The sequence below is a fragment of the Streptomyces sp. SDT5-1 genome, assembly GCF_052245995.1.
Lineage (GTDB): Bacteria > Actinomycetota > Actinomycetes > Streptomycetales > Streptomycetaceae > Streptomyces.
The window spans coordinates 1-55035 of the sequence record NZ_CM125963.1; the positions used below are offsets into that span (position 1 = coordinate 1).

Sequence of the window (55035 nt, forward strand, 5' to 3'; positions counted from 1 at the left end):
ACACACACAGTCGCACTCAACCAGCCCAACAACACGCCCCTGACCACGCACTTCCCGAAAACACCGGGCGGTGAACACACACACCCAAACAGGCGACACCACCACAACCACCAACCAACCCAACCAACGGCGGGACACGCCACCCCAAACAGCAAGACCCGCCCCCACGAAACCGTCACGCCCACACCGCAAGGAACTCGCGCGCCCCACGCAGCCTCGCACCCAGCCCGCGCTGAGTCGCCCGACTGTCCAGGCGGACGTCCAGGCCCCCGGAAACCCCGCTGCCCGCCCTCAGACCCGCAGGCAGGCGCGAGGCGTCGAGACCGTCACGCTGCGCGATCAGACGTCCGAGTTCGTGGCGGCTCACCGCATCCGGACCCGCCAGGTGCTGCACCCCGCTCACGTCCCCGAGCGCCAGCTCCAGGAGAGCAGCGGCCAAATCGCCGACATCGACAGGACAACGCACGTCATCGGTGAACAGCACACCCCCACCAACCGCCCCCGCCGCCATCTCATGCACCATCCGCACATGGGCAGACCGTCGGTCCCCGATGATCAGCGACGTACGGGCGACCACAGCATCCGGATGCACGAGACGCACACCCGTCTCCGCCGCCGCCTTCGCCGCCCCATAAGGGGACACAGGATCCGGCAGACAAGACTCGTCGTAGTGGACGCGAGAGCCCGAGAACACCGCGTCGCTCGAGACGTGCACCAAGCGGCGGCCGTACTTTGCCGCGACCATCGCCAGACGCACCGGGCCCTCAGCCGTGACAGCCCAGTCGGCCCCGCCACTCGACGCGTTCACGATCACGCGCGGCGCGACCTCGGCCACCACCGCCTCCACACGTCCCGCGTCCCGCAGGTCGAGCGGGTGCCACCCGGCTCCTGGAGTGCCACCGGGCCTGGTCGCGAAAGTCGCGGCGGTCGCGTGACCAGCCGCCACCGCCTGACGCACCAGTTCCGCGCCCAGAAACCCGCTACCGCCGATGATCAAGACCGTCATGGCACGCCACCATAATCACCGCGTCGCCCGGCCAGACTGGTCCCTGGGCCTGGAAAAGACCACCGCCACGTACAGCCAACCCTGGCGAAGGCTCAACACCCCGCCCTCGCATCACGTCCCCAACGGAACCTCCCGCCCCGTCAACCGCGCCCGAATGCCGTCGTCCGACACCGTCACCTGGCGCAGGCGCAGGTCGCCCGGCAAGTCCCTGGGGAGTTGCGCCTTGAATTCCATTGCCTGCGCGACCTTGGGTTCCTGGACCTTCTGGAGGCCCTTGATCAGGGACGGGTCGATGCCGGCCGGCTTGAGGAGGGACGGGTGGTCTGCCAGGGCGTCGATGGTGGCGCCCTTCAGGAGTTGGCCGGGGCGGAGGCGTTCGCCGGTGGCCTGTTCGGTTTCCTGCTTGTCCATTTTGGCGATGGCGGGGGCCGTCAGTTGGAGGCCGCCGCCCTTGCCGGGGGTGTACGTGAGCAGGTCGGGGACCACGATGCGGGTGTCCGAGACGGTCAGGGCGAGGCCGTGATCGCCGGTGCGTTCCAGGTGGGCGCGGCCGCGGATCTGGGCCTGCTTGCCCGCCACCGGGATGTCGCCCTTCGCCTGCACCGTGTTCGGCCGCGGGCCCGGCGCCAGCTTCACCTGGGACGCGCCGACCTCGCGGTTCAGGTCGTCGAAGGCCAGGAACACGTCGCCGCGCACCTTGCTGAGCACCGCGCCCTTCACGGACGACGGGAGGCTGCCGACGATGCGGATGTCGTCGACCGAGCCCTTCACCTGGGCGACGGAGACCGGTCCTGCGGGGACGTGGGGGACGTTGACCTCCACGTGGTCGATGTTGCCCATCACGACCTGCCCCAGGAACGGGAAGCTGTCGATGTGGACCTCGGGTTCCGCCTGGAGCTTCAGCCCGTCCTGCACCTGCTTCGCCGCCATGTTCTCCGCGTAGAGCACCGCCCAGCGGTCGCCCAGCGCGAGGAAGGCCAGTACCACGACCACGGACGCCGTCACCTTCACCGCCGTACGAGCGGGGGTGCGGGCCGCCTTGCGGGCCTCGCGGCGGCGGGCCCTGCGCGCCTTGCGGTCCAGGGGCGCGCTCGGGGTTTCGCCGGTGTCGTTGCCCACGGTCGACGGCTCGGACGCGTCGCGTGCGCCGGGGACCTGGGCCTTGGAGTCTTCGGAAGGGCCGTTCTCAATCACCGCCTCATCCGAACATACGAGCCTCCGCATCCCCAAGTTCCGTTCTGCGGCGGGGATGCGGGCCTCTCCACCGCTGTTTACCACTCGTCATCATCCCGTCGACGACCCGTGTACCGGCCGTGAAGATTGCGTATCGACCCCGCGCCGGGCCGAGGCTCTGCAGGGCCCTGCTGTTTGTCTGCCCGTTAGCGATCCATGGACCGACCGGTGCGCTGGGCGTACCGGCCATATTTCGAAGTACGGGGAGTCATCAATGGCCAACCTTCACCTCAAGATCCTCACGTGTGTCGAGACCGAGGACCGCGTCGGGGCGGACGACCCCCAGCTCGCCGTCGACGGCCAGAAGGTCCTGCTCCCCCGCATGCGTGCAGGCGAGGCGTACCCGATCGACGCCTACCACGCCTTCGACGGCGACGACGTCACCATCACGCTCCACGAAGCCGATCGGCTCCCGGGCAACCGCAGCGATCTCCTCGGCGAGCACACCCTCTCCGAGGAGGGCAGCGGCACCCTCGACTTCACCCGGGACGGCGCCAACTATCAGCTCTCCTACACCCTCACCCGATCATGAGCGAGAGGGAGGGAGAGGGAAAGCGAGAGCGAGTGCGTGCGCTTCCTTAAGAACGCGGCACCCCAGTTTCTGCCGATCAGTAGTGCCCAAGGACGACAGGCGTGGTCAGGAGCAAGGAATTCGATCCGGACGCCGTGCTTCAGGCGGCTCTCGAGTTGTTCTGGCGGCGTGGGTACGAGGCGACCTCGATGGCCGATCTTGTCGGCCATCTCGGTATCGGGCGCGCCAGTATCTACGCCACCTTCGGCAACAAGCGCCAGCTCTATCTGAGGGCCTTGCGGCGGTACGACGAGGCGCAACGCTCCGCGCTGTTGTGGGAGTTGACGCGGCCGGGGCCCGCGCTGCCAGCCGTACGGGCCGTGGTGCGGCGGTTCGCCGCCGAGGCGGGTGCGGACGGCGTGCGGGGCGACGGGTGTTTCCTGACGAATGCGGCGGCTGAGCTCGGCGCTCACGATCCCGATGTCGCCCGGCAGGTCGATGCCGGTTGGGAGAGCCTCGAGGTGCTGTTGCACTCGGCTCTGGTGCGGGCCCGTGTGCAGGGTGAGCTGCCAGGTGACCGTGATCCGCGGGCGGTCGCCCGGATGCTGCTCGTCCTGATGCAGGGGCTGCGCGTCGTCGGCAAGGCGTCGGCCGATCCGGACCGGGTTCGGGATGCGGCCGAACAGGCTCTTGCGTCGGCGCTCCCCGCCACGCTTCCGGTTCCGTCCGGCGTTCTCGCCGCCGCCCCGCCGTCCGACTGAGCCGGGGCCATCCGCTTCAGCCCGCGTCCGTCAACTCCAGCGCCAAGCGCGCCGCCACCGCCTCCGCAAGTGCCGTCGCCGCGTCCTCGCCGAGGCGTGCGGCGCGGGCCCGTTCCCGTACGAGGTGGCGTACGGACTCGAGGTGGGCCGTGGAGCGGGGACGGATCACGGGAGCGGGGCGGGGGCGGCCCAGCAGGCGGTCGACCATCGTGCGGCCGCCCGCGTTCGCGCCGCGTGCCGCCTCGTCGACCGCCGTCCACACCACAGGCGTGACCGCCGCCGTGACGTCGACACCGACCACGTCATGGTCCGGCTCCATGTTCTGGAGGTGCGACGCGAACAGGCGTGTCAGGCGTTCGTCGTCCAGGTTCGTCAGCTTGTCCAGGAGCAGGACCTCCTCGGGCGCCACCTCGGCGACCACGTCCCGCACCACGTCACGCACCCTCGCGCCCACGGCGGCCCTCCCCGTACGACCACGGGACCATGATGCCCGGAGGCTTCCCGCAGCGTCAGGATCAGATCACGCCGCGCTGGGGCCCCAACCGCACGAACCGGAAGCGGCCAACCGCACGAACCGGAGGCGGGTTAACGCAGGGCCGAGCCCGACCCCGCGTCCGCGTCCCTGTCGTCCCCGAGCGTGCCACCGGGGCCGCCCGCGACCTTCTCGACGGCGGCCGCGACGTCCTCGTGGACGCCGAGCGGGAGACGGGCCGCGCCCGCGGTCAGGAGAACGGTGCATACGGGGGTGTCCGCGGCGAGGGCCAGGGCGCCGCCGCCCTCGACCATGTCCGCGCCGGCGTCGACGAAGGTCCGTGCCGCGTCGGCGGCGCAGTGCTCGGTGTCGTGGAAGTCGACGACCAGTCCGGAGTGGCCGGTGGCGTCCAGGCGGGCCATCAGTGCGCCGAGGTCCGTCGCGGCATCGGCATCGAACCGGCCCATGACCTGTACGACGAGGACACCTCCGTCCTCCCAGCGCACAGGGAACCGTGCTCGAGCCTGCCCCATAACCGTCCCTTCAGCCGCGGGGGCGTCCCTGGCACGCGCGGCGCCCCGGCGGCGCGCCTACCCCCTCGCCACCACTCCACGCCTGCCGGACCGCGGTCCGGTGGGGATGGGTGTGCGCTGCAAGAGTACGTGGCCGGGAAATGATCACCGCGAGGCGACACTCCACCCGTGCTGGGCGGCCCTGTGGTGCATAGGCTCGGCCGTATGGCACTGAGACCTGTTCGGGTGAACATCAAGGCGCTCGACGACGCGCTGGTGGGACGGTTCTGGGCGGACGCGCTGGGGTGGGGTGTGTCGAGTGAGGTGCCCGGGGTGACGCATGTGGAGCCGGGCGGCGGCTTCGTGTGGCCGCACGCGAGCGCGTTGTGCGTCGATGTGGTGGCCGTTCCGCATGGGAAGACCGAGGTGAAGAACCGTACGCACATCGATCTCGCCTCCAGGTCCCTTGCGCATCAGGAGGAGACCGTGGCGCGGCTGCGGGAGCTCGGCGCGCGGACCGTCGATGTCGGTCAGGGTGCCGTTCCGTGGGTGGTGCTGGCCGATCCGGAGGGCAATGAGTTCTGTGTGCTGGAGCCCCGTGAGGTGTACCGGGACACCGGGCCGATCGCGGCGGTCGTCGTGGACTGCGCGGATCCGCGGGCGATGGCCCGGTTCTGGGGCGGGGCGACAGACTGGACGGTGTGTGAAGTGGCGGACGACCATGCGGTGTTGCGGTCGTCCGAGGGGGTCGGGCCGTATCTGGAGTTTCTGCGGTCCTCCGACGGCAAGGCCGTGGAGGACCGCCTGCACCTGGATCTGTTGCCCTACGAGGGTGCCGACAAGGAGGCGGAGGTCGCGCGGGTGCGGGCGCTCGGGGCCACCGATGTAGATCTCGGTCAGGGCGAGGTGCCGTGGACGTGTCTCGCGGATCCCGAGGGGCACGACTTCTGTGTGCTCGGGCGGGGGTGAGGGGTGTCTCTTCGTTACGCCTCGGGGGCGTCGCCGAAGTCCGGGATCGGGAGGCGGGCGCCGTCCTGGCGTGCGGAGTCGTGGGCGACGATGCCGGGGAGGGTGTAGCGGGCGGCGACCCACGCGTTGACCGGTGGGAGCGTGCGGGTGTTGACGGCGGTGACGAAGTCGTCGACGAGGAAGTGGTGGCTGCCCTCGTGTCCGTTGGGCATGTCGTCGTAGACGCGGGGCAGGCGGGCGCGGTCGTGGACGGGGGCCGATCCGGAGGTGAAGGCGGCGCGCAGGGCCGGCGCGATTTTTTCGAGGGAGGGGTCGTCGGGGCTCAGGGACGGCTTGGGTTCGAGGAGTTCGGTGATGTCCTTCACGCCCTTCTTGTCCTGCCAGAGGCTGACGGTGGCGAGCTGTTCCATGCTGGCGTCGGTGCCGAAGAAGCGGAAGCGGGACTCCCTGATGTGTGAGGGGTAGCCGACGCGCCGGAATTCGTTGGTGCGGAAGGAGCCGCCGCCCGCGACCTCGAAGAGGGCGGTGGCGTTCGAGATGTCGTTGCCGAACTGGCTGATCCCGGTGTCGAAGACGCCGTCGCCGCGCTCGTCCTTCACGCCGATCGCAGACACGCTGACGGCGTGGGTGCGCCAGGCGCCGAGCACGCCGCCGACCGCGTGGGTCGGGTAGAGCAGCGGCGGGTAGCTGGCGGTCTCCTTCCAGCGTTCGCCGCCGCTGTACTGGTACGCCTCGTAGAAACCGAGGTCCATGTCGTGGACGTAGTCGCCCTCGGCGTAGAAGAGGCGCCCGAAGGCGCCCTCGGCGATCTGGTTGCGGGCGTGCACGGTGGCCGGGTTGTACTGGCTGGTCTCGCCCATCATGTACGTGAGTCCGGTGCGGCGGACGGCGTCGATGATGGCGGCGATCTCGTCGTATGTGACGGCCATGGGGACGGCGGAGTAGACGTGTTTGCCCGCGTCGAGGGCGTGGAGGACGAGCGGTCCGTGCGTCCAGCGCTGCGTGAAGACGGCGACGGCGTCGATGTCGGGCGACGCGAGCATCGCCTCGTAGGACGGGAAGGTGCCGTCGAGGTGCTCCTTCGCGGCGAGCTGTTCCGCCCGCTCGGGCAGCAGGTCGGTGACGTGGACGGCGTCGACGCCGGGATGGGCGAGGAACAGCTTGGCGAAGCCGCCGGCGAACTGTCCGGCGCCGACGATGCCGAGGGTGAACGTCATGTGCGGGTGCCTTTCGGTGTCAACGGTGTGGGGCGGTGGCGCTGTTCCGGTACGCGGACCCGGTTTCCTCTGCCGCGTCGTTGTCGGGCACGATCTTTCCTGCCCCATTCTCCCGGCACGCTGCGAAGGCGGAACAGGCATGGTCGACGCGACACCTGACACCTCGATGTCCGATGCTCCGTCAGGACCCGGTGGTGGTACGGGAATCACCGAGGTCGAGACGCATGGTGTGGAGCGGATTCCCGATGGGGAGCGGACGGCGCGACCGCTCGATCTGTTCCGGCTGGCCTTTGGTGGGGCGAACACCTTTGCCACGTGTGTGCTGGGGGCGTTCCCGATCCTGTTCGGCCTGTCGTTCTGGCAGGGGCTGGCCGCGACGGTGCTCGGGCTCGTGGCGGGGTCGCTGCTGCTGGCGCCGATGTCGGTGTTCGGGCCTGCGAACGGCACGAACAACGCGGTGTCATCGTCGGCTCATCTGGGGGTGCACGGGCGGGTCGTGGGGTCGTTCCTGTCGCTGCTCACGGCGGTGGCGTTCTTCTCGATCTCGGTGTGGTCGTCGGGCGACGCGCTGATCGGCGCGGCGCACCGGCTGGTGGGGCTGCCGGAGTCGGACGTGTCGTACGCGGTGGCGTACGCGGTGTTCGCGGGGCTCGTGCTGACGGTGTGCGTGTACGGGTTCCGGTTCATGCTGTTCGTGAACAAGATCGCGGTGCTTGCGGCGTCGGCGCTGTTCGTGCTCGGTGTGTTCGCGTTCGCCGGGGACTTCGACGCGGGGTACGCGGGGTCGTTCGCCTCGTCGTCGGCGCCGATGTTCTGGCCGTCGTTCATCGGTTCGGCGCTGATCGTGCTGTCGAACCCGGTGTCGTTCGGCGCGTTCCTCGGTGACTGGTCGCGTTACATTCCGGCCGACACACCGCGTCGGCGTGTGCTGGTGGCGGCGTTCCTGTCGCAGGTCGCGACGTTGCTGCCGTTCCTGTTCGGGCTCGCGACGGCGTCGGTGATCGCCGCGAAGGCGGAGCGGTACCTGGATCCGGCGGCGCCGAACTATGTGGGCGGGCTGCTCGCGATCTCGCCGGGCTGGTACTTCCTGCCGCTGTGCCTGATCGCGCTGATCGGCGGGATGGCGACGGGGACGACCGCGCTGTACGGCACGGGTCTGGACTTCTCGTCGGTGTTCCCGCGGTTCAGCCGGGTGCAGGCGACGGTGTTCATCGGCTCGTTGTCGATCGCGTTCATCTTCGTCGGCCGGTTCGTCCTGAACCTCGCCCAGTCGATCTCCACGTTCGCCACGCTCATCATCACGTGCACCGCGCCCTGGATGGTGGTGATGGCGCTCGGCTACGTGACCCGGCGGGGCTGGTACGACGCGGAGGCCCTTCAGGTCTTCAACAGGCGGCAGCGGGGCGGGCGTTACTGGTTCACGCACGGCTGGAACTGGCGGGGGCTCTCGGCGTGGCTGGTGTCGGCGTGCGTGGCGCTGCTGTTCACGAACCTGCCGGGGCAGTTCGTGGGTCCGCTCGGCGGGCTCGCCCGTGGTGCGGACATCTCGCTGCCGGTCGGCCTCGTCCTGGCGGCCGTGGTCTACGTCGCGCTGCTGCTGCTCTTCCCGGAGCCGCGCGCGGTGTTCGGTCCGGCGGGGCCGCGCCTGGTGCGGGCCTCGGACGCGGAGGTGCCGCCCATCACGGGTGACACGACGACGGCGGGCGGTCGCGCCTGAGCGCGAGGGCGCTGAGAGGATGGGTCGGCACGTCCGTCGTCACAGGGACAGGGAAAGAGGCCGTGATGGAAGAGCGTGAACTGGGCCATCTGCGCCGGTGTGTGGAACTGGCCGCCGAGGCGCTGGACGCCGGTGACGAGCCGTTCGGCTCCGTCCTCGTGGACGGCGCGGGGCGGGTGCGGGCCGAGGACCGCAATCGGATCGCGGGCGGCGACTCGACCCGGCACCCCGAGTTCGAGCTGGCCCGCTGGGCGGCCGAGAACATGACGCCCGAGGAGCGGGCGACGGCCACCGTGTACACGTCCGGTGAGCACTGCCCGATGTGTTCGGCGGCGCACGCCTGGGTCGGCCTGGACCGGATCGTGTACGTGGCGTCGTCGGCGCAGTTGTCGGGGTGGCTGGCCGAGTGGGGGTGCCCGCAGGGGCCGGTGAACGCGCTGCCGATCCAGGAGGTCGCCCCGTCCGTGAAGGTCGAGGGACCGGTGGATGAGCTGGTACCCGCGGTGAAGGAGCTGCACCGGCGCCTCGCGCAGCGCGCGCAAGGCGCCTAGAGCGGGGGCCGGTGCTGGGCAGGGGCTCTGTCAGCCGAGGCCCAGCTCCCCCTCCCCCAGCGGCGCGAAGTACCGCTCGACGTCGGCTCGGTGGACCTCGCCGAGCGTCGCCGGTGACCAGTGCGGGTCGCGGTCCTTGTCGATGATCTGGGCGCGGATGCCCTCGGGCAGGTCGTGGGTGTGCAGGGCGGCGCAGATCACCCGGTACTCCTGGTCGAGGGTCTGCTCCAGGGTGTCGAGGCGGGCGGCCCTGTGCAGGGACTCCAGGGTCGCCTTCACGGCCATGGGCGAGCGGGACAGGATCAGGTCCGCGGCCTCCTTGGCGGCGATCTCGCCGGTCGCGAAGAGCCGCTCGACGATCTCCTCGACGGTGTCGGCGGCATAGCAGGCGTCGATCCAGTGGCGCTGCCCGTCGAGCACGCCGGGCGGCGCGGGTGCGGCGTGCCGGGCGACGACGGTCTCGGGCTCCTCCTGTGCCAGCGCGCTGAGCAGTGCGGGCAGCGCGTCGGACGGTACGTAGTGGTCGGCGAGGCCGCACAGGAGCGCGTCGGCGGCGCCGATGGCTGTTCCGGTGAGCGCGAGGTGGGTGCCGAGTCGGCCGGGCGCGCGAGTGAACAGGTACGTGCCGCCGACGTCGGGGACCAGGCCGATGCCGACCTCGGGCATGGCCACCTTGGAGCGTTCGGTGACGATACGGATGCCGCCGTGCGCGGAGAGTCCGACGCCGCCGCCCATGACGATGCCGTCCATGACGGCGACGTAGGGCTTCGGGTAGTGCGCGATCCGGGAGTTGAGGCGGTACTCGTCGCGCAGGAAGTCCTGCGAGGCGCGGTGGTCGCCGCTGCGCGCGTCGTCGTGGAAGAGCCGGATGTCGGCTCCGGCGCACAGGCCCCGCTCCCCCGCGCCCTGGAGGACGACGGTCCCGACGGCCGGGTCGTGCTCCCAGATGTCGAGGGCCTCCGCGGTCGTGCGGAGCATGGCGTGGGTGAGGGAGTTCAGGGCCCGGGGCCGGTTCAGGGTGAGGTACGCGGCGCGTCCCTCCATGGACCGCAGCACGGGGGCGGCGTCGGAGCTCAACGGTGGTTCCTTCCGGTGAAGATCACGGCAGGTCCCATCTCTATCACCCCGGGTTCCCGGGGCACGCGGAATCAGGGGTTCCCGCAATTGGGATTGCGCGGTACGGTTCTGCAAACGCACTTGCAGATTGCTCGCTCTCCCAGAAGGCAACGCCCGTGCCCACTCCCCGCACCCCCCGGCAGACCCCGGACAGCCAGGCCGACTGGCTGGGGGACGCCCTGCCCGACGTGCCCCTGTCCAAGGCGCAGACCCGCGTCGTCGACGTCATCGTCCGCAATCCCCAGCTCGCCTCGTACGCCGAGATCGCGCAGATCGCCGAGCGGGCCGACGTGAACAGCTCGACGGTGGTCAGGGCCGCGCAGACCCTCGGCTACCAGGGCTGGCCCGACCTCCAGCGCGAGCTGCGGGCCCGCTATCTCGTGCAGATCTCCACCGAGGACACGCTCACCGAGCACGGTGAGCACCGCAGCCCGCTGCACGACGCGCTGACCCACGACCTGGAGAACCTGCGCCAGACCCTCGAGAGCAACTCCGCGGCGGACGCCGAGGCCACCATCGAGGCCCTCGCGGAGGCCCGCTCGATCCTCGTCATCGGTGTCGGCTCCTTCGCGGGTCCCGCGGGCGTGATGGCGCACCTCGGCTCCACGATGGGCTACCCGATCACGCTGGAGAACCGGGCCGGTGTGCACCTCGCGTCGGCGGTGAACAGCGTCGGTCCCGGCGACGTCCTCGTGGTCGTCAACATGTGGCGCTCGACGAAACAGGTCATCGCCGCCGCCGAGGCCGCGCACGAGGCCGGTGCCACCGTCGTCGCCATCACCGACATGCGGCGGGGCCGGCTCGCCACCGACATCGCCGACCATCTGCTGATCGTGCCGTCCGAGGGCATCTCGTTCTTCCAGTCCGTCACGGCCGCCACGTCGGTGGTGTACGGGCTGCTCGCCGGGATGCAGGAGGCACGGCCCGAGCGCAGCCGCGACGCCATCCGCCGCACCCAGCAGCTCTGGCGCGACCTCGACATCTATCTGGACTGACCCGCACCCGCACTCCTCGTAAGTCCCGCACTCCTCTGGCAAGGAACCCTCATGAGCAAGCACATCGCCGTCGTCGGCCTCGGGTCGATGGGTGGCGCCATGGCCGCCCAGCTGGTCGAGGCCGGCTGGCAGGTCGGCGGCTTCGATCCCTCCCCCGCCGCGCGCGCCGCCGCGCGGGAGGCGGGCGTGGCCGCCGTCGACACCCTCGAAGCCCTCGCGGGCACCCCGTACGTGGTGCTGTCGCTGCCGTCGGCCGCGGTCGTCGAGGCGAGCCTGCCCGTCCTCCTGGCGAGCCCCGGCACGCTGGCCGTGGTCGACACGACGACGTCGCAGCCCGACACCTCGGCGGCGTGCGCGGCGCGGGCGGCGGAGCAGGGGGTGGCGTTCGTCGACGCGCCGGTCTCCGGTGGCCGCACGGGTGCGGCGGCCGGGCGGCTCTCCGCGTTCGTCGGCGGCGAGGAGGACGCGGTCGAGGCGGCGCGGCCCGTGCTCGACGCGCTGACCGGCGGACAGTTCCGGCACCTCGGCGGGCCCGGCTCCGGGAATGTCGTGAAGCTGCTCAACAACGTGCTGGCGGCGGTCAATCTCGTCGCGGTCGGCGAAGCGCTCGCCGTCGCGCGGGCCTACGGCGTGGACCCGGCCGCGGCCGCCGAGGGCATCAGCGGCGCGTCCGGTGCCAGCAGGGCGTCGTCGGCGATGTACCCGGACTGGGTGCTCAGCGGCAGCTACGACTCCGGGTTCTCGCTCGGCCTGATGGCACGCGACGCCGCGCTCGCGGTCGAGACGGCGGCGCTGCGCGGCGAGACACCACGGCTGCTGTCCGCTGCGAGCGAGCGGTGGCAGGAGGCCCTGGCCGCGCTCGGCCCCGCCGCCGACTTCTCCGAGATAGCCCGCACCGTCGCCCCGACCCTCACCCGTTAAGGACCGACGCACCATGAACAGCACGACCTTCTCGATCGCATCGGCCGCCTCCGGTGCCGCCACGGCGCGCGCGGCCCTGGACGCCCACTTCCCGCAGGGACTCGGCTCGTTCGTCGACGGGCGTGTCGTCGCGGGCCGCGGCGAGGCCGTCCGGCTCACGTCCGCCGCCACGTCGGAGTGGGTGACCGACTACGCCGACGCCGGCGCGGAGGGCGCCGACGCCGTCCTGGCGAGCGCGGTGCGCGGCGCCGAGGTGTGGGGCGCCACCGACCCGTTCGAGCGGGCGGCGATCCTGCGCGAGGTGTCACGGACCGTGGCGCAGCACGGCGAGGAGCTGGCGGCGCTGGAGTCCGCGACGACGGGAAAGCCGATCCGTGACACGCGCGTCGAGGCGGCGAAGGTGGCCGAGATGTTCGGCTACTACGCGGGCTGGGCGGACAAGCTGCTCGGGCACACCATTCCGGTGCCGGGCAACTGGCACACGTACACCGAGCGCGTCCCGTGGGGTGTCGTCGTCGCGGTGACGCCGTGGAACGCGCCGCTGTTCACCGGGGGTTGGAACGCGGCGGCGCCGCTCGCCGCGGGCAACGCGGTGGTCGTGAAGCCGAGCGAGTTCACGCCCGCCTCCACGCTGCGGCTCGCGCAGCTCGCGCACGCCGCGGGGCTGCCGGAGGGTGTGTTCAACGTGGCGACGGGCCTCGGTGGCACGGTCGGCGCCGCGCTGACCGGTGACAAGCGGGTCGGGAAGGTGTCCTTCATCGGCTCGGTCGGCACCGGGCGGCGGGTGGCCGTGGCGGCGGCCCAGGCGGGCATTCCGACGATGCTCGAGCTGGGCGGGAAGAGCGCCAACATCGTGTTCGCGGACGCCGATCTGGACCGGGCGGCGGACGGCGCGGTGTCCGCGATCTTCTCCGGGGCCGGTCAGTCGTGTGTCGCGGGCTCGCGGCTGCTGGTGGAGCGTTCGGTGCACGCCGAGTTCCTGGAGCGGGTGGTGGAGCGGGCGGCGCGGCTGCGCGTGGGTGACCCGCTGGACGCCGCCACGGAGGTCGGGCCGATCATCACGGAGCCGCAGTTCGGCACGGTCACCTCGCTCGTGGAGGCGGGTATCGCGGGCGGCGCCCGCCGGGCGACCGGCACCGACCTTCCCGAGCACGTGGCCAACTCGGCGCTCGCGCAGGGCCGTTGGGTGCTGCCGACCGTTCTGGACGGGGTGAGTCCCGCGAACGTCCTGGAGACCACCGAGGTGTTCGGTCCCGTCGTCGGCGTCGACGCCTTCTTCACCGAGGCCGAGGCCGTCGAGCGGGCCAACGCCACCGACTTCGGGCTTGCGGGCGCGGTGTGGACGGGCGACGTGTCACGCGCCCACCACGTCGCCCGCGCGGTCAAGGCGGGTACCTTCTGGATCAACTCGTACAAGACGATCCACGTCGCCGTGCCCTTCGGCGGCTTCGGGGACTCCGGGCACGGCAGGTCCTCCGGGCCCGGCGTGCTCGACGAGTACACGCAGACCAAGGCCGTGTGGACCCCGACGCGGGCCGCCGGCGCGCCGTTCCCCTCGCTGAGCTACTGAGGAGTCCTCGATGAGCCAGACCACCACCACGCCGTCGGGCGACCGACTCAAGCAGGACACCTCCGCCGGTGTCGCGCGCTGGGAGGAGCGGGTGCTCGCGATGTCCCGGGCCCTGCACGCGCGCCCGGAACTGTCCTTCCAGGAGACCGAGTCCGCGGCGGCCGTCTCCGCGCTGCTCGCCGAGGGCGGGTTCACCGTCGAGCACGGCTCGGGCGGGCTGCCCACCGCGTTCACGGCGACCGTCGGCAGCGGCGAGCTGATCGTGGCGCTGTGCGTCGAGTACGACGCGCTGCCCGATGTCGGCCACGCCTGCGGGCACAATCTGATCGCGGGTGCGTCGGTGGCCGCGGCGCTCGCGCTCGCTCCGCACGTCGACGAGCTGGGCATCACGCTCAAGGCGATCGGCACTCCGGCCGAGGAGCACGGCGGCGGCAAGACGCTGATGCTGGAGGCGGGCGCGTTCGACGGGGTGGGGCTCGCGCTGATGGTCCACCCGGTGCAGGACGGGGTCTCGTACAACCCCGCGGGCACCACCGCGCAGGCGGTGGGCCGCTACCGCGCCGTGTTCACCGGGACGGCGGCGCACGCGGCGGCCGCGCCGCACCAGGGGGTGAACGCCGCGGACGGTGCCACCATCGCGCAGGTCGCGATCGGACTGCTGCGCCAGCAGATCCCCGGGGACCACCGGGTGGCGCTGTTCGTGTCCGAGGGCGGTGTCGCCACGAACATCATTCCGGAGCGCGCGGTCGTCGACTTCGAGTGCCGCGCGTTCACGCTGCCCGAGTACGAGGCCCTGCTCGCGCGGGTGCGGCGCTGCTTCGAGGGCGCGGCTCTCGCGAGCGGAACCGAGGTCACCATCGAGGAGACCGAGCCGCTGTACGAGCCGCTGGTCCAGGACGACGCGCTGGCCGGTTACTGGACGGCCGCCATGGAGACGTTCGGGCGGGACACCACGACGAGCGGCCGGCTCGGCGGCGGGTCGACCGACATGGGCAACATCAGCCAGGTGATCCCCAGCCTGCACCCGTGGCTGAGCATCCCGGGGGCCGAAGTGCCCATCCATTCCCACGGGTTCGCGGCCGTCGCCGACAGTGCCGCGGCGTACGAGCTGATGCTGGAAGCGGGCCGGGCGCTGGCCTGGACCGTCGTCGACGCGGCGGGCGACCCGGAGCAGCGTGCCCGGTTCGTGGCCGCCGCCTACCACCGTGACATCAGAAGGGCCGGGTGACGACATGACCACCCTCCTCACATCGAACGACCGCGGCGGCAGGACCCGTCAGACGCTGCCGATCGCCGGGCTCGCGCTCGTGATCGCGCTGGTCGTGCAGTTCATCGGTGAGCTGGACATCGACCTGGGCATCGGCTCGATCATCATCTTCCCGATGGTGTGGGGCCTGCTGCTCGGCCTGCTGGTGTCGATCCAGAGGTTCCGGCCGCTCGGCATCGACCTGCAGAAGGTGGCGGCGGCGCTCGTCGGTGTCGCGGTGATGCTGCTCGTGGCACGGCTCGCGTTCAACATCGGGCCGAGCCTGCCGACGCTGGCGGACGCGGGGCCGGCGCTGCTGCTGCAGGAGATCGGGCATCTGCTCGGCACGGTGGCGATCGCGCTGCCGCTGGCGGTGCTGCTGCGCATGGGCAAGGCGACGGTGGGTGCCACGTTCTCGCTGGACCGTGAGCCGTCGTTCGCGATGGTGTCGGAGAAGTACGGTCCCGACTCGGACCAGTACCGCGGCGTGCTCGCCATGTACGTGTTCGGGACGATGTTCGGCGCCGTGTTCATCACGCTGCTGACGTCGCTGGTGTCGAACTGGAAGATCTTCGACCCGCTCGCCCTGGCGATGGGCGCGGGCGTCGGCTCCGGTTCGATGATGGCGGCGTCGTCGGCGAGCATCGTGGCCGCGTACCCCGGTGACGAGCAGGCCATCCTCGGCATGGCGGCGGTGTCCAACCTGATCACGACGATCCTCGGTGTGTACGTCGGGATCTACGTGGCGCTGCCGCTGGCCGACCGGTTCTACCGCTTCCTGACGCGCGGCGGTCGGGCCGCGGAGGCGACGGTGGCCGAGGAGCGGGTGCCGAAGGACGCGGAGCGCGACACCGCAGAGAACCGGGCCTTCCGTGAGCAGGTGGCGTCGGCGGCGGGCGAGATCAAGCTGCCGCTGTGGCTGTCGCTCGGCGTGCTGACGGTGCTCGGCATCGGCACCGCATCGGTCGCGGCGGGGCACATGAGCCTGGACATCGTCGGCGGCTACGCCGTGCTGCTCGCGCTCGTCCTCGTCGGGCTCGTGCTCGCGAAGCTGAGCCGGAAGGTGTCGGCGATCGTGTGGATCACCACGGTCGGCGCGTATGTGTCGAGTCCCTGGTTCTTCGCCTCGGACACGCTCAACCGCCTGGTGTCGTCGGTGGACTTCCTGTCCATCGCGACCATCATGCTGACGCTCGCGGGGCTCTCCCTCGGGAAGGACCTGCCGCTGCTGCGCAAGATCGGCTGGAAGATCGTGCCGGTGGGGCTGGTGGCCATCACCGCGTCGTTCCTGCTCTCGGTCGTCATCGCCGAGTTCACGCTCGGGGCGTGGGGCTGAGCCGGCCCGTCACGACACCCGGGCGTGCTGCGCGGGGACCGGCCGCTCGTGCTCTGCGCGGGCGGCCTCGAGCAGTCGCCGCCACGAGGTGACGGTGGGGCGGCGGCGCAGCAGGGCGCGCCGCTCACGCTCGGTCATGCCGCCCCAGACACCGTGCTGGATGCGCTGGTCCAGGGCGTGGGCCAGGCATTCGGTCTTGATCACGCAGCCGGAGCAGATGCGCTTGGCGCTGCTCTGCGCGGCCCCCTCCACGAACAGTTCGTCGGGGTCCGTGCCCCGGCACGCGGCCCGCTCCCAACCGGACACCTGCTCTTGACGCACTGCTCCCGCCCCCATCCTCGTATCGCCTCGGTGAGTAGTCGAGTCGTCACTTTAGGCCATACGTGCAGCTCGCGCACCCCACCCCCTCTGAACACACGGTCAATTGCGGCTACGAAACGGACAAAAGGCGCGGGGTTACGGGCAGTTGCGCGGGCGGGCGGGGAAGCTGTGCGTCCGGTCAGTTCGGGGACGCGCCCACCGGCTCGCGGCGGACGACGTCCACCAGGGAACGGTCGGTGATCTTCAGTGCGGGCGAGACGGCGAGGGTCAGGGTCGACACGCTCATGAACGGGTTGAGGTGACGCCAGCCCCAGTCCTCCAACGCCGCGCGGACCGCGGCCGCTTCATCGGCGACATCGGACGCGGGGCGGGCGGAGAGCACACCGCCGACGGGCAGCGGCATGCGGGCGGCGACCGTCTCGCCCTCGGGACCGCGGACGACGGCCACGCCTCCCCCGTCGGCGAGCACGGTGGCCGCCGCACCCGCCATGGCCGCGCGGGACGTGCCGATGGTCAGCAGGTTGTGGCTGTCGTGGGCGTACGTCGACGCCACGGCTCCGTCGGCGAGTTCGCGGCCGAGCAGCGGCGCGAAGACAGCTCCGTCGCGCCCGTAGCGGTTGCGGACGCGGACGACGGTGGCGCGGCCCTCCCACTGCACCTCGCCGCCCTGGACCGGGAGTCGGACCTCGGCCGCCTCGGTGTACGTGTCCTGTTCGTTGACCCGCATGGCACGGAAGGTGTGTTCACCGTCGGGCAGCTCGGTGTACCAGCGGAAGGCGTCCGCGTCCTGCGGCTCGACGTCGACATGGCTGTCGAGCGGTACGAGCGTTCCGTCCGCCGACGCGGCCCCGGCGGGGGCGCCGTTCTCGCCCACGATCCGGCCGCCGGAGAGCACCAACGCCGGGTCGAACGCGGCGAGTTCGCCGCGCAGCAGCACCAGGTCGGCGCGCTTGCCGGGCGAGACGACGCCCCGGTCGTGCAGGCGGAGGCGCTGGGCGGGCGTCCAGGTCAGTGCCTTCAGGACGACGTGCGGCGGGAATCCGGCGGCCACGGCGACGCGGGCGATGTGGTCGAGGTGGCCCTTGTCGACGATGTGGTCGGCGGCGAGGTCGTCGGTGACCAGGCACAGCGGCGGGAGCTGCGGCAGGGCGAGGAGTGCCTGCGCGACCTCCTCGTTCAGGCACTTCTCCTGCAGCATCATCGTCATGCCCAGGCGGGCCTTCTCCAGGACCACTTCGGTGCGGTTCTTGGTGTGGTCGGAGTCGACGCCGGTGGCGAGGTAGGCGCTGAGTTCGGCGCCGGTGAGGTTCGGGCAGTGGCCGTCGAGGACGACGTCCTGGGCGCGGGCGGCGGCCGTGATCTCGTGCATGCGGCGGTCGCCCGCGACGACGGCCCGGTAGTCCATGACCTCGCCGAGCGCGATGACGCCGGGCCAGCGCAGCATCTCCGCGATGTCGTCGGCGGACAGCGCGGCGCCCGCGTGCTCCAGGCCCTCCAGGGCGGGGACGCAGGAGGGCACGCCCCACAGCTGGGTCTGGGCGGTCTCGCGGCCGGCGTCGATCATCCACCGCATGGCGTCGCGCCCGGCGACGTTGACGATCTCGTGCGGGTCGGCAAGGACCGTCGTGGTGCCGCGGGCGAGGGTGACCGCGGCGAACTCCTGCGGGGTGAGGAACGCGCTCTCGATGTGCATGTGGGCGTCGACGAAGCCGGGGACGACGAGCATGCCGCTGGCGTCGATCTCCTCGCGGGCCAGCGCGGGGGCGCCCGGGGGCAGCACGGCGCTGATGGTGTCACCGCTGACGAGGACGTCGGCGGCGAACTCCTCGCCGGTGAAGGTGGACACCACGCGCCCGCCGCTGATCCGGAGGTCGTGCTGCTCACTCATGGGGTCGTGCTCCTTCGCAAGGGGGTCGTCACAGCGGGCGGGGCGCGCCGGTCACGGGACGAGTGTGTAGAAGTAGTAGCCCAGCGGGATCATGACGATCCACAGCGGCCACGGCACTTCGCGGACGCGTCCCGCGGCGGTCTTGACCAGGACGTGGGCGGTGAGTCCGACGGCGATGCCGGTGCCGAAGTTGCCGAAGAACAGGGTGGTCGCGACGGTGAGGGCGGCCGGGATCGCGTTGGTGGGGTCCTTGAAGTCGACGTTCTTCAGGGCGCCGAGCATATTGAGGCCGATGTAGATCAGGACGGGCGCGGTGGCGGCCGACGGGATCAGCGTGGCGAACGGCGTGACGAGCAGCAGGAGCGCGAATCCGCAGGCGGCCCAGACGGACGACAGGCCGGTCTTGCCGCCCGCGTCGGCGGCGGCCGAGGACTCCAGGTAGGCGGTCATCGACGGGGCGCCGACGGCCGAACCGCCCATGACCGACACGGAGTCGACGAGGAAGGGGCGGCGGGAGCCGGGGATGTTGCCGTCCTTGTCGAGCAGCCCGGCGCGCCCGGAGACGGCGAGGAGGGTGCCGGTCATGGAGAAGAACTCGGAGACGAAGAACGCGAAGATGTACGGGAAGTACTCCGGCTTGAGCGCCCCGATGATGTCGATGTTGAACAGCAGCGGGCCGGGCGAGTCGGGCGCGGAGAACAGGCTGTCCGGAACGTCCGTGACACCGAGCGGGATGCCGACGACGGTGACGGCGGCAATGGTGATGAGGAACGCGCCGGGGACCTTGCGGGCGGCGAGCGCGGTGAGCAGCAGCAGTCCGCCGAGGGCGAGCAGCCCGGCGGGCTTGGACAGGTCGCCGACGGCGAGGGCGGCCTTGTCCGCGTTGCCGACGACGAGGTCGGCGTCGCGGAAGCCGATGAGGGCGATGTAGAGGCCGAGGCCGCCGCTGATGGCGTACTTGAGGTTCATCGGCATCAGGCGGGTGACGAGGTCACGGATGCCGAGGAGGGTCAGGAGGAGGAAAGCGACGCCGGACCAGAACACCATGCCGAGGGCGGTGTCCCAGGGCACGTGGTCCTGGCCGACGATGGTGAAGGCGACCAGGGCGACGCCGCCGAGTCCCGGCGCGACGACGAACGGCAGGTTCGCGACGAGGCCCATGGCGAGGGTGGCGAGGGCGATCGCGGCGATGACGGCGGTGGTCGCGGCGCCGTGCGGCACTCCCGCGCCCGCGAGCTGGCCGGGGACCACGACGACGGCGTAGGCGGCCGCCATGAACATCGAGGCGCCGGCGACGAGCTCGGTGCGGTGGCTGCTGCCGCGGCCGTGGACGCGGAAGAGCCGCTCGACGAGCGAGACCGGCGCGGGGGCGCCGTCAGTCTGCTCGCCGGACGGCGGAGCGGTGGTGGACATGCGGGACCTCGGCGGGATGAGGGGGCGGGGTCGGCGGGGCACCCTGGTGGGTACGGTCTCTGCAACCGGTCTCTGCAACCGGTTGCAGAGACCGGTTGCGGGTATCATGACACGGCACGGGGCGAAAGTGAACAGCGGCCCTTCGGATCGGCGCGCAGGGGGAATTCGGTGGCGACGCTCTTGGACGTGGCACACGCGGCGGGCGTCTCGAAGGCCACGGCGTCGCGGGCCCTCCAGCGACCCGACATGGTGGCGGAGAGCACTCGGCTGCGGGTGCGGGAGGCGGCCGACCGGCTCGGCTTCCAGCCCAACGCGGCGGCGCGCGCCCTGACCACCGGGCGCACGGGCCTGGTCGGCCTGATCGTGCCGACGCTCTCCAACCCGTTCTTCGCTCCCCTGGTCATCGGCGCGCAGCAGGCGGCGGAGGACACCGAGAGCCATCTGCTGATCGCAGTCTCGGAGTACGACGCGGCGCGCGAGGACGCCCTCGCCGACCGGCTCTCCGAGCAGGCCGACGGGCTGATCATGGTGACGCCTGTGGGCTCGGACGCGGCGCTGCGCGAGCGGTTCAGGCGGCGCCCGCTGGTGCTCGTCGACCGGCAGGTGGGCCGGCTGCCCGCGGTCGTCGCGGACACGGCGGCGGGCCTCGCCGAGCTCCTCGCCCACCTCCTCGACCTCGGACACCGGGAGATCGCCTACGTGTCGGGGCCCGCGGGCTCCTGGGCGGACGAGCAGCGGCGCGCGGCGCTGACCGCGCAGGCGGCGGAGGCCGGGGCGCGTGTGCGGGTGCTGGGGCCGCTGCCGCCGACGTTCGACGCGGGCATCGAGGCGTCGCGGTCGCTGCCCGGCGCCGCGACCGCCGTCCTCGCGTACAACAGCTATCTGGCGCTCGGTCTTCTGCACGGGCTCGGCGCGGCCGGGCTGCGGGTGCCGGAGGACATCAGTCTGGCCGCGGCGGACGATCTGAGCACGCTCGGGGCGACGACTCCCCCGGTGACGGCGCTCGATGTGCCGCTGCGCGAGGTGGGCACGCTGGCCGTGACGCGGCTGCACGAGGTGGTCGACGGGCGCAGGCGCACGGTGACGTCGCGGGTGCCGGCGGCGCCGGTGCTGCGGGCGTCGACGGCGCCGCCGCGCGAGCGCTGAGCCGGGTCAGCGGACGGCGGGTTCCGCGTCGAGTTCCAGGGTGTCGCCGACCCTGACGCGGCCGGGTGTCACCACGTCGGCGTAGACACCGAAGAGGACGCCGCGGCCCAGGGTGCTGTCGCCGAGGCCCCGGTAGCGCTTGATCAGCGACAGGGCGCGGACGCCTCCGGAGCCGTCGAGCGGGTCGCGGTTGACGGCTCCGCAGCGCTTCACCGGGCCTTCGACCCGGAGCAGGGCCTCGCCGACGCGCAGGGTGCGGCCCTCCCAGGTGTCCTCGGCGTGGGGTGCGGCGCCGGTGAAGCCCAGTGTCATGCGAAAGCGCCGCGCGTCGACCGTGTCGAGCCCCGAGCGGTCGGCGAGTTCGGTCACGGACGCCTCGCCGAGGAGCGTGACGGGCCGCAGGTCGACGCCGCCGTTCGGGGCGCCGGGACGCACCAGGCGGACCGGCCGCCCGGCGCGCTCGGAGAGCAGCTCCGCCCAGGGGCCCTCGACGTACCGGCACGGCACGGTGTGGTGGCCGAAGAAGTCGACCTCCAGGGCGGCGCCGAGCCGGACCTCCCCGCTCACCTGTTCCCCGTCGGGGCCGGTCACGGTGAGGGTCCCGGACTCCTCGACGTAGTGCGCGGTGTGTCCGGCCCAGGCTCCCGTGCGGGTCATGGAGAGCAACTGGCCGTCCGCGTCGACCATAAGGAAGGCACGGTCGCCCGCCACGCCGGTGCGGGTCAGCTCCACCTCGTCGCGGCGTACCACCTGCAGTCCCTTGATGGCGGTGGTCGTGAGCGAGGTGACCTGGAGCGGGCGGTGCGATGCCATGGTGTGCTCTCCCCTGCCGGTCGTGCGTCCCTACTTGCCGTAGGCCTCCGTGTACAGATCGGCCACGTAATACTTCCCGGGGTCGGTGTTGTCGTCCAGTTGTTTGTTGCGGACGAAGAAGTCGCCGAGCTTCTTCAGCCAGGTGTCGACCTCGCCGCTCTTGGTCTTCGCGACGAGGTCCTTGGTGGAGAGGGTCTCGACGTGGGAGGCGTCGGCCTTGGCCTGGGCCTCGGTGACCTGGAGCATCTTGGCGGTGAGGGCGATGGTCTCCTCGGGGTGTTCCTGGCGCCAGTCGTTGGCCTGCTGCAGCACCTTGACGACCTTCTTGTTCTTCTCCTCGGACACCTTGTTGCCCGCGACGAACGCGGTGGGGAAGGAGTCCTCGGTGTCCTTGGTGCTGGCTATCTCGTGGAGGTCGGGCACCTTCTTCCTGATGGTGTCGATGGCGGGGTAGAAGAATCCCGCGCCGTCGATCTTCCCGGAGGAGAAGGCGGAGACGATGGTGGACGGGTCCATGTTGACCTTGGTGATGTCCTTGGTCGTCATCCCGGCCTTCGCCAGGGCGATGTTGAGGATCATGTCTCCCGAGGTGCCCTCGGGGACGCCGACGCGCTTGCCCTTGAGGTCCTTCATGGACTTCATGCCGGGCTGGCCTATGACCCGGTCCGCGTAGGTGAGGGTGTCGATGGCGATGACCTTGGACTTGCCGGAGGCGGGGAGCCACATGGCGCCGGGGCCGATGTAGCCGTAGTCGAGGCTGCCGGCGCTGAGGGCCTGGATCTGCACGGGGCCGTTGTTGAAGGACTTCACCTTGGCGTCGAGGTCGGCCTTCTTCCACAGGCCCTGCTTCTCGGCGATGGCGAGGAGGCTGGCGCCGTTGTAGTCGGCGATGTAGCCGAAGCGGACCGTGTTGTCGTCGCCCGAGCCACTGCCGGAGCAGGCGGTGACGGAGAGCGAGAGCATCAGGGCGGCGGGGAGCGCCGTGAGGGTGGTGCGCCTGGTCCTGCTTCTGGGCATGACGGATGTCCTCTCGGTGGTGCGCGTGGGTGGCTGCGGTGCGGGGGGGGGGCGGCGGGTGAGGGTGTGTCAGGCGGCCTTGGAGGGTGGCGTGTCCTGGTGGTAGACGGAGGTCCACACCTCGTTGCGGATGCGCCGGAACTCCGGTGAGAGGCGGATCTCCTCGGTGCGCGGGTAGGGCAGGTCGACGTCGATGACACGGTGGATGCGGCCGGGGCGCGCGGCCATGACGACGACGCGGCTGGCGAGGTAGACGGCCTCGTCCACGTCGTGGGTGATGAACAGGACGGTGCGCTTCTCCTGGCTCCAGGTGGCGAGGAGCTGGTCCTGGAGCTGGACGCGGGTCAGGGCGTCGAGCGCGCCGAACGGTTCGTCCATGAGCAGGACCTGGGGGTCGACGGCGTACGCGCGGGCGATGGCGCAGCGCTGTTTCATGCCGCCGGAGAGTGTCTTGGGCAGGGCGTCGGCGAAGTCGTCGAGGCCGACGAGGGAGATGGCGGCCTCGGCGCGACGGCGGCGTTCGGCGGTGGGCACGGAGGCGAGCTTGAGCCCGAACTCGACGTTCTGACGCACGGTCAGCCAGGGGAAGAGGGCGTACTGCTGGAAGATGACACCGCGGTCGGGTCCGGGCGCGGTGACCGGGATGCCGTCGACGAGGACGGTGCCGGAGTCGGGTTCCTGGAGTCCGGCGGCCATGCTCATGAGGGTGGACTTTCCGCAGCCCGAGGGCCCGACGACGGTGACGAACTCCTGGTCCGCGATGTCGAGGCGGATGCCGTCGAGTGCGGTGAAGGTGGCTCCCTTGAGGGGGAAGGTCTTCACCACGTCCCGGAAGCTGATCTTGCTGTTCATCGCCGCTCCTGCCAGCCGGTGAGGCGTCGCTCGGCCAGCAGCAGGAGCCGGTCCATGACGAGGCCGAGGACACCGATCGTGATGAGGGACACGAAGATCGTGTCCATTTCGAACCAGGTGGACGCCTTCTGCATCCGGTAGCCCAACCCCTCCTGCGCGCCGATGAGTTCGGCGGCGACGACGGTCGCCCAGGAGGCGCCGAGGCCGATGCGCATGCCGACGAGGATGAAGGGGGTGGAGGCCGGGACGACCACCTTGGCGAAGATGGTCCGGTCCGAGGCGCCGAGCACCCGGGCCGCGTTGATCAGGGTCTTGTCGACGTCGACGACTCCCTGGAAGGAGGAGACGACGCAGGCCATGAAGGAGGCCAGGAAGATGACGGCGATCTTCGGCACCTCGCCGATGCCGAGCAGGACGACCGCGAGCGGGATCAGGGCGAGCGGTGGGATGGTGCGGAAGAACTGGATGTACGGCTCGACGAGGGCGCGCACGGTCGGGTACCAACCCATGAGGAAGCCGACGGGGACGGCCGCGACGACGCCGAGGGCGTAGCCGAACAGGACGCGGCGCAGGCTGGCGAGCGTGTCGTCGGCCAGGGTGCCGTCGGAGATCATGTCGCCGGCCTTCTCGGCGACGGCGGCGGGCGTGGGCAGGTTCTCGACCCAGCCGAGGGCGGCGACCGCGGCCCACACGGCGATTCCGGCGACGACGGCCACGCCGTTGAGGATCAGGGGCCTGCTCCGGCCGCGGCGCGGCGACCGGCGCTGCTTGCGGACCTCGGTGGTCGTCTTCCGGTCGGGGGTGATCACAGCCATGGGTTCCTCGCTGGTGGCTTCACGCGTGCTCCTCGGGGCGGGGCTGCGGGTAGTGGGTGAGCAGGGGGGATTCGTGGAGGACGAGGGCGATGCCGCCGAGCGCGCTGCCGGCCTCGCCGAGCGTGGCGCGGCGCAGTTCCACGTGGTGGTGGGCCAGTGGCATGAGGTGCCGGCGCAGCGCCCGTTCGACCGGGTCGAGGAGGGCGGGTCCCGCTTCGGCGAGTTCGCCGCCGACGACGATGACACCGGCGCCCACGACGTGGCAGACGGCGGCGAGCACTCCCCCGACGTCGCTGCCGACGCGCTCCAGGACGTCGAGGGCCGTCGGCTCGGCGGCGGCGACGGCGTCGAGGAATCCGGCGAGGTCGTCGGCGCGGCCGCCGCACTCGCGGTAGCGGCACAGGACGGCGTCGAGGGAGGCGCGGGTCTCCAGGCAGCCGGTGCCGCCGCATTCGCAGGTGCGGCCGCGGGGGTCGACGGTGATGTGTCCGAACTCGCCGGACAGGCCGTAGCGTCCGCGGTGCAGGGCGCCGCCCACGACGAGGCCGCCGCCGACACCGTGCGACAGGCGCAGGTAGAGGACGTCGCTGCTGTCGGCGGCGGCGCCCCAGACGGCTTCGGCGAGGGCGGCGAGCCGCGTGTTGTTGTCCAGCAGGACCGGCACGCCGAACCGCTTGCGCAGCAGGTCGGGGAGGCCGTCGATGCCCTGCGCGTGGGCGTGTTCGCTGCCGGGGTCGGCGATGGGTCCGACGACGCCGACGCCGATGGCGGTGAGCGCGTCGAGGTGGACGCCGGAGGTGCCCCGGCCACCGGTCCCGGCCGCATCGGCATCGGGCGGGCCGGTGGCCAGGGCGTCGAGGAGGCCTGCGGCGAGGTCGACGCGTTCGGGCCAGGAGAGGTCGGGTGCGTGCGGCGCGCTGGCCGAACCGACCACTTCGTGGGCGAAGTTGACGGCCGCGACGTGCACGGCGCGGCGGGCGAAGTCGATGCCGACGGCCTCGCCCGCTGCGGGGTTGAGGCTGAGCTTCTCGACCGGGCGGCCGCGCTTGCGCGTCTCGACCTGCGGGGTGGCGGCGACGACGGCGCCGCTGCCGAGGAGGGCGGCGACGATGTCGTGGAGCGTGGTGCGGGAGAGTCCGCTGCGGGTGCTCAACTCGGCGCGGCTCAGCGGGCCCTGCTTGCGGAGCAGTTCGAGGACGGACTGCTCGTGACCGCGTCGGAGCCGCGTCAGCGGGCCGTCGTGTTCGTGCATGCCGGACAGCATGTGAGGGCCGACGATTTTCGTCAATGAGTCGGACCGAAATAGTCGCGCCACCCGTTCGAGCCGCCTTCCCGCCCGTTTCACGGCCGTGACCTGCGGCGACGCGTGATCGAGGCGTCCACGCGCGCCCTTCGACACGCCGCTGGAACGCCATACAACTGCAACAATCGCCGCTGACCAGCGCCCATTTCACCGTCCACGGGGCAGGCGCGCGCCGATTTATGTAGCTGCTCTTGACTTAATTGACGGGCGCGCTGAAGCATGCGTCGCACAGCACCGGACGACCCAAGGAGTCACGTCTGATGACCAGGGACGAGCACGGAACGCACATCGGCCGACGGGGTGTGCTGGCCGGGATCGCCGGAACCATGGGGGCGGTGGCGCTCCCCGCGGGGTCCGCGCTCGCACAGCCCTCCGCGCCCGCGGCCGGCCCCTCCGCTTCCGCGGCGGGCCGCCCGTACCCGCCCAACTGGCCCGCCCTCGAACCGTACGGGCTCGCCGACACCCGCGAGGACCTGTGGCCGCGCGAGGACAACTCGTTCGTGCTGCCGCTCGAACTGCGGCCCCGGGACGAGGAGTTGGGGCGGGTCTGGATGCGGGACACGTACGTCAACTGCTTCGTGGTCGACGGGCGTCCGCTGTACGTCGCCACCGGCACCACGCGGGCGCCGGGCCTGAGCGCGGCCGGGCCCTGGAACGACGGCATCTTCGTGTGGACCGCGCCCTCGCTGCACGGGCCCTGGCGGCTCGCCGACACCACCGGCATCCGGCCGGACGCCGAGCGCGGCAAGGTGTGGTCGCCGGAGTTCGTGGACGAGAACAGGCCGGGGCGCACGGTCGTGGCGCCGTGGCAGGAGTACTGGTACGACGACCAGTTCGGCAAGCGGGCCAACGCCTGGGCGCCGGAGCTGCACTACTTCCGCGGCAAGTGGTACCTCGTGGCGTGCATGGGTGACCACTCGAAGTTGGTGGGCTCGTTCCTGCTGGTCAGCGACGGTGGTGCGGCGGGGCCCTACCGGGTGGTGGAGGGCAATCTCGACAAGCCGTTCGGGGACGTGGTGCCGGGTGGTCCGGCGTTCATCAAGCCGGGCGCGTACCACCACATCGACGGCAGTGTGTACACCGAGGGCGACGACGCGTGGCTGGTGCTGCACAACCATGTGTACGCGAAGTTCCGCGACGATATGGAGGACATCGTCCCGACGACGAACCTCCCGGCGTTCCGGCAGACGCCCTACTCCCCCGAGCCGTACCTGGAGGGCGCGTACGTCTTCAAGCACGGCGGCAAGTACTTCCTGGTGCACGCGGCGTGGGACCGGACGTCCGCGAACGCCGACGGCAGCACGCGGTACGCCTACGACCCGCCGGGTGCCGGGCGCACGCAGTACCAGTACGACGCGGTCGTGGCCGTCGCCGACCGGCTCGAGGGCCCGTACTCCAAGCGTTGGACGGCGGGTGTCGGCGCCGGGCACAACAACTTCTTCAAGGACCACCACGGCGGGCTGTGGGCGACGTTCTTCCGCAACCCCGCCTTCGGCTACTGGGCCGATCCCGCACGCTCAGGGGACGCCGCGGTCGCCGGTGTCGTACGCCTGGAGTGGACCGGACCGAAGGGGAACCGGCTGTACGTGAAGCGGACCTGAGCGACCTCTCGTTCTGGACCGCCACCCCAAATTGGACTCAATCCAAACTGGGACGTACCGTGAAGGTGACCGAGGTACAAATCAGCGCAGCCAGTGACGCCTGCCGCCTCCGGTGACAATCCCCCACGGAGGGCCCCAGATGTCTTGCTACGACTGCATTCAGGAGAACCGACCCGACGCCACCGGCATCGGAATCTGCACCCGGTGCGGCCTCGCCACCTGCGGCGAGCACTCCCGCGTCCTCGCCACCCACGTGCAGCGCGCGAACGGCCTGAACCGCTCGACCAGCCGGCTCGCCGGACGGCGCGTGGTGTGCCACACCTGCCACCGCGCCGAGGCCGCGTACTGATGGGCGAGGACGCGGGCGAGCTGCTCAGGCGCAGGGGGCTGCGGAGCACGGCGCAGCGACGCGCCGTGCTGACCGCGCTCCGGGGGCGGCCGCACGCGTCGGCCGCCGAGATCGAGCGGCGTATCGAGGCCTCGCGGCCCGAGGGCGCGGCCGACGGTCTTTCGCGGCAGGGTCTCTACAACGTGCTGGAGGACCTCACCCGCGTCCACCTCGTGCGCTGCATCGAGCCGGCGGGCTCCCCCGCCCGCTTCGAGCTGCGCGCGGGTGACAACCACCATCACCTGGTGTGCCGTTCCTGCGGCCGGATCGAGGACGTGGACTGCGCGATCGGCGCCGCGCCCTGCCTCGAGCCGGTGCGGGACAGCGGCTTCACCGTCGACGAGGCCGAGGTCACCTGGTGGGGCCAGTGCGCGGACTGCCGCACGGCTGCGGACCACGGCGCCTGACACGACGGGGGCTTGTGGACGCGCCCGACGCGGCGCCCCGATCTTTGTGGCTCCTGCCAGTCGGCCCCCCGCCTCCCCGGCCGCAAGACTGCTCGCCGACATCACCGAGCCCTTACGGGGAGGCAGCGTGAGCACGAGCGCGGAGCAGCAGTACGACCGGATCGGCGAGGCGTTCGAGGGTTTCAAGGCCCTCGTCCTGGCCCGCTACGTGGAGGTCCCGAGCTTTCTGGAGCTGGTCGGCGACGTGGCGGGCCGGTCGGTGCTCGACCTGGCGTGCGGCACCGGTTTCTACAGCCGTGAGTTCAAGCGGCGCGGCGCAGCCGACGTGTGCGGCGTCGACGTGTCCGGCGAGATGGTCGAGGTGGCCCGGCGCATCGAGACGGCCGAACCGCTGGGTGTGCGCTACGCGGTCGGCGACGTCGCCACCACGGACGCGCCGGGCGACACCCCCTACGACGTCGCGACCGCCGTGAACCTGCTGAACTACGCGGAGACGATCGACGCGATGACGGCCATGTGCCGCACGATCCACGCGTCGCTGCGCCCCGGCGGCACCTTCTACGCGCTCAATCAGAGCCCCGACTACGACTTCGACGGCCCGAGCCCGCGGCCGTACGGCTTCCACTGCGAGCTGGAGGGCAGCCGGGTCGAGGTCGGTCCACGGGTGCGGGTCACCGCGTTCCTGGAGCCCGAGCCGGTGTCCTTCGTGGCGAGCCTGCCGCGCCGCGAGGTGTACGCGCGGGCGCTGACGGGTGCCGGGTTCACCGACGTCGCGTGGTCGCCGCTGAAGGTGTCGGACGAGGGGCGCGCCGCGTTCCCGGACGGGTTCTGGGACGACTACGCGGCGAACCCGCCGTTCGAGCTGCTCACGGCCCGGCGTCCCTGACGCCGGGGCGCCGGTCCTGGGGCTCCGCCGTGAGGCCGCTCCCGGTCGGCTCCTGCTGGGTCTCCCCCGCCGCGAGGTGTTCGAGGAGTTCGGCGAGCTCGTTGCATGCCTTCTGCACGGAGTGCCTGGTGCTGCGCTGTTCGGTGACGAGCGCGGACAGCAGCAGCGCCGTCAGCGCGGCCGCCCCGTTGAAGGCCTGGAGCTTGACCATGACCTCGATGTTGGTGAGGTCGAGGAACGAGCCGAGGCGTTCGTGTCCCGCGTAGGTGCTGAGCACGGACGCGAACAGCGCGCACAGCATGCTGCCGCACAGTTCGAAGCGAAGGGCCGCCCAGATGAGGAGCGGGAAGACGAGGAAGAGCAGGCTGGGCGAGCTGAACACGGCGAACGGCACCAGGGTGACGGATACCAGCACGAGGCACACCCCCTCCACCCAGCGCTCTGCCGGGACGCGGCGCACCGCTTCCCGGCAGAGGGTGACCGTGCACCGGTACAGGACGAGCAGCAGCGGGGTGACGAGCAGGACGCCCATGGCGTCGCCGACCCACCAGGCGAGCCACACCCGCCAGAAGTCGCCCGGGTCGAGGCTGCCCGTCCACACCTGGGGCGCGACACCGGCGGTGGTGCTGATCAGCATGGCGCCGAGCCCGCCGAGGAAGACGAGGCTGAGGCCGTCGCGCAGCCGTGACACCTCGGGCCGGAATCCGGCCCAGCGCAATAACAGGTAGGCGCACAAGGGCGCCGCGGTGTTGCCGGTGACGGTGATGACGGCGGTGGGTTCCGGGGTGGTGAGCGAGGCGATGACGAGGAAGGAGCCGAGCGCGATGCCGGGCCAGACGCCGACGCCGAACACGAACAGGGCGGCGACGGCGAGGCCGGTCGGCGGCCAGATCGGCGTGACCACGACGCCTTCGACGCCGATGCGGCCGAGCAGGCCGAGGCGTCCAGCCGCGTAGTAGCAGGCGGCCACGGCGAGTGCCTTCAAGGCCATCTCCATGACCGGCCGCAATCGCCGAGAAACCACCACCCGCCCATCAGACACCGGGCGCCCCGCATCGGCCACGCGAGGGCCCCCGCTCGTGTCCGGGCGCACGGCCGTCAGTCCGATCGTGGGCGGCGCCCCGCGACGACGTCGTGGCCGACGACCAGGACCGCCGCGTCGTCCTCGTGGCCCACCGAGTCGGCGAGCTTCATGACGCCGGTGGCCAGGGTGTCGACGCCGAGTCCCGCGGCGGCGGTGACCTCGGCGAGCCGCCGCACCTTGCTCAGTCCCTCGTCGAGGTCGAGCGAGGGTCCCTCGACGACGCCGTCGGTGGGCAGGACGAAGACACCTCCGGTGGTGAGCCGGTGGCGGGCGACGGGGAAGGTGGCTCCTTCCAGTACGCCGAGGGGTGGGCCGCCCTCCTCCTCGTCGATGCCGGAGCGGCCGTCGGCGGTGGCCCAGATGTGCGGGATGTGTCCGGCGCGGGCGCACTCGAGGGTGCCGCTGCGCGGGTCGAGGCGCAGGAAGGTGCAGGTGGCGAAGAGGTCGTTGTCCAGGGAGACGAGGAGGTCGTTGGTGCGGCCGAGCAGTTCGCCGGGGTCGCCGGTGACGGAGGCGAGGGCGCGCAGCACGACGCGGACCTGCCCCATGAACGCCGCAGCCTGGATGTTGTGGCCCTGTACGTCGCCGATGGACAGGCCGACACAGCCGTCGGCCATGGTGAAGGCGTCGTACCAGTCGCCGCCGACGTTGAGGCCGTGGTTGGCGGGCATGTAGCCGACGGCGACGCGGACGCCTTCGGGGCGGGGCAGGTCGCGGGGCAGCATGCCGCGCTGCAGCGCCACCGCCAGTTCGACGCGTGAGCGCTGCATCTGGGCGAGCTCGCGCGCCCGTGCGGTGAGCGCGCCGAGCTTGGTCAGCAGTGCCTGACCGTCCTCGGCGGACTCGTTGCGGAACATCGTTCGCCCCGTTCCAGGTGAGTTTCCCCCACTCTGCCCGGCCACCGCGCCGCTCGCACGTCAACGGCGGGTGGCCGCGGGGTCAGGCGGGGCTCTGGCGCGGCGCTGCGGCGGCCCGCGGTCCGGCGAGGACGGCCGCGCCGAGCGCCGCGAGGAGCAACCCGGTCAGCGGCCAGTGCACGGCGGTGGTGAAGCCGTGTAGGAGCGCGGTGCGGTGCGGGGCCGCGAATCCGGCGGCCGCGCCCGCCGCCACGGTGTTGAAGACGGCGGAGCCGATGGAGCCGCCGACCTGCTGCGCCGAGTTCAGGGCGGCCGACGCGATGCCGGAGTCCTCGGGCGGCAGGTGGGCCGTGGCGGTGGTCATCAGGGCAAGGAACGTGGAGCCCATGCCGATGCCGAAGAGGGCGAGTCCGGGCAGGATGCCGGTCGCGTAGTCGGCGTGCACGGTGAGCCGGCCGAGCCACCACAGGCCCGACGCGGCGACGCACAGCCCGGCGGTCATCATCGTGCGGGCGCCGAGCCGGGGCAGCAGGCGGGTGCCGAGCTGGGTGGCGGTCAGGGTGGTGATCAGGCTCAGCGGAAGGAAGCCGAGGCCGGTGCGGGCGGCGGACCAGCCGAGGACGGTCTGGAGGTGGAAGGTGAGGAACAGCGAGAGGGACAGCTGCGCCGCCATCAGGAAGGCGCCCGCGACGAGCGCCGCCACGCGCGCCTTGTCGCGCAGCAGACGCGGCGGCAGGAGCGGGGTGCGGGCCCTGCGCAGCCAGACCGCGAAGAGGGCGAGCAGCACCAGGCCCGCCGTCAGCGTGGCCACCACGGGGCGGCCGGTCCAGCCGCTGTGCTCGGCAGCACTGAACCCGTACACCAGCAGGGTCAGTCCGCCGCAGGCGAGCAGCGCGCCGGGGACGTCGAGGCGGCCGGTGGCGCGCGGCGCCGTGTCGGGCGGCATGAGCACGCTGCCGGCGAGCGCGGCGACGGCGAAGAGGACATTGACGTAGAGGCACCAGCGCCAGCCCGCGGCCTCGGTCAGTACGCCGCCGAGGGTGACACCGAGGGCGCCGCCCGCTCCGCCGAGGGCGCCGAAGATCGCGATGGCGCGGCGGCGTTCGCGCAGGTCGGGGAAGGTCGTCGTGATCAGGGCGAGGGCGCTCGCGGCCAGCAGCGCGGCGAACACGCCTTGCAGGGCGCGCGCCGCGAAGAGCGCGCCGGGGCCGGGGGCCGCGCCGCCCGCGGCGGAGGCGACGGCGAATCCGGCGAGACCCGCGAGGAAGACCCGCTTGCGGCCCACGATGTCGGCGATGCGGCCCGCGAGGAGCAGCAGTCCGCCGAAGGCGAGGGTGTACGAGGTGATGGCCCAGGGGCGGGCCGCGTCGCTCATGCCGAGGTCGCGCTGCATGGAGGGCAGCGCGACGTTCACGATGGTCCCGTCGAGCAGGATCATCAGCTGGGCGAGGCCGAGCACGGCCAGGCCCCACCAGCGGCGTGGTGGGGCGGGCAGTGCCGGTGCGGCGGCGGTGTCGGTGGCCGGGGCGCGGTCCGGTGTCATCGAGGGTGCGGGTCCGTGGTGGGAGGGCCGGTGTCAGGCGCTGGTGGGGGCGCCGGGGACGCGGCGCTCGCCGCCGTTGCGGCGCTGCCACTCGCGGTAGACCTCGACGGCGTCGGCGTGCGGGGCGTAGGTCATGGGGAGGCGGCGCTCGTCCCAGTTCTTGGCGAACTCGCCGTAGAAGGTGTCGAGCTCGAAGTACTTGCGGTCGTCGACGTAGTGCGGGGCGTACGCGTCGCGGGTGGTGACGAAGACGACCTCGGCGGGGCTGCAGTAGTAGAGGGCGGCCAGGCACATCGGGCAGGGGTGGGCGAGCACGTAGATGGTGGCGTCGGTGAGGTGCTCGGTGCCCAGCTTGGTGCAGGCCTCGCGGATGGCGAGGATCTCGGCGTGCGCGGTCGGGTCGTTGGTCTGGGCGACCTGGTTGGGGCTCTCCGCGATGATCTCGCCGTCCCGGACGATGACGGTGGCGAAGGGGCGGCCTCCGTCTTCGACGTTGTCGCGGGCGATGTCGATCGTGCGCTGGGCGAAGTCCTTGGCGTCCATGACGAGCTCCTTTGCGTGCCGTTCCTGCTCACTCGGCCGCCTTTCCCGTGGGGTGGGCCGCCGATGGATTCACCGTGCATCAACTGGCGGTATAGCGTCAAAGACTCGATGGGCATGGGTTGTATTGGCGTTCTCTATACCTGCTTCTACGCTGGGGGGATGTCCGTAGAGCTGCGTCAGGTGCGCTACTTCATGGCCGTGGTCGATCACGCGGGTTTCACTCGCGCCGCCGAGGTGCTGCGGATCTCTCAGCCGACGCTGTCCCAGCAGGTCAGACAGTTGGAGCGGAGCCTGGGGGTGCAGCTGCTCGACCGGAGCGGACGCACGGTGCGGCCGACGGACGCGGGACGCGCCTATCTGGAGCACGCGCGGCGCGCGCTGCGGGACCTGGCCGCCGGGGAGCGCGCCCTGCACGACGTACGGGATCTCTCCCGGGGGCATCTGCGGCTCGGGGTGACGCCGACGTTCACGGCATATCTGGTCGGTCCGCTGATCGCCGCGCTGCGGGAGCGGCATCCGGGGATCACGGTGAGCGTGCGGGAGTTGACGCAGGCCGATCTGGAGGCGGAACTGCTGGCCGACGAGTGCGATCTCGGCATCGCGTTCGAGGGCGGGCAGTTGCCGGGGGTCGCGGTGGAGCCGCTGTTCACGGAGAGCCTGAGCCTGGTCACGGGCGACGGGGGCGGGCGGGGTCCGGACGACGCGTGGACGGCAGCGGACCTCGACCGGCTGCATCTCGCGCTGCTCAGCCAGGACTTCGCCACGCGCGGCCGGATCGACGCGTACTTCGCCGAGCATCGGGTGCGGCCGCTGATCGCGGTCGAGGCCAACTCCTTGCAGACCCTGATCGACGTGGTGCAGCGCACGGGGCTCGCGACGGTGCTGCCCGACCCGGTCACGCACGAGCATCCGCACCTGACGCCGCTTCCCCTCACCCCTCCCCTGCCGACGCGGACGGCCGCCCTGCTGCGGCGGGCGGACGGGTACCGGAGCGCGGTGTCCGAGGCGTTCGCGGGGCTCGTTCGGGAGCATGTCGGGACCGGTCCGTTCCGGCCTCCGAACCCTCAAACGCATGTGACGCAGAACACACCTTGAGCCTGCATGATCATGGGTATGAGCCCGGGCGCTGCCTGGACAGATCCAGGGAGAACCACAGAAACACCACACCCTGGGAGGTATCGATGTCCTCGAAGCGACGCCGTAAGAAGAAGGCCCGCCGCAAGAACGGCGCCAACCACGGCAGCCGTCCGCAGTCCTGACTGAGGGCTGACGGCAGCGAAAGAGGGAGCGGGGCGGCGGAGCGATCTGCCGCCCCGCTTTCGTCTGCCCATGGGACGCCGCGCGTTGAACGGGTCCGGCGGGGCACGCGTATCTCTGTGCGACGCACTGCTCACGACGCGCCCCGAGGCGCGGAGGAGGTCCGTGGAGATGTCGGAATCCGCCCGAACACCGTTGCACGCGTTGCCGGACGGCGAGGCGGAACTCGCCGTCGTCCTGCGGCTGACGTGGGAGGACGTCGCCGCGATCGGTCAGGAGGCGAGCCGGCTCGCGGAGCGGGCGCAGCGGGCCGTGACCCTGGACGAGGCGGTGAGCCATCGGCTGCGGTCGCGTGCGGTGGCGGCGCACGCGAAGCCGGCGCAGGGCGGGCCGGCGGCGGCGTTGCCGGTGTCCGTGCCGAACGGGCGCGCCCCGGCCGAGCAGGCGCGGCAGGCCATCGACAAGATCAACGGCAGGTCGGGCCCGGAATCGGCATAGCCGCCGCGCGGGTGGCTAGTGCATCGCCGGGGTGAACTCGTTCCCGCACGGTCCGCCACCCGTGCTCTCCTCGGCCTCCACGACCCGACCGTCCATGTCCCGCAACTCGTAGTACCCGGCAATGCGTTCGGCCGATCGCCCGACGTAGTGACAGATGAACGAGCGGCGGAAGCGGTCCTTCGTTCGGTTGGGCCCGGAGCCGTGGACCAGCGTGCCGTTGAAGAAGAGGACGTCGCCGGGTGTCATGTCGACGGGTTCGGCGACGAGGCCAGGGGGCGGTGGCACGTACTCGCGGGCGAACGACACGCTCGCGTCCGCCTCCTCCGGGCAGAACAGGTCCATGAGGTGGGTGCCGGGGACGACTTCGAGTCCGCCGTTGTCCCGGTCGATGTGGTCGAGGGCCACCCAGGCGGCGATGCAGGTGCCGGGTTCGACGCGCAGGTAGAAGTTGTCCTGGTGCAGGGCCTGGCCGCGGGCGCCGGGCGGCTTGAAGTAGAACATGCTCTGCGCGGCCAGCGGTTCCTCGCCGAACAGTCCCGCGAGGATGTGTGCCAGACGCGGGTCGAGGAGGCGGCGCAGCGCCAGGTCGTTGAAGCGGTGCGGCTGCATCACGCGCGGGTAGGCCCGCAGCGGATCGTGGGGCCCGTCGGCGGGTTGTGGCTTCGGTTCGAAGTGGCCCGGCACGGGGCCCGAGGCCTGGAGGCGCATGAACTCGTCGGTGAGTTCACGGGTTTCGGCGGGGTCGAGGAGGGCGCGGGCGATCGCGTAGCCGCGGGTGCGGAAGCGTCCCTGGAAGGCGACCGTGTCGGTCGCGTCGGTGGCGTCGAACTCGTCGGTCTGCACGGGTGGGTTCCTCTCGGCCGTCGGACGACTCTTGAGCCCGCGGGAGCCCTGTGCTGGACTGCTGCGGGCCCGTGATCCACGGGGAAGCGGACTGATCCGAAACTACGGCCGGGGGCGGCGGACGCGGAATGACGGACACCCGCACACACATGCCTGAAACTGCTGCGGACGACGACGCTGATGACACACCCTCGCCGCCGGCCCAACTCCTGGTCGCGGCACGCTTCTCGCAGCCCGCCGACTACCGGGTGACCCGCACGTCGGGCGCCGCGAACTGGCTGATGATGTGGACCGGCGAGGGCCGGGGCCAGGTGCGCGGCAGTGGTGACTGGCTCGATCAGCGGCCCGGCGACCTGGCGGTGCTGCCCGCACACCGCAGGCACGCCTATCGCACGGATCCTTCCGTACGGTCGTGGGGTGGCTGGTGGGTGCACTTCCAGCCGCGTGCGGCGTGGCCGGCGTGGCTGCGCGAGCACCGTGCGGACGGCGGGGTGTACTGCGTGCGCGGCGTGCCTGACGCCGCGCGGGGCCGGGTCGAGACGGCGTTCCTGCGGCTGCACGCCGACGCGCGCTGGGCGGGCGGGGAGGCGCCGCCCGCACAGGACCCGACCGGGATCGCGGTGGCGTCGGGTGGGCCGGGCAGGGAACTGGCGCTCGGAGCGATCGAGGAGGTGCTGCTCCTGACCACCGCTGCCGCAGCGGCGGCGGGGCGGGCAGAGGCGGCGCCGCGCGACCCGCGGGTGGCGCGGGTCGACGCGATCGTCGCGGCGGACCCCGGAGGGCCGCACACGGTCAGCTCGCTTGCCCGCCATGTCGCCCTGTCGCCTTCGCGGTTCGCGCACCTCTACGCCGAGCAGACCGGCCGGACCCCGATGCAGGCGGTGCGGGCCGCGCGGCTTGGCCACGCCCGCCAACTCCTGGACGCCACGGACCTGGACATCGCCCAGGTGGCGCGGGCCTCCGGGTTCGCCAGCCCGTTCCACTTCAGCCGCGCGTTCCGGGAGCGGTTCGGGGTGCCGCCGAGCGCGTACCGGTCGGGCTGATCACCGGGCAGGTGTCACGGTCACACCCCGACTCCTGTCCGCAGCCCCTCCAGAACCGCCTCCTCCACCGAGCGCGGGCTCACGCAGTCGCCGATCGCGAGGGTGTCCGGGTGGGCCGCGAGGTCGGTGACGGGGGTGTGTCCCTGGGCCAGCACGACGGCTGCGATGCCGTCCAGGACGACGGGCTCCTCCGTGAGGGTGTGCTGGAGGTACGCCGTGTCCTGGTCGGCGCCGTACAGGCGGACGTTGGGGACGATGTCGACCTTGGCGCGGACCGCCGCCGCGAGCATCGCCGCGCGCACGTACTGCTGGAGGTGCTCGCCTGCGGCGAACCCGGTGACGCCGAGGGTCACGCGGCGGCCCTGTCCGGCGAGGAGGAGGGCGACGCCGAGGCCGACCCAGTCGCCGCGCCAGTCCGCGACGAGGATCCGGCCGCGCGGGGTGCGGGCGCCCTTGATGACCTGCCAGGCGTCGAGGACGACCGGGTCGTCGAGGAGTTCGAGGGTCGGGCGGAGCGGGACCGCGCCGGTGGCGAGGATCACCGCGTCCGGGGCCGTCTGGGTCAAGAGGTCCCGGTCGACGCGGGTGCCGGTGACGATGCGGGCCCCGGCGCGGCGTGCCTCGCCCTCCAGGTTGACCACCGCTCCCCCGAACTCCGCGCGGCCCGGCAACTCCTGGGCGAGCAGCACCTGTCCGCCGACGCGGCGTTCGGCCTCGTACAGGGTGACCTCGTGGCCGCGCTCCGCGGCGACCGCGGCCGCCTTGAGACCGGCGGGGCCGCCGCCGACGACCGTGACGCGTTTGCGTCGGGTGACCAGCGGCAGGGTGCCGAAGCGCACCTCCCTGCCGGTCTCCGGGTGTTGGATGCAGGAGATGGGGTGGCCGGACTGGAAGTGGCCGATGCAGGCCTGGTTGCAGCCGATGCAGGCGCGGATGGTGTCGGTGTCGCCGCGTTCGGCCTTGCCGGGCATGCGCGGGTCGCAGATCAGGGCGCGGGTCATGGCGCAGGCGTCGGCCTGCCCCTTGGCGATGATGGTGTCGGCTTCCTGGGGCTGGTTGATGCGGCCCGCGACCATGACGGGGACGTCCACCACCTCCCGTACGCGGGCGGCCATCGGCGCGGTGTATCCGGCCGGGTGGGCCATCGGGGGCGCGATGTGCTGGGCCGCGGAGAGGGTCGCCGAGCTTCCGGCGCACACCGAGACGTAGTCGACGAGCCCTTCGGTGTCGAGGCGGGCGGCGACGTCGCACACCAGGTCCGGGGTGAGGCCGTCGTGGGCGAGTTCGTCGCCGGAGATGCGCAGGCCGACCACGAAGTCGTCGGATGCGTGGGCGCGGGCGGCGGTGAGCGCTTCGCGCAGGAAGCGCAGCCGGGCGTCCGCGCTGCCGCCGTACGCGTCGGTGCGGTGGTTGACCAGCGGGTTGAGGAACTGGGCGGGCAAGTAGCCGTGGCTGGCGACGACTTCGACGCCGTCGAGGCCCGCGGCGCGCAGTCGGCGTGCCGCTTCCCCGTATCCCTCGACGACTTCGGTGATCTCGTCGCCGGTCATGGCGCGCGGCATGACGTGGAAGCGTTCGCTGGGGACGGCCGACGGGGCCCAGGCGACGGGGGCGCTGCCGTCGGGTGACTCGAGGATCTCGCGGCCGGGGTGGAAGATCTGGCCGAAGACGGTGGCGCCGTGCCGGTGGGCGGCGTCGGCGAGGCGTGCGTAGCCCTCGACGCAGGTGTCGTCGTCGGCCATGAGGACGTGGGAGGTGTAGTGGGCGCTGGTGTGCACGCCGCCGACCTGGACGACGATGAGGCCGACGCCGCCTTCGGCGCGGGCCCGGTGGTAGGCGACGAGTTCGTCGGTGACCTTGCCGTCGCGGACGAGGACGGTGTCGTGCCCGGACGACACGACACGGTTCTTCACCGTGACGCCCCCGATCCGCAGCGGGCTGAACAGGTGCGGGAACTGCGACTCCATGCGGTTTCTCCGTTCCGGCGCGCCGTGCGGCGCTTCCTCGACGTCCTTGCCGTACAGGGCTGTTGGAGGTCGCCGCGGCGCAGGGCCGCGGCGTCGGATCAGTGCGCGCGCACGCCGAACACGGCGCGCGCGGTACCGAGCACCACGTCGGCGTACCGCCGCGGCGTCATGCCGCCTCTCGCCGCCACCGCCATGTCGCAGCCGTCGACGAGGACCGCGACGGAGGCGATCGCGGTGTCGACGGGGACGACGGGCGCGAAGTCGCCTTGGGCGATGCCGTCCTCGACGATGCCGGTGAGCAGCGCGAGCCACTCCTCGTGCACGGCGCGCACGCCGTCACGCAGCGCGGGGTGGCGGGCGGCGCTCGCGCAGAACTCGGTCCAGGTCGCGCACCGGCGCTCCAACTCCGGGTCTCCGGTGAGGGCTTCGACGAGCAGCTCGAAGCGGTGCCACGGGTCGGGTTCGACGGCGGCGGAGGCCCGCCAGCGGGCGATCAGCTGCTCGATGGACCACTCGAAGGCCTCACGGAAGAGGTCGTCGCGTGTGTCGAAGTGGTGCTGCAGCGCACCGATGGACACCCCTGCGGCGCGGGCGACGTCGCGCAACCGGGCGGCGTCCAGGCCGCGTTCGGCCAGCACCCGGGCGGCGGCCCGCAGCACGTCCTCACGGTCGACCACGAGCTCTCCCCCTCGCTGATGACGTCTCGGCGCTGAAGGGGCGCCGCCACGAAATAATAATGCATTATTGTGAGCTGTCACACACCCCTTCGCGTCAACTCCCTTCCTCGGGCGCCCACTTCGACGCACTGGGACGCCTGACTTGCCTCGGTTGACGGGAAACAGTCCGCTTCGCACCGAGCCGACACAGCTCGAACACAACCCCTACGATGTTCGGCCGTGCCCCGCACCCGAATGTGAAGGACCCGCATGGCGTCCCCGTCCCGCCGCTCCGCCGGAAGGCGCCGCAAGCCGCGCACCTGGCCGGTCGCACGGCCCGGCGGCCGCCGTTCCGGCGCGCTCGCGGCCGGGGGCGTGCTGCTCGTCGCGGGCGCGGTCGGCGGCACCCTCCTCGCCATGAACGGCGACGACCCCGCGTCCCTGACCGCGCGCTATCAGGGCACCGCGACCTCGCCGCACACCTTCAGCGGCCGGTACGTGCTCCACAACGAGGGCGGCTCGCCGGCCTCCGACTGGACACTGTCCTTCACGTTGCCGAAGGGCGCCCACCTGACCTCCCTCACGCACGCGCGGTACACCGTGCAGGGCCGGCACGTGACGGCCGAGCCGCGCCAGGGCGCCACCCCGCTCGCGGCCGGGAAGTCCGTCACCCTCGCGCTCGAGGCCCGTACGACGTCGGGGGCGCGCCCCACGGACTGCTCGGTGGACGGCACACCCTGCACCATTGGCGCGATACCCACAGCCCAGGCGCCGTCACCCACCCCCTCCCGCACACACCGCCCGAAGCCGACACACTCCGCCACCCCGCCGAAGCCGCCGGTGTTCGCCCCCTACGTCGACACCTCCCTCTCCCCCGCCTTCGACCTGCCGAGGTCGGCCCGCGCCACGGGCGTGAAGACGTACACCCTTGCCTTCGTGAAGCCCAAGGGCGACTGCACCCCGCAGTGGGGCAAGGCCACGCTCGACGGCGACCCGGTCGCCGCGAAGATCGGCGCGCTGCGCTCCGCGGGCGGCGACGTACGTGTCTCGTTCGGCGGCCAGAGCGGCAACGAACTCGCCCGCACCTGCACGTCCGCGTCCCGCCTCGAGGCCGCGTACGAGAAGGTCGTCGACCGGTACCGCCTCACCAAGGTCGACTTCGACATCGAGGGGGACGCGCTCACCGACCACGCGAGCGTGGAGCGCCGCAACCGGGTCGTCGCCGCGCTGCAACGCCGCCATCCCGGCCTGGACGTGTCGTTCACACTGCCCGCGCTCCCCCGCGGCCTGACGGCGGACGGCCTCGCCCTGCTGCTCGACGCCAAGAAGAAGGGCGTCGACATCGGCGCCGTGAACGCCATGGCCATGAACTTCGGCTCGTCGTCCGCCCCGCACCCCCGCGGCCGGATGGGCGCCTACGCCATCGACGCGGCGCAGGCCACGCACGCCCAGCTCAAGTCCATCGTCGGAGGCTCGGACCGTGCGGTGTGGAAGCGGGTCGCCGTCACCCCGATGATCGGCGTCAACGACGTCGACGGCGAGGTGTTCACGCTCGCCGACGCCGCCGAACTCGGCCGGTTCGCCAGGTCCAAGGGCCTCGCCTGGCTCTCCCTGTGGTCGGCCACCCGCGACCGCGCGTGCCCGGACGGCCCGGGCGGCCCGGCGGCGGCCACGTGCAGCGGGATCAAGCAGCGGAACGGCGCGTTCATGAAGGCCTTCGCCGCACACGCCCGCTGAGCGTCACCGGCGCGCTCGCGGCCGCCCCCGATGCGCCGCGATCAGGTCCCGATACCAGTGATAGCTGTCCTTCGGGATGCGCCGCTGCGTAGCGTAGTCGACGCGGACGAGGCCGAAGCGCTTCGCGTAGCCGAGGGCCCATTCGAAGTTGTCGAGGAGGGACCACACGTAGTAGCCGCGGACGTCGACGCCCGCGTCCATCGCCGCGCGCAGGGCCGTGAGGTGGGTGTGCAGGTAGGTGATGCGGTCGGTGTCGTGGACGGCGCCGTCGGAGGCGATCTCGTCGTGTTCGGCGGAGCCGTTCTCGGTGATGTGGAGGGGCGGGAGGGCCGTGCCGTAGTGGGACTTGAGCGAGGTGAGGAGGTCGGTGAAGGTGTCGGGGGCGACCGGCCAGCCCATCGCCGTGCGGCGGGCGTTCGGGTAGGGGCGTTCCTCGTAGCGGTTGTCGGTGGCGACGCGGCGGGCCGGGTCCGGCTCGCGGTGCGGGGCGTCGGCGACGACGATCGGGCGGTAGTAGTTGACGCCGAGGAAGTCGAGGGGCGCGCCGATGAGTTCGAGGTCGCCCTCGCGGCGGAAGTCCTCGGCGGCGATCAGTTCGCCCCACGTTTCCTGCTCCGTCGTCGGGTAGCGGCCAGCGAGGAGTGGTTCCGTCCAGACGAGATTGTGCTGGGTGTCCGCGCGGACGACGGCGGCGCGGTCGGCGGGCGTGTCGGTGGCGGGGAGGTTGCGGTCGAGGTTGAGGGTGATGCCGGCCTCGCGGACGCCGACCGCGCGCAGGGCCCGCATCGCCAGGCCGTGGCCGACCAGCAGGTGGTGGGCGGCCGCGAGCGCGCCCGTGCCCTCCTGCGCACCGGGGGCGTGGCGGCCCACCGAGTAGCCGAGGAAGGCGCTGCACCAGGGTTCGTTGAGGGTGATCCAGCGCGGGACGCGGTCGGCGAGGTGGTCGGCGACGAGCGCGGTGTACTCGCCGAAGCGTTCCGCGGTCTCCCGCACGCGCCAGCCGCCCCGGTCCTCGAGGGCCTGCGGGAGGTCCCAGTGGTAGAGGGTGGCGGCCGGTTCGATGCCCGCCTCCAGGAGCTCGTCGACCAGGCGGGAGTAGAAGTCGAGGCCCTTCTGGTTGGCCGGGCCCGCACCGGTCGGCTGGATGCGCGGCCAGGCGATCGAGAAGCGGTACGAGTCGACGCCGAGGTCGCGCAGGAGTGCCACGTCCTCCGGGTAGCGGTGGTAGTGGTCGCACGCCACGTCGCCGGTGTCGCCCTCTTGGGTGCGGCCCGGTGTGTGGCTGTAGGTGTCCCAGATGGAGGGGCCGCGGCCGTCCTCGGTGGCGGCCCCCTCGATCTGGTACGAGGCGGTGGCCGCGCCGAACACGAAGCCGTCGGGGAAGGTGGGCGATTCGGGCATGCGGTACCTCACTTGACGGACCCGCCGGTGATCCCGGCGGCGATGTACTTCTGGGCGAGCACGAGCAGCACGGCCGCGGGGATCGCCGACAGGACCGACGCGGCCATCACGGAGCCCCAGTCGCCGACGTGCGCGCCGATGTACTGGTAGATGCCGAGCGTGACCGGCTTGACGTCGTCGGTGGTGTTCAGCGTGAGCGCGAACATGAAGTCGCTCCACGCGTACAGGAAGGAGAACAGGCCGGCCGTGATGAGGGAGTTGCGGCTCATCGGGAGGACGACCTGGAGGAAGGTGCGCAGCCTGCCCGCGCCGTCGGCCTCCGCGGCCTCGATGACCTCCTTCGGGATCGCCACCATGAAGGAGCGCATGAGGACGATGGCGAAGGGGATGCCGAGCGAGGCGTCGGCGAGCATGAGGCCGAAGTAGGAGTTGACCAGGCCCAGGTCGACGTACGCGCTGTAGAGGGCGTTGGCGATGACGATGCCCGGCACCATCTGGGTGATGAGCGTGCCGAAGACGATCGTGCGGCTGCCGGGCAGTCGGAACTGGGCGAGCCCGTACGCGGCGGGCGCGGCGATCGCCAGGCAGATGGCGACGGCGCCGAGCGCGACGGCGAGGGAGGTCAGCAGGTGCCCGCCCTGTTCGGTGATCGCCGATGTGAAGCCGGAGAGGTCGAGCGACTTGGGGACCGGCGCCACCTCGAGCAGCCCCGACTCGGGTTGCAGCGCCGTGTTGATCATCCAGTACAGCGGGAACAGCATGACGCCGAGGACGAGGAGTCCGACGACGGTGGCGCCCCAGCGGCGCCCGGAGGCGGTGGTGGTGGCCATGCGGGTCACTTCCCCTCGGCGCGGTTGGCCCGCAGGTAGAACACCGCGAAGACGGCGGAGATGAGGATGAGGACGTTGCCGACGACGGCGCCCGCGCCGAAGTCGAGCTGTACGAAGGAGTTCTGGTACGTGAGGGTGCCGAGCGTCTGCGTGGAGTCGGCGGGGCCGCCGTCGGTGAGGGCGAGGATCAGGTCGAGGATCTTGACAGTCGACATGAAGCCGAGGACGAGCACGACGGTGATGACGGGCTTGAGGAGCGGCAGGGTGATCGAGCGGAAGGTGCGCCAGGCGGAGGCTCCGTCGAGCGACGAGGCCTCGTACAGCTCCTTGGGGATCTCCTGGAGGCCGCCGTAGAGGATCACCATGTTGAACGGGATGCCGATCCAGATGTTCACCATGATCACGGAGAACAGGGCCATGCCGGGGCTGGTCAGCCAGGGTGTGTGGCCGTCGAGGCCGAGGAGTTGGGCGAAGGAGTTGAGGACTCCGGTGTCCTGGTCGAGGATGCGGCGCCACACGATGCCGGAGACGACCATCGGGACGAGCCAGGGCAGCAGGATGAGGGAGCGCAGGAAGCCGTTGAGCGGGAATTTCTTGGTGAAGAAGACGGCGAGCGCGAGTCCGATGCCGAACTGGCCGACGAGGGAGCCGATGGTGAAGACGATGGTGTGCCACAGCGCCTTGCCGAAGAGGTCGTCGTGGAAGACCTTGGTCCAGTTGTCGGCGCCGTTGAAGGGGGCCTTGCCGTCGAAGAACGTCGACGGCGAGAAGTCCTGGAAGCTCATCACGACGTTGCGGACGAGCGGGTAGCCGAAGAACAGCAGCATGAAGACGACGGCGGGGGCGATGAACCCCCACTGGCCGAGCCGGCGGCGGCGCCGGGCGCGGACCGGGTCGTTCTTCGCCGGAGCCCTCGTGGTCGTGGCGGCGGGTGCGGTGGCCGTGGTGGTCGACATGGTGGTGGCTCCCCCTCAGTTCCCGCTCGTGGCGCGGGCCTGCGCCCGCTTCAGGGCGGCCTCGCTCGACTGCCCCGTGAGCGCGGACTGGAACGCGCTCTGGAGGGCGAGCGACACGGACGACCAGCGGGCGCCGACCTTCGCGGTGCGGGAGCGGGCGGTGGCCACCTGGTCGGCGAGCGCGTCGAGTTCGGGCACCTCCTCGCGCCAGGTGGCGGCGGCCTTGGCGTTGGCCGGGACCATCCAACTGTTGCGGGCGTACGTGATCTGCTCGCGCTCGGACGCCATGCAGCGGATGATGCGCGCCGCGGTCTTCTGGCGGCCGGTGTCCTCGGTCCTCGGGACGGTGAGGACGGCGCCGCCGAGCGGTCCGACGGACTTCTCGCCCCGGCGCGGCACGGGGATCTGCGCGATGCCCCAGTGCAGGTTCTTCTTGGTGTTCAGGGTCTCCACCTGCCACGGGCCGTTGATCATCATGGCGGCGTTGCCCGCCATGAACTGGTCGTTGACGTCGGCCTGGGTCCAGTTGACGGTCGACTTGGAGAGCGAGCCGTCCTTGATGAGGCTCTTCCAGTAGTCGAGGGCGCCCGCGACCTTCGGTCCGGCGAGGTTCGTCTCGTCGCCGCCGTTGGACCACATGAACGGGGCGAACTGGAAGACGCCGTCCTCGGCTCCACCCGCGCTGAGGGCGATGCCGTACTGGCTGCCCTGGGTGAGCTTCTTGGCGGTGTCGCGCATCTCGGCCCAGGTGGTGGGGACGTCGAGGCCCGCCTTCTTCAGGATGTCCTTGTTGTAGAAGAGGGCGAGGGTGTTCACCGTGCGCGCGGCCCCGTAGTAGGTGCCCTTGTACGAGCCGAAGTCGACGATGCCCTTGGGGATGTCCCGCGTGGACAGGCCCAGCGAGCGCAGGTCGACGAGGCCGCCCGCCTCGGCGAAGGTCGGCATCTCGGAGGCGTCGAACTGGATGACGTCGGGGAGCGACTTCGACGACGCCATGCGCAGCGACTTCTGCATGACCTGCGCGGCGGGCACGCTCTGCTGCTCGATGGTGAGGCCCAGCTTTGCACTGCAGCGCTTGAGCGTCGCGGCGTCCCAGCCGTGGTACGAGGCGTCGGTCGAGGAGTTGAGGACGGTGAACACGGCGGGGTCGCGCTGGGCGGCGCAGCCGCTGAGCGCCGCGCCCGCGACGAGCGCGGAACAGGCGGTGAGTGCCGCGGTGGTCCTTCGGCCGCGGCGGCCGGCGCGGGGGCGCGGCTCGTCCGGTGGAAGTGCTGCTGTCACGGTGGATGCCCTTGCCTGGTGGGTGTGGCCGGCCCCGGCGGAACTCCCGTGTCCCGGCGGGGTCTTCGCGTGGCTCGCTGCGGCTCCGGCCTGCGCCGCACACGCGGATCGCATTTGTATTCCGCCATGACTAATACGCCATCAAGCGCTTCGACACCACCCCTTGTCATCGACTTTCCGGCCTCGTGCACGTCCTGCTACACACCGTGGACGACGGAATCGAAGCGCTTCGACGATTCGTTCTCCGAACCTCTTGATCTTTCGAGGGGCATGGGCTCAAATGCGGTCTACGGGCGCTCCGTCCACGCCCGCCGCCCACCCCGAGGAAGATCATGAAGTTCACCGACGGTTTCTGGCTGATGCGTGACGGGGTCGAGGCCTCGTACGCCACCGAGGTCCGTGACCTGCGGGTCGACGCCGACCGGTTCACCGCGTTCGCCGCCGTCAAGCGGGTCGAGCGGCGCGGCGACACCCTCAACTCCCCGCTGCTGACCGTCGACTGCTTCACCCCCGCCGAGGGGATCATCGGCGTCCGCGTCACGCATCACGCGGGGAAGCTGCGGCCGGGGCCCGAGTTCCGGCTGGCCGGCGAGGGCGCGGGCTCCGTGCGCCGCGTGCGCCGCGACGGCTCCCTGGTCGAGCTGTCGACCGGTGCGCTGTCGGTGTGCCTCGACGAGGCCGCGCCCTGGCAGTTGACGTTCCGGGACGCGGACGGCCGCGAGGTCACGTCGTCGGGCCGCAAGGGCACCGCCTTCTTCCGCACCGGCGACGGCGGGCACCACATGGCGGCGCAGCTGTCGCTCGGCGTCGGCGAGCAGGTGTACGGCCTCGGCGAGCGCTTCACGCCGTTCGTGAAGAACGGCCAGGTCGTCGACATGTGGCAGGCCGACGGCGGCACCAGCAGCGAACAGGCCTACAAGAACGTGCCGTTCAGCCTGCACGTCTCCCCCGCCGGCGCGTACGGCGTGTTCGTGGCGCACCCGGGCCGGGTGTCGTACGAGGTCGGCTCGGAGTCGGTCGGGCAGCTGCAGTTCAGCGTCGAGGACCAGACGCTGGAGTACTACGTCGTCGCGGGCCCCACCCCGAAGGACGTGCTGCGCCGCTACACGGCGCTCACCGGGCGTCCCGCGCTGCCGCCCGCCTGGTCGTTCGGGCTGTGGCTGACGACGTCGTTCACGACGCCGTACGACGAGGCGACGGTGACGTCGTTCGTCGACGGGATGGCGGAGCGGGGCATCCCGCTGAGCGTCTTCCACTTCGACTGCTTCTGGATGCGCGAGTACCAGTGGTCGGACTTCGCGTGGGACCCCGCGGTCTTCCCCGACCCGGAGGGCATGCTGGCCCGGCTCAAGGAGCGCGGCCTGCGGATCTCCGTGTGGATCAACCCGTACATCGCCCAGAAGTCGGCGCTGTTCGACGAGGCCGCCGAGCACGGCTATCTGGTGAAGCGGGCCAATGGCGACATCTGGCAGTGGGACCTGTGGCAGGCGGGCATGGCGCTCGTCGACTTCACGAACCCCGAGGCCCGCGCGTGGTTCCGCGCGAAGCTCAAGGTGCTGCTCGACCAGGGTGTCGACTGCTTCAAGACGGACTTCGGGGAGCGCATCCCCACCGACGTCGTCTGGCACGACGGCTCCGATCCGGAGCGCATGCACAACTACTACACGCACCTCTACAACCAGGTCGTCTTCGACCTGCTGGAGAAGGAGCGCGGCCGCGGCGAGTCCGTCCTCTTCGCACGCTCGGCCACGGCGGGCGGGCAGCAATTCCCGGTGCACTGGGGCGGCGACTGCTGGTCGTCGTTCGGGGCGATGGCGGAGTCGCTGCGCGGCGGACTCTCGCTGTCCCTTTCGGGCTTCGGGTTCTGGTCGCACGACATCGGCGGCTTCGAGGGCACCCCCGACCCCGCGGTGTTCAAGCGCTGGCTGGCCTTCGGCCTGCTGTCCTCGCACAGCCGCCTGCACGGCTCGTCGTCGTACCGGGTCCCGTGGGAGTTCGGCGACGAAGCGGTCGACGTGGCACGGGAGTTCACCCGCCTCAAGCACCGCCTGATGCCGTATCTGTACGGTGCCGCGACCGAGGCGCACACCACGGGTGTGCCCCTGATGCGCCCCATGCTGCTCGACTTCCCCGACGACCCCACCGCCCGGATCCTCGACCGCCAGTACATGCTCGGCCCCGATCTGCTGGTGGCGCCGGTGTTCTCGGCGGACGGCGACGTCGAGTTCTACGTCCCCGAGGGCACGTGGACGCACCTCCTGACCGGGGAGCGGGTTCAGGGCCCGGCGTGGCGCCGCGAACGCCACGCCTTCGACAGCCTGCCGCTGTACGTCCGTCCTGGCGCGGTCCTGCCGCTCGGCGCGGACACCTCGCGCCCGGACGGCGACTGGCTCGACGGGCTGACGCTGCTGGCCACCCCCGACGCGGCCGATGTCACGGTGACCGTCCCCGACCCGCACGGCGCGGTGGCGGCGACGTACCGGGTGGTGCGGAACTCCGCGACCGGGGCCGTGTCGGTCGAGGGCGGGTCGGGTGAGGTGACGGTCGAGGGGCTCTGACGGCGGCGAGGGGCGTTCCCCGCATCGACCCCGTCAGTGCAGCGCCAGGAACGGGGCCGAGGCCAGCAGGAAGGCCACCATCGCGTACTTGAGACGGTGGGCAGGGAGGGCGTGGGCGATGCGCCAGCCGACGACGACGCCGATCAGCTCCGGGACGCCCACGAGGGCCGCCAGGGGCCAGTCGACCGAGCCGTGCGCCACGTACGCCACCGTGCCCGCGCTCGCGATCACGATCGACTGGGCCTGCGCCGCGGCCAGCGACGACAGCACCGGCAGCCCGGCGACGACGAGCAGCGGCACGCTCAGCATGGGCCCGCCGAGCCCGAACAGGCCCGCCACCACCGCGACGACGGCGCCGATGAGGGCGGTGCGTACCAGTGGGATGTGCGTGCGCCCGGCGTCCTGCACGGCACGTCGGTCGCGGACCCACACCAGGACGCCCGTGACGACGACCGCGCAGGCCAGGAGCATCCCGAAGCCCCGCCCCGCGACGAGGGTGTTGCACAGGACGCCCAGCGGCGCGCCCACGAGGGCAACGCCCGCGAGGACGGCGGCGCAGCGCCGTGTTCCGGGGTCCTTGAGCTGACCCGAGCGCGCGTACACGGCCGTGCCGAGCAGGCCGGTGGCGACGTGGGTGACGATCGCGGTGCCGGCCACTCCGGACGGTGTCAGTCCGGAGAACAGGAACAGGCCGATGGTGGGCAGCACGCCGCCGGGCCCGATGGCGGTGATGCCGATGCCGCCGACAAGTCCCGCGACGGCCAGGAGAACGAGGTGCGTCGTGTCCGGAGTCATGTGTGGTCGTCGATCCTTCTGTCCTGGTTCCTCATCCCGCTGTCCTGGTCCCTAATCCCTCGGCAGCACCGCGCGCAGCGCGAACCGGTCGGCGCGCACCCGCAGCGACTCGGCGTCGACGGGACGGCCGTCCGCGAGCCTGGTCAGGCGGTCGATGGTGAAGAGGGCGGCGCCCTCCGCGACGTCGAGCAGGCGCGCGGTGTCCGGGTCGGCGGTGACGGCGTGCACGGTGACTTCGGCGCTGCCGAGCCGGATGCCGCTGGTCTCCTCGATGAGCGCGAACAGGTCTCGGCCCGCCAGATGGCGGTCGAGCAGCGGACGGCCGATGTCGGGGGCGAGCCATGTCGAGTCCAGGGAGAGCGGGGTGCCGTCGAGGGACCTCAGGCGTTCGATGTAGACCGCCTCCGCGCGTTCCGGGAGGTCGAGGCGTTGCGTGATGGCGGGCGGTGCGTACGGGACGACGCGTGCCTCGCGGACCTCGTTGGTGACGGTGCCGTACGCGGTCAACTCCTCGGCGAGGCCCACGAGACGGGCGAGTCCGTGTCCTGCCTTGTGGCCGGTGATGACGGTTCCGATGCCGCGCCGCCGTGTCACGACGCCCTCGTCCCTGAGCAGGTTCAGCGCCTCGCGCACGGCGTTGCGGGTGGCGCCGAGGGACCGGCCGAGGGTCCGTTCGTCCGGCAGCACACCCTCGTACGCGCCGTCGACGATGCGCTGGCGCAGCACGTCGGCGACGCGGCGCGCCCGGTCGGCCCGCGTTCCGTCCCGGTGTTCCATGCCGGCCCCTTCCCGGTGTCGGTGGCTGTTGTCCGTGTGACGGCCGACCGTACGCCCTTGGAAGTTTCGCGGGTGTTACGCCACCCCTCCCGACCTGGGCAAACGCCTGACCTGCGGCGCAGCGGGCGAGGCCGGTGGCAACGCCGGTCACGGACACCTCAACTGCCTCATGGGGAACGCGCCCAGCTGCTCCCCGGCCAACCGCACACCCGGGCAGACCGGCCGCTCCTTCGAGGGATTCACGCTGGTCGAGCCGGGTTTGACGTCGGTGTCACAGTGGTGTCCCGGCGTCGAGGGCGATGCGCTCCCCTACCCCGTCAGCAGCTCCGGTGGCATCGGACGCAAGCCCTGATTGGGCGTCAACATGCCAACTCCCGTACCGTAAAAGGAGACCGATCTGTGCTGACCTGCCACGCGATGGGCACCCGTGTGAGTACCATCCGGCCCTACAGCACACATGCACACACCGACAGATCACTCCTTGCCACGAAAGCGAGACACCATGTCGGACACCACCCCGCAGACCGAGCTCAAGGCCCGCTACGCCGACCGGATCGCGGACGACATCGCGCACAACGAGAACGAGTTGAAGCGGATCAGCGAGGAAATCGCCGCGCTGCAGGCCGAGTTGGGCACCCTTGAGGAGAACAGGGCGCTCCTGGAAAGCATGTTGAAGTCCCTCGGCAGCGGCGAACTCCCGCCCCTGCCCGAGCCGCCCGCCCCCGCGAAGGCGGCCGGCAAGGCGGCGGCCCGCCTCCCCCGCCAGAAGACCCGGGACACCGCGACCGCCAAGTCGGCGCAGCCGAAGAAGGCCCGCGAGGCGACCGCCGCCTCGGCGAAGACGGCGAAGCCCGCCAAGGCGGCCAAGTCCGCGAAGGCCACCACGCCGAGCGCCAAGGCCGCAGCCTCCACCACCCCCGCCGCCCCTGCCGCGAAGAAGGCCGCGCCGCAGGGCTCCACGCTCGTCGAGCTCATCGTGTCCCAGCTCGACGCCGAGACCAGCCCGCGCTCCGCCGCCGAGATCACCTCGACGCTCCAGAAGGCGTACCCCAAGCGGGAGTTCAGCACCAAGGTCGTCCGCAACACGCTGGAGGCCCTGGTCGCGAAGGCCCGCGCCGAGCGCACCCGCCAGCAGCGCTCGGTGTTCTACGTCTCCGCGCCCGGCTCCGCCGCGCCGGCGAAGCAGGCCCCCGCGAAGCAGGCCGCGGACGCCAAGAAGGACACCAAGGCGGACACGAAGGCCGCAGCCGGCAAGACCTCGGAGAGCAAGGCCGCGGACAAGGCCGGGCAGAAGGAAGGCGCGGCGTGACACCCCGCCCGGCGCCCGCGCGATGAGTTTCGATCGCCGTGGCAGTCTCACAGTTGTCGATCACGTAGGAGGCATTCGTGAAGCAGCAACTGCTGAGGGTCCAGAACTTCAATGTGTCCGCGGACGGCTTCGGCGCCGGTGAGGGCCAGAGCCTGGAGCGGCCCTTCGGCCACGCCGACCCGGGGCAGATGTTCTCCTGGGCCGGGGCCACGGCGAGCTGGCCCAATCGCACGGATCCGGGCGGGTCCCGCGGTCTGGACGACTATCTGACGCGGGACTTCGGCAACAACATCGGCGCCGAGATCATGGGCCGCGGCAAGTTCGGTCCGCAGCGCGGACCGTGGCAGGACCACGAGTGGCGTGGCTGGTGGGGCGAGGAGCCCCCGTTCCACACCCCCGTGTTCGTCCTGACGCACCACACACGGCCGTCGTTCACGCTGTCGGACACCACGTTCCACTTCGTCGACGCCGACCCCGCCACCGTGCTCAAGCAGGCCAGGGTGGCGGCCGACGGCAAGGACGTCCGGCTCGGTGGTGGTGCCACCACCGTCCGCGAGTTCCTCGAGGCCGACCTGGTCGACACCCTGCACGTGGCGGTCGCGGAGGGTGTCACGCTCGGCGCCGGGTCGAAGCTGTGGGACTCCCCCGACGAGCTGCTCGACCGGTTCCACTGCGATGTCGTGCCGAGCCCCACGGGCGCGGTGCGGCACCACCTGTTCTGGCGCAAGTGATACCGCACCGCCTCCACTGAGTCCCGCGGTCAGTGGCCGCGGGCGTGGAAGGGCTCGGGTTCGATGAGGACGCAGCGCGTTCCGGTGTAGATGGTCGGCATGCAGCGGTTGCAGTGGATGCACAGCGAGTGTGTCGGCCGGTCGGCCGCGCGGTCCTCGGCGAAGCGGTGGACGAGGTCGGGTTCGCGCAGCAGTGCGCGGGCCATGGCCACGAACTCGAAGCCCTCGGTCATGGCCCGCTCGGCGGTGGCCCGGTCGGCTATGCCGCCGAGGAGGATGAGCGGCAGCTTCAGGGCGGCCCTGAACTGGCGTGCGTACGGCAGCAGGAACGCCTCCTCGTAGGGGTAGGCGCGGATGAACCTCTTGCCGACGCGTTCGATGCCGAACCGCTGCGGCTGCGGGAACGTGGCGGCGAACTGGCGCACGGGCGCGGCCCCGCGAAACAGGTACATCGGGTTCAGGAGCGAGCTTCCCGCGGTGAGTTCCAGGGCGTCGACGCTGCCGTCCTCCTCCAGCCAGGCGGCGGTGCGCAGGCTCTCGTCGAGCCAGATGCCGCCGGACACCCCGTCGTCCATGTTGAGTTTCGCGGTGACGGCGATCTCGTCGCCGACCTCGTCGCGCACCGCGCGGGCCACGCCGCGTGCCACCTTCGCGCGGTTGGCGAGGGTGCCGCCGTACTCGTCCTTGCGCTTGTTGAGCTTCGGGCTGAGGAAGGCGCTGGCCAGGTAGTTGTGGCCGAGGTGGATCTCGACGGCGTCGAATCCGGCCTCGACGGCGGTGCGGGCCGCGCGGGCGTGGGCGCGGGTGACACGGGCGATGTCGTCGCGGGTGGCCGGGCGGGCGAAGCGGAACGACTGGAGGTTCAGGAAGCGGCTGGGCGCGAGCGCGGGCAGCCCGTTGGACACCGGATCGGCCACCGGGCCTGCGTGCCCGATCTGTGCCGACACGGCGGCGCCCTCGGCGTGCACCGCGTCGGTGAGGCGGCGCAGTCCTGGCACGGCCTCGGGCCGCATGAAGATCTGGTCCCGTTCGGTGCGTCCCTCGGGGGCGACGGCGCAGTACGCGACGGTGGACATGCCGACGCCGCCCGCGGCGGGGCGCCGGTGGTACGCGATGAGCTCGTCGCTCACGAGGGCGTCGCGCGTGACACCTTCGAAGGTGGCCGCCTTGATCACCCGGTTGCGCAGGGTGAGCGGGCCGAGCCGGGCCGGGGCGAGCAGGTCGGGAGCGGAAGGGGCTTCGGGGGCGGAGTCGGCTGTGCTCATGGCGGTGCAACTCCTCAACGGTCGGGGGCTACGGGGCGTCGAGTCCCGCCGTGACGTAGGCGATGACGGCCTCGACGGGCGGGCGGGGTGTGCCGCCCAGTTCGGCGGTGGCCGGTTGCGGCTCGCCGTAGAGCTGGAGCAGCAGGTCGAACGTCATGCGCAGGCGGTGTGCCGCCTGGGTGCGGGAGAGGTCGGGGCGGGCGGCGCGCAGCAGGTCGCGCCAGGGGCCGTGGCCGAACCACCGCTCGTCGAAGGGGAGGTCGCGGCGGCGCAGCACGACGCGGGCGAGCAGGTGGAGCAGCATCCGGCCGTGCGGTGTCGCGGTCAGGGCGTCGAGCGGGCGCACGAGGACGTCGACGAACGCGGCGACACTCGGGGTGCCGGTGTCGGCGACGGCGGCGAGCGGCTCCGCCCACAGCGGGCCGAGTCGGCTCTGGAGCAGCGCCGCGACCAGGTCCTCCTTGGTGCCGAAGTGGTAGTGCACGGCGGCCGGGTTCATGCCCGCCGCCGCGTTCACGGCGCGGACCGACACCTGCTCGTACCCCTTGGCGAGGAAGAGCCGTTCGGCGGCGTCGAGGAGGGCCGCCCGCGTGGCGTCGGTGGGCATGGGGCACAGGACAGCACGGCGCGGCACACTTTTCAATCAGTGATGGAAAACTTTCCGGCGGTCACTCGTCACCCGAACCGGGGTCGACAATGTCGTACGAATGCGGCGAAACCGTTAGACCCCGCGATCACCGGGGGATCCGGTTCCCATGGACATCGGATACACGTTGATGACCGAGCAGGCCGGACCGCGCGAGCTGGTGGGGCATGCCGTCGGGGCCGAGGAGACGGGGTTCGACTTCTCGGTGACCAGCGACCACTACTTCCCCTGGCTGCGCTCGCAGGGCCACTCCCCGTACGCCTGGAGCGTTCTCGGGGCGGTGGCGCAGGCGACGTCGCGGCTGCCGCTGATGACGTACGTGACCTGCCCGACGTTCCGCTACCACCCGGCGGTGGTGGCGCAGAAGGCGGCCACGATGCAGCTGCTGTCGGAGGGCCGCTTCCGGCTGGGGCTCGGCTCGGGCGAGAACCTGAACGAGCACGTGGTGGGCCGCGGCTGGCCCGCTGTGGACGTGCGGCACGAGATGCTGGAGGAGGCCGTGACGATCATCCGCGGCCTGTTCGACGGCGGGCACCTCACACACCACGGCAAGCACTACGACGTGGAGTCGGCGCGCCTGTGGGACCTGCCCGACACCGCCCCGCCGATCGGCATCGCCGTGTCGGGCGAGCGGTCCTGCGAGCTGGCGGGCCGCCTCGCCGATCTGCTGATCGCCACCGAGCCCAAGCCGGAGCTGGTGTCCGCGTTCGACCGGCACGGCGGCGAGGGCAAGCCGCGCATCGGCCAGCTGCCCGTCTGCTACGACGTGGACCGCGGGGCCGCCGTGGCGCGTGCGCACGACCAGTTCCGCTGGTTCGGCGGCGGCTGGAAGGTGAACTCGGAGCTTCCGCACCCCGACTCCTTCGCGGGAGCGACGCAGTTCGTGCGGCCGTCCGACGTCGCCGAGTCGATCCCCTGCGGTGACGACGTCGACGAGTTCGTGAAGGCGGCTCAGCCGTTCGCGGACGCCGGGTTCACGGGGCTCGCGCTGGTGCAGATCGGCGGGGACGCGCAGCGCGAGTTCCTGGAGTGGTCGTCGGTGCGGCTGCTGCCGGCGCTGCGCGAGGCCTTCGGCTGACCGGGAGACGATCGTGCCCGCACCCTCCTCCGACGGCTCCGCGCTCGTCGTGATCGACATGATCAACACGTACGACCACGCCGACGCGGAGCTGCTGCTGCCCGCCTCCCGTGCCGTCGTCCCCGCCATCGTGGATCTGCTCGAGCGGGCGCGCGCCGCGGGCGTCCCGGTGATCTACGTCAACGACAATTTCGGCGAATGGCGCTCGCACCACGGAGAGCTGGTGGACACGGCGCTCGCCGGTCCGCACGCGGATCTGGTGGAGCCGCTGCGCCCCGACGACGACTCGCTGTTCGTCGTCAAAGCCCGTCATTCGATCTTCTACGAGACCCCGCTCGCGTATCTGCTGTGGGAGCTGGGCGTCGGACACATCGTGCTGTGCGGGCAGGTGACCGAG

The 55035-nt window shown here is 71.6% G+C and carries 54 protein-coding genes (1 of these 54 only partly in view); 25 read left to right on the forward strand and 29 right to left on the reverse strand.

Annotated features, from left to right (window positions below; all coding sequences use genetic code 11):
- Positions 1-175: 175 nt before the first annotated feature.
- Positions 176-1006, reverse strand: a complete 831-nt coding sequence (locus ACTWJ8_RS00005) for an SDR family oxidoreductase (RefSeq protein ID WP_443262253.1) — start codon at positions 1004-1006, stop codon at positions 176-178.
- Positions 1007-1117: 111 nt separating this feature from the next.
- Positions 1118-2200, reverse strand: a complete 1083-nt coding sequence (locus tag ACTWJ8_RS00010) for an LmeA family phospholipid-binding protein (RefSeq protein WP_443262254.1) — start codon at positions 2198-2200, stop codon at positions 1118-1120.
- Between the two features lie 253 nt (positions 2201-2453).
- Between ACTWJ8_RS00010 and ACTWJ8_RS00015 the strand changes: the two genes are divergently transcribed.
- Both ACTWJ8_RS00015 and ACTWJ8_RS00020 read left to right on the forward strand, forming a co-directional pair.
- Positions 2454-2771, forward strand: coding sequence for a hypothetical protein (locus ACTWJ8_RS00015; RefSeq protein ID WP_356382739.1), 318 nt, complete (start codon positions 2454-2456; stop codon positions 2769-2771).
- A gap of 101 nt (positions 2772-2872) precedes the next feature.
- Entirely contained in the window at positions 2873-3511 is a 639-nt protein-coding gene (locus ACTWJ8_RS00020) for a TetR/AcrR family transcriptional regulator (RefSeq protein WP_443262255.1), read from the forward strand.
- A gap of 16 nt (positions 3512-3527) precedes the next feature.
- Here the strand turns inward: ACTWJ8_RS00020 and ACTWJ8_RS00025 are convergent, their stop codons facing one another.
- Complete coding sequence (locus tag ACTWJ8_RS00025) at positions 3528-3965, reverse strand: hypothetical protein (protein WP_443262257.1); 438 nt, start codon at positions 3963-3965, stop codon at positions 3528-3530.
- 131 nt (positions 3966-4096) lie between these two features.
- Positions 4097-4516 carry an STAS domain-containing protein gene (locus ACTWJ8_RS00030; protein WP_443262258.1) on the reverse strand — a complete coding sequence of 140 codons (420 nt, stop codon included), beginning with the start codon at positions 4514-4516 and terminating at the stop codon, positions 4097-4099.
- A 204-nt stretch (positions 4517-4720) separates the two neighbouring features.
- Between ACTWJ8_RS00030 and ACTWJ8_RS00035 the strand changes: the two genes are divergently transcribed.
- Positions 4721-5464 carry a VOC family protein gene (locus tag ACTWJ8_RS00035; protein WP_443265137.1) on the forward strand — a complete coding sequence of 248 codons (744 nt, stop codon included), beginning with the start codon at positions 4721-4723 and terminating at the stop codon, positions 5462-5464.
- Positions 5465-5478: 14 nt separating this feature from the next.
- Here ACTWJ8_RS00035 and ACTWJ8_RS00040 read toward each other — a convergent pair whose 3' ends face one another.
- The gene (locus ACTWJ8_RS00040; RefSeq protein WP_443262259.1) at positions 5479-6681 is read right to left on the reverse strand and encodes a Gfo/Idh/MocA family protein; all 1203 of its coding nucleotides are present in this window, start codon (positions 6679-6681) and stop codon (positions 5479-5481) included.
- Between the two features lie 166 nt (positions 6682-6847).
- On the opposite strand from ACTWJ8_RS00040, the gene ACTWJ8_RS00045 reads away from it, so the two are divergent.
- Positions 6848-8398, forward strand: coding sequence for a purine-cytosine permease family protein (locus ACTWJ8_RS00045; RefSeq protein ID WP_443265139.1), 1551 nt, complete (start codon positions 6848-6850; stop codon positions 8396-8398).
- Positions 8399-8463: 65 nt separating this feature from the next.
- Positions 8464-8949, forward strand: a complete 486-nt coding sequence (locus ACTWJ8_RS00050; RefSeq protein WP_443262260.1) for a nucleoside deaminase — start codon at positions 8464-8466, stop codon at positions 8947-8949.
- Positions 8950-8979: 30 nt separating this feature from the next.
- Here the strand turns inward: ACTWJ8_RS00050 and ACTWJ8_RS00055 are convergent, their stop codons facing one another.
- Entirely contained in the window at positions 8980-9993 is a 1014-nt protein-coding gene (locus ACTWJ8_RS00055; protein WP_443265141.1) for an enoyl-CoA hydratase/isomerase family protein, read from the reverse strand.
- 188 nt (positions 9994-10181) lie between these two features.
- Between ACTWJ8_RS00055 and ACTWJ8_RS00060 the strand changes: the two genes are divergently transcribed.
- From ACTWJ8_RS00060 to ACTWJ8_RS00080, 5 genes are read left to right on the forward strand one after another with little or no spacing between them, the layout of a single operon-like run.
- On the forward strand, positions 10182-11060 hold the full coding sequence (locus ACTWJ8_RS00060) for a MurR/RpiR family transcriptional regulator (protein WP_356382716.1): 879 nt from the start codon (positions 10182-10184) through the stop codon (positions 11058-11060).
- Positions 11061-11111: 51 nt separating this feature from the next.
- Entirely contained in the window at positions 11112-11981 is an 870-nt protein-coding gene (locus ACTWJ8_RS00065; RefSeq protein ID WP_443262261.1) for an NAD(P)-dependent oxidoreductase, read from the forward strand.
- Between the two features lie 13 nt (positions 11982-11994).
- Positions 11995-13551, forward strand: coding sequence for an aldehyde dehydrogenase family protein (locus ACTWJ8_RS00070; protein WP_443262262.1), 1557 nt, complete (start codon positions 11995-11997; stop codon positions 13549-13551).
- Between the two features lie 10 nt (positions 13552-13561).
- On the forward strand, positions 13562-14779 hold the full coding sequence (locus ACTWJ8_RS00075; RefSeq protein ID WP_443262263.1) for an amidohydrolase: 1218 nt from the start codon (positions 13562-13564) through the stop codon (positions 14777-14779).
- Positions 14780-14783: 4 nt separating this feature from the next.
- Positions 14784-16133 (forward strand): DUF3100 domain-containing protein, encoded by a 1350-nt coding sequence (locus tag ACTWJ8_RS00080; RefSeq protein WP_443262264.1) that lies wholly within the window; start codon positions 14784-14786, stop codon positions 16131-16133.
- Positions 16134-16142: 9 nt separating this feature from the next.
- Here ACTWJ8_RS00080 and ACTWJ8_RS00085 read toward each other — a convergent pair whose 3' ends face one another.
- The 3 genes from ACTWJ8_RS00085 to ACTWJ8_RS00095 form a co-directional block, all read right to left on the reverse strand.
- The gene (locus ACTWJ8_RS00085; protein ID WP_443262265.1) at positions 16143-16454 is read right to left on the reverse strand and encodes a WhiB family transcriptional regulator; all 312 of its coding nucleotides are present in this window, start codon (positions 16452-16454) and stop codon (positions 16143-16145) included.
- Between the two features lie 178 nt (positions 16455-16632).
- On the reverse strand, positions 16633-18342 hold the full coding sequence (locus ACTWJ8_RS00090; RefSeq protein ID WP_443262266.1) for an adenine deaminase C-terminal domain-containing protein: 1710 nt from the start codon (positions 18340-18342) through the stop codon (positions 16633-16635).
- A gap of 51 nt (positions 18343-18393) precedes the next feature.
- Positions 18394-19755 carry an NCS2 family permease gene (locus ACTWJ8_RS00095; protein ID WP_443262267.1) on the reverse strand — a complete coding sequence of 454 codons (1362 nt, stop codon included), beginning with the start codon at positions 19753-19755 and terminating at the stop codon, positions 18394-18396.
- 168 nt (positions 19756-19923) lie between these two features.
- Here ACTWJ8_RS00095 and ACTWJ8_RS00100 point away from each other — a divergent pair, with 168 nt between their 5' ends.
- Positions 19924-20901: a LacI family DNA-binding transcriptional regulator gene (locus ACTWJ8_RS00100; RefSeq protein ID WP_443262269.1), complete on the forward strand. Its 978-nt coding sequence runs from the start codon at positions 19924-19926 to the stop codon at positions 20899-20901.
- A gap of 6 nt (positions 20902-20907) precedes the next feature.
- Here ACTWJ8_RS00100 and ACTWJ8_RS00105 read toward each other — a convergent pair whose 3' ends face one another.
- The 5 genes from ACTWJ8_RS00105 to ACTWJ8_RS00125 all read right to left on the reverse strand — a co-directional run bounded on the left by ACTWJ8_RS00105 (position 20908) and on the right by ACTWJ8_RS00125 (position 25662).
- Positions 20908-21714 (reverse strand): MOSC domain-containing protein, encoded by an 807-nt coding sequence (locus ACTWJ8_RS00105; RefSeq protein ID WP_443262270.1) that lies wholly within the window; start codon positions 21712-21714, stop codon positions 20908-20910.
- Between the two features lie 30 nt (positions 21715-21744).
- Positions 21745-22731 (reverse strand): aliphatic sulfonate ABC transporter substrate-binding protein, encoded by a 987-nt coding sequence (locus tag ACTWJ8_RS00110; protein WP_443262271.1) that lies wholly within the window; start codon positions 22729-22731, stop codon positions 21745-21747.
- A gap of 69 nt (positions 22732-22800) precedes the next feature.
- Positions 22801-23583, reverse strand: a complete 783-nt coding sequence (locus tag ACTWJ8_RS00115; RefSeq protein ID WP_356382684.1) for an ABC transporter ATP-binding protein — start codon at positions 23581-23583, stop codon at positions 22801-22803.
- Complete coding sequence (locus tag ACTWJ8_RS00120; RefSeq protein WP_356382680.1) at positions 23580-24398, reverse strand: ABC transporter permease; 819 nt, start codon at positions 24396-24398, stop codon at positions 23580-23582. Before ACTWJ8_RS00120 ends, ACTWJ8_RS00115 begins: the two co-directional genes overlap by 4 nt.
- 19 nt (positions 24399-24417) lie before the next feature.
- Positions 24418-25662: an ROK family protein gene (locus ACTWJ8_RS00125; RefSeq protein WP_443262272.1), complete on the reverse strand. Its 1245-nt coding sequence runs from the start codon at positions 25660-25662 to the stop codon at positions 24418-24420.
- Positions 25663-25961: 299 nt separating this feature from the next.
- Between ACTWJ8_RS00125 and ACTWJ8_RS00130 the strand changes: the two genes are divergently transcribed.
- The 4 genes from ACTWJ8_RS00130 to ACTWJ8_RS00145 all read left to right on the forward strand — a co-directional run bounded on the left by ACTWJ8_RS00130 (position 25962) and on the right by ACTWJ8_RS00145 (position 28983).
- The gene (locus tag ACTWJ8_RS00130; protein WP_443262273.1) at positions 25962-27302 is read left to right on the forward strand and encodes a family 43 glycosylhydrolase; all 1341 of its coding nucleotides are present in this window, start codon (positions 25962-25964) and stop codon (positions 27300-27302) included.
- Between the two features lie 139 nt (positions 27303-27441).
- Positions 27442-27651: a DUF2180 family protein gene (locus tag ACTWJ8_RS00135; RefSeq protein WP_356382672.1), complete on the forward strand. Its 210-nt coding sequence runs from the start codon at positions 27442-27444 to the stop codon at positions 27649-27651.
- On the forward strand, positions 27651-28097 hold the full coding sequence (locus ACTWJ8_RS00140) for a Fur family transcriptional regulator (RefSeq protein ID WP_443262274.1): 447 nt from the start codon (positions 27651-27653) through the stop codon (positions 28095-28097). The genes ACTWJ8_RS00135 and ACTWJ8_RS00140 overlap by 1 nt, the downstream gene beginning before the upstream one ends.
- Positions 28098-28224: 127 nt before the next feature.
- Positions 28225-28983 carry a class I SAM-dependent methyltransferase gene (locus ACTWJ8_RS00145; protein ID WP_443262275.1) on the forward strand — a complete coding sequence of 253 codons (759 nt, stop codon included), beginning with the start codon at positions 28225-28227 and terminating at the stop codon, positions 28981-28983.
- Here the strand turns inward: ACTWJ8_RS00145 and ACTWJ8_RS00150 are convergent.
- From ACTWJ8_RS00150 to ACTWJ8_RS00165, 4 genes are all read right to left on the reverse strand, one after another.
- Positions 28964-29974 carry an MASE1 domain-containing protein gene (locus ACTWJ8_RS00150; RefSeq protein WP_443262276.1) on the reverse strand — a complete coding sequence of 337 codons (1011 nt, stop codon included), beginning with the start codon at positions 29972-29974 and terminating at the stop codon, positions 28964-28966. The genes ACTWJ8_RS00145 and ACTWJ8_RS00150 overlap by 20 nt on opposite strands.
- A gap of 107 nt (positions 29975-30081) precedes the next feature.
- A complete protein-coding gene (locus ACTWJ8_RS00155) occupies positions 30082-30924 on the reverse strand; it encodes a PP2C family protein-serine/threonine phosphatase (protein ID WP_443262277.1) in 843 nt (280 codons plus the stop codon).
- 82 nt (positions 30925-31006) lie between these two features.
- On the reverse strand, positions 31007-32467 hold the full coding sequence (locus ACTWJ8_RS00160) for an MFS transporter (protein ID WP_443262278.1): 1461 nt from the start codon (positions 32465-32467) through the stop codon (positions 31007-31009).
- A gap of 33 nt (positions 32468-32500) precedes the next feature.
- Positions 32501-33010: a nucleoside deaminase gene (locus tag ACTWJ8_RS00165; protein ID WP_443262279.1), complete on the reverse strand. Its 510-nt coding sequence runs from the start codon at positions 33008-33010 to the stop codon at positions 32501-32503.
- A 159-nt stretch (positions 33011-33169) separates the two neighbouring features.
- Here ACTWJ8_RS00165 and cynR point away from each other — a divergent pair, with 159 nt between their 5' ends.
- The 3 genes from cynR (at position 33170) to ACTWJ8_RS00180 (ending at position 34765) form a co-directional block, all read left to right on the forward strand.
- Positions 33170-34105: a transcriptional regulator CynR gene (gene cynR, locus ACTWJ8_RS00170; RefSeq protein ID WP_443262280.1), complete on the forward strand. Its 936-nt coding sequence runs from the start codon at positions 33170-33172 to the stop codon at positions 34103-34105.
- Positions 34106-34191: 86 nt separating this feature from the next.
- Positions 34192-34269 (forward strand): 50S ribosomal protein bL37, encoded by a 78-nt coding sequence (locus ACTWJ8_RS00175; protein WP_370443954.1) that lies wholly within the window; start codon positions 34192-34194, stop codon positions 34267-34269.
- A gap of 169 nt (positions 34270-34438) precedes the next feature.
- The gene (locus ACTWJ8_RS00180) at positions 34439-34765 is read left to right on the forward strand and encodes a hypothetical protein (protein ID WP_443262281.1); all 327 of its coding nucleotides are present in this window, start codon (positions 34439-34441) and stop codon (positions 34763-34765) included.
- A 15-nt stretch (positions 34766-34780) separates the two neighbouring features.
- Here the strand turns inward: ACTWJ8_RS00180 and ACTWJ8_RS00185 are convergent, their stop codons facing one another.
- Positions 34781-35608, reverse strand: a complete 828-nt coding sequence (locus ACTWJ8_RS00185) for a phytanoyl-CoA dioxygenase family protein (RefSeq protein ID WP_443262282.1) — start codon at positions 35606-35608, stop codon at positions 34781-34783.
- Positions 35609-35757: 149 nt separating this feature from the next.
- On the opposite strand from ACTWJ8_RS00185, the gene ACTWJ8_RS00190 reads away from it, so the two are divergent.
- Positions 35758-36651 (forward strand): helix-turn-helix domain-containing protein, encoded by an 894-nt coding sequence (locus tag ACTWJ8_RS00190; protein ID WP_443262283.1) that lies wholly within the window; start codon positions 35758-35760, stop codon positions 36649-36651.
- A 20-nt stretch (positions 36652-36671) separates the two neighbouring features.
- On the opposite strand, the gene ACTWJ8_RS00195 is transcribed toward ACTWJ8_RS00190, so the two are convergent.
- Together ACTWJ8_RS00195 and ACTWJ8_RS00200 are read right to left on the reverse strand one after the other, a co-directional pair.
- Entirely contained in the window at positions 36672-38618 is a 1947-nt protein-coding gene (locus ACTWJ8_RS00195) for an oxidoreductase (protein WP_443262285.1), read from the reverse strand.
- A gap of 98 nt (positions 38619-38716) precedes the next feature.
- Positions 38717-39295, reverse strand: coding sequence for a TetR/AcrR family transcriptional regulator (locus ACTWJ8_RS00200; protein WP_356382638.1), 579 nt, complete (start codon positions 39293-39295; stop codon positions 38717-38719).
- 396 nt (positions 39296-39691) lie between these two features.
- Between ACTWJ8_RS00200 and ACTWJ8_RS00205 the strand changes: the two genes are divergently transcribed.
- Positions 39692-41011 carry a glycoside hydrolase family 18 protein gene (locus tag ACTWJ8_RS00205; RefSeq protein ID WP_443265143.1) on the forward strand — a complete coding sequence of 440 codons (1320 nt, stop codon included), beginning with the start codon at positions 39692-39694 and terminating at the stop codon, positions 41009-41011.
- A gap of 3 nt (positions 41012-41014) precedes the next feature.
- On the opposite strand, the gene ACTWJ8_RS00210 is transcribed toward ACTWJ8_RS00205, so the two are convergent.
- The 4 genes from ACTWJ8_RS00210 to ACTWJ8_RS00225 are packed head-to-tail and all read right to left on the reverse strand — an operon-like array spanning position 41015 to position 45479.
- The gene (locus ACTWJ8_RS00210; protein ID WP_443262286.1) at positions 41015-42412 is read right to left on the reverse strand and encodes a GH1 family beta-glucosidase; all 1398 of its coding nucleotides are present in this window, start codon (positions 42410-42412) and stop codon (positions 41015-41017) included.
- An 8-nt stretch (positions 42413-42420) separates the two neighbouring features.
- Entirely contained in the window at positions 42421-43242 is an 822-nt protein-coding gene (locus ACTWJ8_RS00215) for a carbohydrate ABC transporter permease (RefSeq protein WP_356382629.1), read from the reverse strand.
- A 5-nt stretch (positions 43243-43247) separates the two neighbouring features.
- Positions 43248-44198 carry a carbohydrate ABC transporter permease gene (locus tag ACTWJ8_RS00220; RefSeq protein WP_443262287.1) on the reverse strand — a complete coding sequence of 317 codons (951 nt, stop codon included), beginning with the start codon at positions 44196-44198 and terminating at the stop codon, positions 43248-43250.
- Between the two features lie 15 nt (positions 44199-44213).
- Entirely contained in the window at positions 44214-45479 is a 1266-nt protein-coding gene (locus ACTWJ8_RS00225; RefSeq protein ID WP_443262289.1) for an ABC transporter substrate-binding protein, read from the reverse strand.
- Positions 45480-45811: 332 nt separating this feature from the next.
- On the opposite strand from ACTWJ8_RS00225, the gene yicI reads away from it, so the two are divergent.
- On the forward strand, positions 45812-48037 hold the full coding sequence (gene yicI, locus ACTWJ8_RS00230) for an alpha-xylosidase (RefSeq protein WP_443262290.1): 2226 nt from the start codon (positions 45812-45814) through the stop codon (positions 48035-48037).
- Positions 48038-48070: 33 nt separating this feature from the next.
- Here the strand turns inward: yicI and ACTWJ8_RS00235 are convergent, their stop codons facing one another.
- Together ACTWJ8_RS00235 and ACTWJ8_RS00240 are read right to left on the reverse strand one after the other, a co-directional pair.
- On the reverse strand, positions 48071-48832 hold the full coding sequence (locus ACTWJ8_RS00235) for a sulfite exporter TauE/SafE family protein (RefSeq protein WP_443262292.1): 762 nt from the start codon (positions 48830-48832) through the stop codon (positions 48071-48073).
- 51 nt (positions 48833-48883) lie between these two features.
- Positions 48884-49609, reverse strand: a complete 726-nt coding sequence (locus ACTWJ8_RS00240) for a GntR family transcriptional regulator (RefSeq protein WP_443262293.1) — start codon at positions 49607-49609, stop codon at positions 48884-48886.
- A 502-nt stretch (positions 49610-50111) separates the two neighbouring features.
- Here ACTWJ8_RS00240 and ACTWJ8_RS00245 point away from each other — a divergent pair.
- Positions 50112-50918, forward strand: a complete 807-nt coding sequence (locus ACTWJ8_RS00245; RefSeq protein WP_356382612.1) for a hypothetical protein — start codon at positions 50112-50114, stop codon at positions 50916-50918.
- A gap of 77 nt (positions 50919-50995) precedes the next feature.
- The gene (locus tag ACTWJ8_RS00250; RefSeq protein WP_356382609.1) at positions 50996-51649 is read left to right on the forward strand and encodes a dihydrofolate reductase family protein; all 654 of its coding nucleotides are present in this window, start codon (positions 50996-50998) and stop codon (positions 51647-51649) included.
- Between the two features lie 29 nt (positions 51650-51678).
- On the opposite strand, the gene ACTWJ8_RS00255 is transcribed toward ACTWJ8_RS00250, so the two are convergent.
- Both ACTWJ8_RS00255 and ACTWJ8_RS00260 read right to left on the reverse strand, forming a co-directional pair.
- Complete coding sequence (locus tag ACTWJ8_RS00255) at positions 51679-52914, reverse strand: NADH:flavin oxidoreductase (protein WP_443262294.1); 1236 nt, start codon at positions 52912-52914, stop codon at positions 51679-51681.
- Between the two features lie 28 nt (positions 52915-52942).
- On the reverse strand, positions 52943-53521 hold the full coding sequence (locus tag ACTWJ8_RS00260; RefSeq protein ID WP_443262295.1) for a TetR/AcrR family transcriptional regulator: 579 nt from the start codon (positions 53519-53521) through the stop codon (positions 52943-52945).
- Positions 53522-53669: 148 nt separating this feature from the next.
- Here ACTWJ8_RS00260 and ACTWJ8_RS00265 point away from each other — a divergent pair, with 148 nt between their 5' ends.
- A complete protein-coding gene (locus tag ACTWJ8_RS00265) occupies positions 53670-54638 on the forward strand; it encodes an LLM class F420-dependent oxidoreductase (protein WP_443262296.1) in 969 nt (322 codons plus the stop codon).
- Positions 54639-54651: 13 nt separating this feature from the next.
- A protein-coding gene (locus ACTWJ8_RS00270) for a cysteine hydrolase family protein (RefSeq protein ID WP_443262297.1) crosses the window boundary here: on the forward strand, positions 54652-55035 show its 5' portion. 180 nt of this gene lie beyond the right edge of the window; the window shows 384 of its 564 coding nt (coding positions 1-384); it begins with the start codon at positions 54652-54654; its stop codon lies off the right edge, out of view.

Bases quoted from the DNA above. Each gene is read 5' to 3' on its own strand.
- ACTWJ8_RS00005 (WP_443262253.1), bottom strand. From the start codon at position 1,006: ATGACGGTCTTGATCATCGGCGGTAGCGGGTTTCTGGGCGCGGAACTG.
- ACTWJ8_RS00015 (WP_356382739.1), top strand. From the start codon at position 2,454: ATGGCCAACCTTCACCTCAAGATCCTCACGTGTGTCGAGACCGAGGAC.
- ACTWJ8_RS00030 (WP_443262258.1), bottom strand. From the start codon at position 4,516: ATGGGGCAGGCTCGAGCACGGTTCCCTGTGCGCTGGGAGGACGGAGGT.
- ACTWJ8_RS00035 (WP_443265137.1), top strand. From the start codon at position 4,721: ATGGCACTGAGACCTGTTCGGGTGAACATCAAGGCGCTCGACGACGCG.
- ACTWJ8_RS00040 (WP_443262259.1), bottom strand. From the start codon at position 6,681: ATGACGTTCACCCTCGGCATCGTCGGCGCCGGACAGTTCGCCGGCGGC.
- ACTWJ8_RS00045 (WP_443265139.1), top strand. From the start codon at position 6,848: ATGTCCGATGCTCCGTCAGGACCCGGTGGTGGTACGGGAATCACCGAG.
- ACTWJ8_RS00050 (WP_443262260.1), top strand. From the start codon at position 8,464: ATGGAAGAGCGTGAACTGGGCCATCTGCGCCGGTGTGTGGAACTGGCC.
- ACTWJ8_RS00055 (WP_443265141.1), bottom strand. From the start codon at position 9,993: ATGGAGGGACGCGCCGCGTACCTCACCCTGAACCGGCCCCGGGCCCTG.
- ACTWJ8_RS00065 (WP_443262261.1), top strand. From the start codon at position 11,112: ATGAGCAAGCACATCGCCGTCGTCGGCCTCGGGTCGATGGGTGGCGCC.
- ACTWJ8_RS00070 (WP_443262262.1), top strand. From the start codon at position 11,995: ATGAACAGCACGACCTTCTCGATCGCATCGGCCGCCTCCGGTGCCGCC.
- ACTWJ8_RS00075 (WP_443262263.1), top strand. From the start codon at position 13,562: ATGAGCCAGACCACCACCACGCCGTCGGGCGACCGACTCAAGCAGGAC.
- ACTWJ8_RS00080 (WP_443262264.1), top strand. From the start codon at position 14,784: ATGACCACCCTCCTCACATCGAACGACCGCGGCGGCAGGACCCGTCAG.
- ACTWJ8_RS00090 (WP_443262266.1), bottom strand. From the start codon at position 18,342: ATGAGTGAGCAGCACGACCTCCGGATCAGCGGCGGGCGCGTGGTGTCC.
- ACTWJ8_RS00095 (WP_443262267.1), bottom strand. From the start codon at position 19,755: ATGTCCACCACCGCTCCGCCGTCCGGCGAGCAGACTGACGGCGCCCCC.
- ACTWJ8_RS00105 (WP_443262270.1), bottom strand. From the start codon at position 21,714: ATGGCATCGCACCGCCCGCTCCAGGTCACCTCGCTCACGACCACCGCC.
- ACTWJ8_RS00110 (WP_443262271.1), bottom strand. From the start codon at position 22,731: ATGCCCAGAAGCAGGACCAGGCGCACCACCCTCACGGCGCTCCCCGCC.
- ACTWJ8_RS00115 (WP_356382684.1), bottom strand. From the start codon at position 23,583: ATGAACAGCAAGATCAGCTTCCGGGACGTGGTGAAGACCTTCCCCCTC.
- ACTWJ8_RS00120 (WP_356382680.1), bottom strand. From the start codon at position 24,398: ATGGCTGTGATCACCCCCGACCGGAAGACGACCACCGAGGTCCGCAAG.
- ACTWJ8_RS00125 (WP_443262272.1), bottom strand. From the start codon at position 25,662: ATGCTGTCCGGCATGCACGAACACGACGGCCCGCTGACGCGGCTCCGA.
- ACTWJ8_RS00130 (WP_443262273.1), top strand. From the start codon at position 25,962: ATGACCAGGGACGAGCACGGAACGCACATCGGCCGACGGGGTGTGCTG.
- ACTWJ8_RS00135 (WP_356382672.1), top strand. From the start codon at position 27,442: ATGTCTTGCTACGACTGCATTCAGGAGAACCGACCCGACGCCACCGGC.
- ACTWJ8_RS00140 (WP_443262274.1), top strand. From the start codon at position 27,651: ATGGGCGAGGACGCGGGCGAGCTGCTCAGGCGCAGGGGGCTGCGGAGC.
- ACTWJ8_RS00150 (WP_443262276.1), bottom strand. From the start codon at position 29,974: ATGGCCTTGAAGGCACTCGCCGTGGCCGCCTGCTACTACGCGGCTGGA.
- ACTWJ8_RS00155 (WP_443262277.1), bottom strand. From the start codon at position 30,924: ATGTTCCGCAACGAGTCCGCCGAGGACGGTCAGGCACTGCTGACCAAG.
- ACTWJ8_RS00160 (WP_443262278.1), bottom strand. From the start codon at position 32,467: ATGACACCGGACCGCGCCCCGGCCACCGACACCGCCGCCGCACCGGCA.
- ACTWJ8_RS00165 (WP_443262279.1), bottom strand. From the start codon at position 33,010: ATGGACGCCAAGGACTTCGCCCAGCGCACGATCGACATCGCCCGCGAC.
- cynR (WP_443262280.1), top strand. From the start codon at position 33,170: ATGTCCGTAGAGCTGCGTCAGGTGCGCTACTTCATGGCCGTGGTCGAT.
- ACTWJ8_RS00175 (WP_370443954.1), top strand. From the start codon at position 34,192: ATGTCCTCGAAGCGACGCCGTAAGAAGAAGGCCCGCCGCAAGAACGGC.
- ACTWJ8_RS00180 (WP_443262281.1), top strand. From the start codon at position 34,439: ATGTCGGAATCCGCCCGAACACCGTTGCACGCGTTGCCGGACGGCGAG.
- ACTWJ8_RS00190 (WP_443262283.1), top strand. From the start codon at position 35,758: ATGCCTGAAACTGCTGCGGACGACGACGCTGATGACACACCCTCGCCG.
- ACTWJ8_RS00195 (WP_443262285.1), bottom strand. From the start codon at position 38,618: ATGGAGTCGCAGTTCCCGCACCTGTTCAGCCCGCTGCGGATCGGGGGC.
- ACTWJ8_RS00205 (WP_443265143.1), top strand. From the start codon at position 39,692: ATGAACGGCGACGACCCCGCGTCCCTGACCGCGCGCTATCAGGGCACC.
- ACTWJ8_RS00210 (WP_443262286.1), bottom strand. From the start codon at position 42,412: ATGCCCGAATCGCCCACCTTCCCCGACGGCTTCGTGTTCGGCGCGGCC.
- ACTWJ8_RS00215 (WP_356382629.1), bottom strand. From the start codon at position 43,242: ATGGCCACCACCACCGCCTCCGGGCGCCGCTGGGGCGCCACCGTCGTC.
- ACTWJ8_RS00220 (WP_443262287.1), bottom strand. From the start codon at position 44,198: ATGTCGACCACCACGGCCACCGCACCCGCCGCCACGACCACGAGGGCT.
- yicI (WP_443262290.1), top strand. From the start codon at position 45,812: ATGAAGTTCACCGACGGTTTCTGGCTGATGCGTGACGGGGTCGAGGCC.
- ACTWJ8_RS00235 (WP_443262292.1), bottom strand. From the start codon at position 48,832: ATGACTCCGGACACGACGCACCTCGTTCTCCTGGCCGTCGCGGGACTT.
- ACTWJ8_RS00240 (WP_443262293.1), bottom strand. From the start codon at position 49,609: ATGGAACACCGGGACGGAACGCGGGCCGACCGGGCGCGCCGCGTCGCC.
- ACTWJ8_RS00245 (WP_356382612.1), top strand. From the start codon at position 50,112: ATGTCGGACACCACCCCGCAGACCGAGCTCAAGGCCCGCTACGCCGAC.
- ACTWJ8_RS00255 (WP_443262294.1), bottom strand. From the start codon at position 52,914: ATGAGCACAGCCGACTCCGCCCCCGAAGCCCCTTCCGCTCCCGACCTG.
- ACTWJ8_RS00260 (WP_443262295.1), bottom strand. From the start codon at position 53,521: ATGCCCACCGACGCCACGCGGGCGGCCCTCCTCGACGCCGCCGAACGG.
- ACTWJ8_RS00265 (WP_443262296.1), top strand. From the start codon at position 53,670: ATGGACATCGGATACACGTTGATGACCGAGCAGGCCGGACCGCGCGAG.